This is a genomic window from Nocardioides sp. YIM 152588 (genome assembly GCF_040191335.1).
Lineage (GTDB): Bacteria > Actinomycetota > Actinomycetes > Propionibacteriales > Nocardioidaceae > Nocardioides.
This window is the reverse complement of sequence record NZ_JBEGDJ010000020.1, coordinates 1-56,801: the sequence shown is the minus strand read 5'-3', so window position 1 is coordinate 56,801 and position 56,801 is coordinate 1. Positions and strand designations below refer to the sequence as shown.

51 protein-coding genes, 1 other RNA gene and 1 pseudogene (1 of these 53 running past the window's edge) are annotated in these 56,801 nt (G+C 71.4%); 23 read left to right on the top strand and 30 right to left on the bottom strand.

Going from position 1 to position 56,801, the window contains the following annotated elements; all coding sequences use genetic code 11:
• The 6 genes from ABLM29_RS11765 to ABLM29_RS11740 all read right to left on the bottom strand — a co-directional run.
• Window positions 1-824, bottom strand: the 5' end (the start) of a protein-coding gene (locus ABLM29_RS11765; protein WP_349714296.1) for a phage holin family protein. Its footprint begins 1,318 nt before the window's first position; only the first 824 of its 2,142 coding nucleotides appear in the window; the start codon lies at window positions 822-824; its stop codon lies beyond the left edge, outside the window.
• Window positions 825-952: 128 nt separating this feature from the next.
• Window positions 953-1,252, bottom strand: a complete 300-nt coding sequence (locus tag ABLM29_RS11760) for a hypothetical protein (RefSeq protein ID WP_349714295.1) — start codon at window positions 1,250-1,252, stop codon at window positions 953-955.
• 324 nt (window positions 1,253-1,576) lie between these two features.
• Window positions 1,577-2,218 carry a hypothetical protein gene (locus ABLM29_RS11755; protein WP_349714294.1) on the bottom strand — a complete coding sequence of 214 codons (642 nt, stop codon included), beginning with the start codon at window positions 2,216-2,218 and terminating at the stop codon, window positions 1,577-1,579.
• A gap of 24 nt (window positions 2,219-2,242) precedes the next feature.
• Entirely contained in the window at window positions 2,243-2,365 is a 123-nt protein-coding gene (locus tag ABLM29_RS11750; RefSeq protein ID WP_349714293.1) for a hypothetical protein, read from the bottom strand.
• Window positions 2,366-2,372: 7 nt separating this feature from the next.
• The gene (locus ABLM29_RS11745) at window positions 2,373-2,630 is read right to left on the bottom strand and encodes a hypothetical protein (protein WP_349714292.1); all 258 of its coding nucleotides are present in this window, start codon (window positions 2,628-2,630) and stop codon (window positions 2,373-2,375) included.
• 310 nt (window positions 2,631-2,940) lie between these two features.
• Window positions 2,941-4,065: a hypothetical protein gene (locus ABLM29_RS11740; protein ID WP_349714291.1), complete on the bottom strand. Its 1,125-nt coding sequence runs from the start codon at window positions 4,063-4,065 to the stop codon at window positions 2,941-2,943.
• A gap of 693 nt (window positions 4,066-4,758) precedes the next feature.
• On the opposite strand from ABLM29_RS11740, the gene mobF reads away from it, so the two are divergent.
• Complete coding sequence (gene mobF, locus ABLM29_RS11735; protein ID WP_349714290.1) at window positions 4,759-7,404, top strand: MobF family relaxase; 2,646 nt, start codon at window positions 4,759-4,761, stop codon at window positions 7,402-7,404.
• Window positions 7,405-7,436: 32 nt separating this feature from the next.
• Here mobF and ABLM29_RS11730 read toward each other — a convergent pair whose 3' ends face one another.
• The 5 genes and pseudogenes from ABLM29_RS11730 to ABLM29_RS11710 form a co-directional block, all read right to left on the bottom strand.
• On the bottom strand, window positions 7,437-7,799 hold the full coding sequence (locus ABLM29_RS11730) for a type II toxin-antitoxin system RelE/ParE family toxin (protein WP_349714289.1): 363 nt from the start codon (window positions 7,797-7,799) through the stop codon (window positions 7,437-7,439).
• Window positions 7,796-8,083: a type II toxin-antitoxin system ParD family antitoxin gene (locus ABLM29_RS11725; protein WP_349714288.1), complete on the bottom strand. Its 288-nt coding sequence runs from the start codon at window positions 8,081-8,083 to the stop codon at window positions 7,796-7,798. Before ABLM29_RS11725 ends, ABLM29_RS11730 begins: the two co-directional genes overlap by 4 nt.
• 22 nt (window positions 8,084-8,105) lie before the next feature.
• Window positions 8,106-8,339 carry a DUF433 domain-containing protein gene (locus tag ABLM29_RS11720; protein ID WP_349714287.1) on the bottom strand — a complete coding sequence of 78 codons (234 nt, stop codon included), beginning with the start codon at window positions 8,337-8,339 and terminating at the stop codon, window positions 8,106-8,108.
• A 47-nt stretch (window positions 8,340-8,386) separates the two neighbouring features.
• Window positions 8,387-8,815, bottom strand: a complete 429-nt coding sequence (locus ABLM29_RS11715) for a hypothetical protein (protein WP_349714286.1) — start codon at window positions 8,813-8,815, stop codon at window positions 8,387-8,389.
• Between the two features lie 18 nt (window positions 8,816-8,833).
• A pseudogene (locus ABLM29_RS11710) lies at window positions 8,834-8,977 on the bottom strand (helix-turn-helix transcriptional regulator); the annotation flags it as partial.
• 170 nt (window positions 8,978-9,147) lie between these two features.
• Between ABLM29_RS11710 and ABLM29_RS11705 the strand changes: the two are divergent.
• The 3 genes from ABLM29_RS11705 to ABLM29_RS11695 all read left to right on the top strand — a co-directional run bounded on the left by ABLM29_RS11705 (window position 9,148) and on the right by ABLM29_RS11695 (window position 11,569).
• On the top strand, window positions 9,148-9,378 hold the full coding sequence (locus ABLM29_RS11705; protein ID WP_349714285.1) for a helix-turn-helix domain-containing protein: 231 nt from the start codon (window positions 9,148-9,150) through the stop codon (window positions 9,376-9,378).
• A gap of 1 nt (window position 9,379) precedes the next feature.
• Window positions 9,380-10,510, top strand: a complete 1,131-nt coding sequence (locus tag ABLM29_RS11700; RefSeq protein WP_349714284.1) for a tyrosine-type recombinase/integrase — start codon at window positions 9,380-9,382, stop codon at window positions 10,508-10,510.
• 252 nt (window positions 10,511-10,762) lie between these two features.
• Window positions 10,763-11,569: a hypothetical protein gene (locus tag ABLM29_RS11695; protein ID WP_349714283.1), complete on the top strand. Its 807-nt coding sequence runs from the start codon at window positions 10,763-10,765 to the stop codon at window positions 11,567-11,569.
• 380 nt (window positions 11,570-11,949) lie between these two features.
• On the opposite strand, the gene ABLM29_RS11690 is transcribed toward ABLM29_RS11695, so the two are convergent.
• A complete protein-coding gene (locus tag ABLM29_RS11690; protein WP_349714282.1) occupies window positions 11,950-13,581 on the bottom strand; it encodes a protein kinase domain-containing protein in 1,632 nt (543 codons plus the stop codon).
• Window positions 13,582-13,827: 246 nt separating this feature from the next.
• Here ABLM29_RS11690 and ABLM29_RS11685 point away from each other — a divergent pair, with 246 nt between their 5' ends.
• From ABLM29_RS11685 to ABLM29_RS11670, 4 genes are all read left to right on the top strand, one after another.
• On the top strand, window positions 13,828-14,304 hold the full coding sequence (locus tag ABLM29_RS11685) for an ASCH domain-containing protein (protein WP_349714281.1): 477 nt from the start codon (window positions 13,828-13,830) through the stop codon (window positions 14,302-14,304).
• A 173-nt stretch (window positions 14,305-14,477) separates the two neighbouring features.
• Window positions 14,478-15,911, top strand: a complete 1,434-nt coding sequence (locus ABLM29_RS11680; RefSeq protein ID WP_349714280.1) for a DUF2510 domain-containing protein — start codon at window positions 14,478-14,480, stop codon at window positions 15,909-15,911.
• 366 nt (window positions 15,912-16,277) lie between these two features.
• The gene (locus tag ABLM29_RS11675) at window positions 16,278-17,585 is read left to right on the top strand and encodes a DUF6884 domain-containing protein (RefSeq protein ID WP_349714279.1); all 1,308 of its coding nucleotides are present in this window, start codon (window positions 16,278-16,280) and stop codon (window positions 17,583-17,585) included.
• Between the two features lie 596 nt (window positions 17,586-18,181).
• Window positions 18,182-18,550, top strand: coding sequence for a hypothetical protein (locus tag ABLM29_RS11670; protein WP_349714278.1), 369 nt, complete (start codon window positions 18,182-18,184; stop codon window positions 18,548-18,550).
• Between the two features lie 412 nt (window positions 18,551-18,962).
• On the opposite strand, the gene ABLM29_RS11665 is transcribed toward ABLM29_RS11670, so the two are convergent.
• Window positions 18,963-19,856: a nuclease-related domain-containing protein gene (locus ABLM29_RS11665; RefSeq protein ID WP_349714277.1), complete on the bottom strand. Its 894-nt coding sequence runs from the start codon at window positions 19,854-19,856 to the stop codon at window positions 18,963-18,965.
• Window positions 19,857-19,997: 141 nt separating this feature from the next.
• Window positions 19,998-20,373, bottom strand: an RNA gene (gene rnpB / locus ABLM29_RS11660) — RNase P RNA component class A.
• Between the two features lie 52 nt (window positions 20,374-20,425).
• On the opposite strand from rnpB, the gene ABLM29_RS11655 reads away from it, so the two are divergent.
• Window positions 20,426-20,857 (top strand): tetratricopeptide repeat protein, encoded by a 432-nt coding sequence (locus tag ABLM29_RS11655; protein ID WP_349714276.1) that lies wholly within the window; start codon window positions 20,426-20,428, stop codon window positions 20,855-20,857.
• A gap of 351 nt (window positions 20,858-21,208) precedes the next feature.
• Here ABLM29_RS11655 and ABLM29_RS11650 read toward each other — a convergent pair whose 3' ends face one another.
• Genes ABLM29_RS11650 through ABLM29_RS11640 form a run of 3 tightly spaced genes read right to left on the bottom strand, consistent with a single transcriptional unit; the run spans window position 21,209 to window position 24,515 of the window.
• Entirely contained in the window at window positions 21,209-22,048 is an 840-nt protein-coding gene (locus ABLM29_RS11650; protein WP_349714275.1) for a transglutaminase family protein, read from the bottom strand.
• Window positions 22,048-22,983, bottom strand: coding sequence for an alpha-E domain-containing protein (locus ABLM29_RS11645; protein ID WP_349714274.1), 936 nt, complete (start codon window positions 22,981-22,983; stop codon window positions 22,048-22,050). Before ABLM29_RS11645 ends, ABLM29_RS11650 begins: the two co-directional genes overlap by 1 nt.
• Window positions 22,977-24,515, bottom strand: a complete 1,539-nt coding sequence (locus ABLM29_RS11640; RefSeq protein ID WP_349714273.1) for a circularly permuted type 2 ATP-grasp protein — start codon at window positions 24,513-24,515, stop codon at window positions 22,977-22,979. The genes ABLM29_RS11645 and ABLM29_RS11640 overlap by 7 nt, the downstream gene beginning before the upstream one ends.
• 91 nt (window positions 24,516-24,606) lie before the next feature.
• Between ABLM29_RS11640 and ABLM29_RS11635 the strand changes: the two genes are divergently transcribed.
• A complete protein-coding gene (locus tag ABLM29_RS11635; RefSeq protein WP_349714272.1) occupies window positions 24,607-24,810 on the top strand; it encodes a hypothetical protein in 204 nt (67 codons plus the stop codon).
• Complete coding sequence (locus tag ABLM29_RS11630) at window positions 24,811-25,116, top strand: hypothetical protein (RefSeq protein ID WP_349714271.1); 306 nt, start codon at window positions 24,811-24,813, stop codon at window positions 25,114-25,116.
• Window positions 25,117-25,173: 57 nt separating this feature from the next.
• Here ABLM29_RS11630 and ABLM29_RS11625 read toward each other — a convergent pair whose 3' ends face one another.
• Window positions 25,174-26,283, bottom strand: coding sequence for a zinc-binding dehydrogenase (locus tag ABLM29_RS11625; RefSeq protein WP_349714270.1), 1,110 nt, complete (start codon window positions 26,281-26,283; stop codon window positions 25,174-25,176).
• A gap of 194 nt (window positions 26,284-26,477) precedes the next feature.
• Between ABLM29_RS11625 and ABLM29_RS11620 the strand changes: the two genes are divergently transcribed.
• Both ABLM29_RS11620 and ABLM29_RS11615 read left to right on the top strand, forming a co-directional pair.
• Window positions 26,478-27,044, top strand: a complete 567-nt coding sequence (locus tag ABLM29_RS11620; protein ID WP_349714269.1) for an HhH-GPD-type base excision DNA repair protein — start codon at window positions 26,478-26,480, stop codon at window positions 27,042-27,044.
• A gap of 277 nt (window positions 27,045-27,321) precedes the next feature.
• A complete protein-coding gene (locus ABLM29_RS11615; RefSeq protein WP_502889219.1) occupies window positions 27,322-28,770 on the top strand; it encodes an RNA polymerase sigma factor in 1,449 nt (482 codons plus the stop codon).
• A gap of 49 nt (window positions 28,771-28,819) precedes the next feature.
• Here ABLM29_RS11615 and ABLM29_RS11610 read toward each other — a convergent pair whose 3' ends face one another.
• The 3 genes from ABLM29_RS11610 to ABLM29_RS11600 all read right to left on the bottom strand — a co-directional run bounded on the left by ABLM29_RS11610 (window position 28,820) and on the right by ABLM29_RS11600 (window position 30,866).
• Window positions 28,820-29,635, bottom strand: coding sequence for a hypothetical protein (locus tag ABLM29_RS11610; protein WP_349714268.1), 816 nt, complete (start codon window positions 29,633-29,635; stop codon window positions 28,820-28,822).
• 52 nt (window positions 29,636-29,687) lie between these two features.
• Window positions 29,688-30,524: an EamA family transporter gene (locus ABLM29_RS11605; protein ID WP_349714267.1), complete on the bottom strand. Its 837-nt coding sequence runs from the start codon at window positions 30,522-30,524 to the stop codon at window positions 29,688-29,690.
• 111 nt (window positions 30,525-30,635) lie between these two features.
• A complete protein-coding gene (locus ABLM29_RS11600) occupies window positions 30,636-30,866 on the bottom strand; it encodes a DUF7455 domain-containing protein (RefSeq protein WP_349714266.1) in 231 nt (76 codons plus the stop codon).
• Window positions 30,867-31,162: 296 nt separating this feature from the next.
• On the opposite strand from ABLM29_RS11600, the gene ABLM29_RS11595 reads away from it, so the two are divergent.
• Window positions 31,163-33,256, top strand: a complete 2,094-nt coding sequence (locus ABLM29_RS11595; RefSeq protein WP_349714308.1) for a DNA gyrase/topoisomerase IV subunit B — start codon at window positions 31,163-31,165, stop codon at window positions 33,254-33,256.
• Between the two features lie 16 nt (window positions 33,257-33,272).
• Window positions 33,273-33,647, top strand: coding sequence for a hypothetical protein (locus tag ABLM29_RS11590; RefSeq protein ID WP_349714265.1), 375 nt, complete (start codon window positions 33,273-33,275; stop codon window positions 33,645-33,647).
• Window positions 33,648-33,742: 95 nt separating this feature from the next.
• Here ABLM29_RS11590 and purT read toward each other — a convergent pair whose 3' ends face one another.
• The 5 genes from purT to ABLM29_RS11565 form a co-directional block, all read right to left on the bottom strand.
• On the bottom strand, window positions 33,743-34,957 hold the full coding sequence (gene purT, locus ABLM29_RS11585) for a formate-dependent phosphoribosylglycinamide formyltransferase (protein WP_349714264.1): 1,215 nt from the start codon (window positions 34,955-34,957) through the stop codon (window positions 33,743-33,745).
• A gap of 3 nt (window positions 34,958-34,960) precedes the next feature.
• On the bottom strand, window positions 34,961-35,458 hold the full coding sequence (locus tag ABLM29_RS11580; RefSeq protein ID WP_349714263.1) for a beta-class carbonic anhydrase: 498 nt from the start codon (window positions 35,456-35,458) through the stop codon (window positions 34,961-34,963).
• 66 nt (window positions 35,459-35,524) lie between these two features.
• On the bottom strand, window positions 35,525-37,219 hold the full coding sequence (locus ABLM29_RS11575) for an MFS transporter (protein ID WP_349714262.1): 1,695 nt from the start codon (window positions 37,217-37,219) through the stop codon (window positions 35,525-35,527).
• A gap of 29 nt (window positions 37,220-37,248) precedes the next feature.
• Complete coding sequence (locus tag ABLM29_RS11570) at window positions 37,249-37,959, bottom strand: LppX_LprAFG lipoprotein (protein ID WP_349714261.1); 711 nt, start codon at window positions 37,957-37,959, stop codon at window positions 37,249-37,251.
• Window positions 37,960-37,978: 19 nt separating this feature from the next.
• Window positions 37,979-40,489, bottom strand: a complete 2,511-nt coding sequence (locus ABLM29_RS11565; RefSeq protein WP_349714260.1) for a DNA gyrase/topoisomerase IV subunit A — start codon at window positions 40,487-40,489, stop codon at window positions 37,979-37,981.
• A 149-nt stretch (window positions 40,490-40,638) separates the two neighbouring features.
• Here ABLM29_RS11565 and ABLM29_RS11560 point away from each other — a divergent pair, with 149 nt between their 5' ends.
• The 3 genes from ABLM29_RS11560 (at window position 40,639) to ABLM29_RS11550 (ending at window position 45,236) form a co-directional block, all read left to right on the top strand.
• The gene (locus tag ABLM29_RS11560) at window positions 40,639-43,410 is read left to right on the top strand and encodes a bifunctional acetate--CoA ligase family protein/GNAT family N-acetyltransferase (RefSeq protein ID WP_349714259.1); all 2,772 of its coding nucleotides are present in this window, start codon (window positions 40,639-40,641) and stop codon (window positions 43,408-43,410) included.
• A gap of 63 nt (window positions 43,411-43,473) precedes the next feature.
• Window positions 43,474-44,070 (top strand): DUF5998 family protein, encoded by a 597-nt coding sequence (locus ABLM29_RS11555; protein ID WP_349714258.1) that lies wholly within the window; start codon window positions 43,474-43,476, stop codon window positions 44,068-44,070.
• Entirely contained in the window at window positions 44,067-45,236 is a 1,170-nt protein-coding gene (locus ABLM29_RS11550; protein ID WP_349714257.1) for an alkaline phosphatase family protein, read from the top strand. The genes ABLM29_RS11555 and ABLM29_RS11550 overlap by 4 nt, the downstream gene beginning before the upstream one ends.
• Window positions 45,237-45,394: 158 nt before the next feature.
• Here ABLM29_RS11550 and ABLM29_RS11545 read toward each other — a convergent pair whose 3' ends face one another.
• On the bottom strand, window positions 45,395-46,063 hold the full coding sequence (locus tag ABLM29_RS11545) for a thymidine kinase (RefSeq protein ID WP_349714256.1): 669 nt from the start codon (window positions 46,061-46,063) through the stop codon (window positions 45,395-45,397).
• A gap of 189 nt (window positions 46,064-46,252) precedes the next feature.
• Here ABLM29_RS11545 and ABLM29_RS11540 point away from each other — a divergent pair, with 189 nt between their 5' ends.
• Window positions 46,253-48,280: a M3 family metallopeptidase gene (locus ABLM29_RS11540; protein ID WP_349714255.1), complete on the top strand. Its 2,028-nt coding sequence runs from the start codon at window positions 46,253-46,255 to the stop codon at window positions 48,278-48,280.
• 28 nt (window positions 48,281-48,308) lie between these two features.
• Here the strand turns inward: ABLM29_RS11540 and ABLM29_RS11535 are convergent, their stop codons facing one another.
• The 3 genes from ABLM29_RS11535 to ABLM29_RS11525 form a co-directional block, all read right to left on the bottom strand.
• The gene (locus ABLM29_RS11535; protein ID WP_349714254.1) at window positions 48,309-49,475 is read right to left on the bottom strand and encodes a PQQ-dependent sugar dehydrogenase; all 1,167 of its coding nucleotides are present in this window, start codon (window positions 49,473-49,475) and stop codon (window positions 48,309-48,311) included.
• Window positions 49,476-49,582: 107 nt separating this feature from the next.
• The gene (gene panB, locus ABLM29_RS11530; RefSeq protein ID WP_349714253.1) at window positions 49,583-50,479 is read right to left on the bottom strand and encodes a 3-methyl-2-oxobutanoate hydroxymethyltransferase; all 897 of its coding nucleotides are present in this window, start codon (window positions 50,477-50,479) and stop codon (window positions 49,583-49,585) included.
• A gap of 121 nt (window positions 50,480-50,600) precedes the next feature.
• Entirely contained in the window at window positions 50,601-51,152 is a 552-nt protein-coding gene (locus ABLM29_RS11525; protein WP_349714252.1) for a VOC family protein, read from the bottom strand.
• 70 nt (window positions 51,153-51,222) lie between these two features.
• Between ABLM29_RS11525 and ABLM29_RS11520 the strand changes: the two genes are divergently transcribed.
• The 4 genes from ABLM29_RS11520 to ABLM29_RS11505 form a co-directional block, all read left to right on the top strand.
• Entirely contained in the window at window positions 51,223-53,283 is a 2,061-nt protein-coding gene (locus ABLM29_RS11520; protein ID WP_349714251.1) for an NAD(+) synthase, read from the top strand.
• A gap of 169 nt (window positions 53,284-53,452) precedes the next feature.
• On the top strand, window positions 53,453-54,733 hold the full coding sequence (locus ABLM29_RS11515; RefSeq protein WP_349714250.1) for an MFS transporter: 1,281 nt from the start codon (window positions 53,453-53,455) through the stop codon (window positions 54,731-54,733).
• Between the two features lie 147 nt (window positions 54,734-54,880).
• Window positions 54,881-55,930: a FecCD family ABC transporter permease gene (locus ABLM29_RS11510; RefSeq protein ID WP_349714249.1), complete on the top strand. Its 1,050-nt coding sequence runs from the start codon at window positions 54,881-54,883 to the stop codon at window positions 55,928-55,930.
• A partial coding sequence (locus tag ABLM29_RS11505) for an iron chelate uptake ABC transporter family permease subunit (RefSeq protein WP_349714248.1) occupies window positions 55,927-56,801 on the top strand: 875 nt, incomplete at its 3' end. The genes ABLM29_RS11510 and ABLM29_RS11505, both read left to right, overlap by 4 nt.

The following is a 56,801-nucleotide window of genomic DNA, read 5'->3' as shown; positions in this document are numbered from 1 at the left end:
CCGTCGTCGGCCAGCAGGCCGAGCCCGTCGGAGTGCCGCTCCTCGATCAGCGCGGCGTCGGCGGGCTTGTTGGCGACGTACACCTTGCCCTCGGCGCGGTCGACCCAGCGGAAGGCGGGGATGCCCTCGATGGTGCCGTGCAGGATCCCCATCTGGCTGGCCGGGGTGGTGGCGGGGAGCTTGGGCCGCCACTCGGCCATCCGGTACTCGCCGGACCGGATCCAGCGCGAGAGCGTGGGCAGCGTCCCGGCCCGCACGTGCCACTCCAGGACGGGGTAGGGCACGCCGTCCATCTGGACGAACAGGATCCCGGGTACGTCGGGGTCGGGGATCGTCACGGGCCTGCGCCGCGCCCGCCGCAGCATCTTCGCGGTGACCGCGTCCTCGGTGCCGGCGGTGGCGATCCAGGCGAAGGCGAGGCCGACGGTGGCGATGATCCACGAGGCCACCAGCGCCCCGAGCAGGCTGTCGTCCATGCCGGTCTCGCCGAGCACCGCGAGCCAGATGATGAACGCCTGCCCGAAGATCCCGGCGAGGGCCGAGCCCACCCAGCCGAGGTAGACAGCGAGCCGCACGAGCACCGGCCGGAGCAGGAACCCCCAGATCGCGACGTTGAGCGCGACGCTGAACGCCCGCCACCACTCGCCGATGCTGAACCCCGGCACGATCCACGAGGCGACCATGACGCCGATCGTGCCGCCGACCAGGCCCATCGCCGCGCGGCCCACGTCGCCCAGCGTGAAGTGGGGGCGCCACCAGCGCCGCCTCTGCTCGGACGCCCCGTCCTTCGCCATCTTGTCCTCGGCCACCCTGTCCTCCGGCACCGGACCCCTCAGCGCGTCGTTCGGCCAGCGTGGCGGCGGTGCGCGCCGGCCCGCCGCTCGTGGTCTGATCAGGCCGAGCGTCGCGCATGAGCTGCGGGCGCGGCAAGGGCGGTCTCAGCGGATCGAGCCTAGGCGCCCAGCGAAGCGGCCCCGGCGACCAGGAGGCCCAGGACGGCTGACGCCGCGACGATGCCTCTGCGGACTGTCGGCGTGGGTCTCACACGACGCCAGTCGGCGATCGACCCGCCAAGCACCAGCACCGTGAGAACGACGATGAACAAGCTGTCGGACAGCTCCAGCGAGGACGAGAGGGCGAGGCTCAGGAGGACGTAGGCGACGAGGTACGGGATCGACGTCACCGCGTAGAGGGATCCCACCCTCTGCCACGCGGCGTCGAGCTTCTCGCGCTGATTCGCATGGGATGGCATCTGTCGGCCTTTCTGAATCCCACTTCCCCGATGGGGCACGACGACGATGTCGGCAGCCGGGGCTCTCGAGGTGCTCGGATGCACCGAGGCGGGAGCGATCGGCAACCTAGGAGAACCGCGGTGCGGGGTCAACGACGTCTTCACAGCCGAGTGCTGAAGGGACGGGCTGGCCTGTAAGCCGGGCCGGGTCAAGCGCCTCGTTTCGGCTCGGGTGGTCTCGGGCGAATGTGCTTTGACCTGCGAATATGTGATTCGGTGGCGCCGGCTTTCATGGGTGTTCGTGGTCTGCGTGCGGACTGTGTGCGGACTGAAATCGGCGCCGGGTCAGCGGCTGAGGACCTCGACGACGTACGCGTTGTGGTCGGAGAGCCGGCCCTCGTCGAGGAGCGCCGAGTGGTGCTCGACCTTCGTCTCCCAGGTGGACGGTACGGCGATGTGGTCGATCGACGACAGCCCTTCGATCTGGTGCTGGGCATCGGCAGTGGGGGCGCGGAGCTTGAGGTCGTCGAGGGCCTCGATGATCCTGCCGCGCCCGGCCTTGGAGCCGGCGTGCTCGGTGCCAACCAGGGCGTGGTTCCAATCGCCGCCCCAGACGGTAGGGGAGTGCTTCGCGATGGCGTCGACTGCCTCAACCGTGCGTTCGAAGGTGGTCGCACCGACCCAGGGCTCGCGCGATCCGCAGGCGCGCCAGGGGAGGATCGACGAGCAGAGCCGGAGGTCGTCGTACTCGACCATCGCCGAGGCCCCGTGCGGGTCAGGCAGCGGATCGTGCGCGCGGGCCGTCCAGATGCCGGCCCAATGGCGCCGGCGGGCCATCAGGAGGTCGGTGACGTGGCCGTGCCTGTCGGTGAGGTCGACGCGGTCGGAGACCTCGGTCAGCAGGAGGACCTCGCAGTCGAGGTCGTCCAGGAACTGTCGGTGCTGCTCGCTCCAGCGGCCGGCGAGGTTCCATGTTCCGATTCGCACGGTGTGATCATCGCGTCTGGCTCGTCAACCCGCCCCGAACTTGCGCGCGCTCACTGGAGCAAGGTCGACGTACCGGCGGCGCGCCAGCATCGCGTGGGGGATCAGCTCGTTCGCGAGCCGCTCGGTGGCCGCACTGTATTCCGGCACCAGCAGCTCATCGATCCGTCTTCGGTCGACACGAGCGCTCGACGATGTCGGGTTGGTCCGCACTCATCGGGGCGTTGCGCTCCTCGGCGTTCGCCCACTCGCCGGCGGCTGCAGGCACGGCGACGAGTTCCTGGGCGGGGACCGGCATCTTCTGCGCTCGCGGCACCCTGACCGACGGCGCGGCCGTGGCCGGAATGCCATTGATGGCTTCATGGAAGATCGCCCGGTCGAAGGCGCGGATGAGGATGCTCCGGCGCTTGTGCATATGCCGGCGCTGTCCAGCGAGGCCCGGATCGCCGCCGTCCGGACATGTCGAACCTGGCATGCGCCGAGAGGGTGCCATCCTGGTGCTGTTCAGGACCCCGCAGCCGCTGGAGCGGTAGTTCCCCGACCTCGCTGGGGCCGCCCCCGGAACGCTCCATCCGCAGTCCAGATCACCGCGGCTACTCGCAAGGATGGCTAGGTGGCCACGTGGCCACATGGCCACAGGGCCGGCTTCGAAGGCCGAAGTGCGCCTTCGTCGAGGGGAGCCCTGCGCGCCCGCCGATATTGACGGCGGGCGCAGTTGGTAGCTCTTAGTCTTCGAGGTGGTCGGCACCCGGTCCGCCGCGGAGCCAGTCCCGCCCGGGGCCCCCGACGAGCAGATCGGAGCCGGGGCCGCCACTGAGCCAGTCGGTACCGGCCTCGCCGAATGCTGAGTCAGCGCCGGTCCCCGTGATGATTCTGTCCTCGCCACCGCCACCGCAGACGAGGTCATCGCCCGCTCCGCTCGCGACACGGTCATCACCACTGCCGGCGACGATGACGTCATCACCGTGCGTTCCGCGGAGGACGTTCGACGCCCCGTCGCCGAACACAGTGCCAGGGCGACCGCGGCACTGCGTGCGTCGCCACGCTGCGGGCTGCCCCGACGGCACGGTGGTGAGTCTGTGGACGCCGGTGCCATCGAGTCGGATGGAGTACAGGTGCGGCTGCCCACCAGCTTGCCAGCGTTCGAAAGCGATCCTTCGCCCGCCGCCGAGCCAGGTTGGCGACAAGTTCTGCCCGGGCAGGTCGGTGACCTGCCTGACCCGCTTGGTGATCGGGTTGAGCAGGTGGATCTGCCACCTCCCGCTTCGCCGGCTTTCGAACGCGATCCGACGCCCGGTGGGGGACCATTCGGGGCCTGCGGCCCCCTCGTCGCTGGTCACGCAGTTCTTGGCCTTCCCCGACGTCACGCGGTGCAGTCGGGTGCCATCCGTGGCCATCAGCCACACCTGGCAGCCGCCGCCGACCCACCTGCCCATCGCCAGCCAGCGCCCGTCAGGCGAGAAGCTGGGATAGCGCTCGCTGGCGGGGCCGAACGTCAACTGCCGCTGGTCGGTGCCATCTGTGCGCATCGACCACAGATGGGTGTGCCGGACGTCTTCCTCCTTCATGAACACGATCTGGCTGCCGTCGGGGGAGACGACGCCCCCCAGTTGGTTGTTGTCCTCGGGAGTCAGATCGACGGTGCGGGTTGCATCGAGTCGGGTGACGGCGACGTCCCACCCGGTGCCGCACCCGTTGGTGAGGTAGATCAGCTGCTTCCGGTTGGGGAACCACTGGGGCTCGTAGTTCGGGTTGGCGCACGACCCAGCCGCCACGGGGAGGTCGGTAAGGGATCCGTCCGCGTGCAGGAGGACCACCTTGGGGACGTCTACGCGGGTGAAGGCGAGCATGATGGGGGAGTCTGCGGTCTGCTCGGACAGACGTGACACCGGAGCATCGGAGCCGGCTTTGAGGGCAGTGGGAGTCGTCGCGGCAGGAGCCGCCAACATCAGTACGCCAGCCAGACCGCCGGCCACGGTCGCCACGACTTCTGATCGGGGGCGCCGGCGGCGCGCGAGACTCATCTGGGCGCCTCCTCTGAGCGGGTGGCTGACATGTTTCAGCCTCGGCGGGTCAGGGTGTAGGGCACAACGTCCCTGCTCTCCTTGTGAGGCACCTCGGCGGGTGCGGCCAGGTGAGCCCGTGACCAGCCCCAACATTCATGAGCCAGCCAAGTCGCGGGGGACCGGGTACCGATTGCCTTGAGTCGTCCACGGCCTGGCGCGGACTTCGGTGGTGCGGGCGCCGCCCAATGACAGGCGGCAGTGGCCGTTCATGCTGCGGTAGCCCTTTCCTCGGCAGGTGGGCCCAGCGAGACGACGCCTGAGATAGGGAACCCCCGATGCCATCGGGCATAGCCACGGATCCCCACGCCGCCATCACCAGCCATTAATGGCCCAGGAATCACCGTCCGCTCCCACGCTCTACGACCTCCCCAGCAAGCGGCACGCATGCTACGAACGTAGGTGAGGTCAGGGGTACGTCGAACCGCATCTGACCTGCTATTTCGTGGTTGTCGACGGTTGTTGAGGGGGTGTCTCGGGGTGCATGGCGGGCTGAAGATCTATCGCGGCAGCGCCGCGGCCGCGCGCCACTATGTCGAGTCGGACCGGTCGCGGGCCGACGACTACTACCTGGCCGAGGGCAGTGGGCTGGCCGAGAGGTTCGTCGCGACACCGGAGGGCGTGGGCCGGGCGCCCTCGATGGACGGCGACGAGTACGAGCATTGGGTCGCCGGGTACGACCTGGAGACCGGCGCCGCGAAGGGACGGCTGCGCACCGACGACCAGGCGGTGAGGTTCGTCGAGGTCACCGTCAACGGTCCGAAGACATGGTCGCTCGCGGCCGCGCTGCACCCGGAGATCGCCGCCGCGCACGACGCCGCCCAGGACCGGGCGGCGCGGCAGATCATTGCCTGGATCGCGCAGCACGCCACCACCAGGGTCGGTCCCCGCGGCCGACAGGTACAGGTGCCGGTGGAGCAGATCGAGGCCGCGGTCGTGCGGCACTACACCTCCCGCGCCGGTGATCCCCACCGACACCTTCACCTGCAGGTCAACGCTCGGGTCTTCGCCCAGGGCCGGTGGCGAGGCATTCACACCGTCGGGATCCGCGACAGCCTCGAGGCGATCAACGGGATCGGCCACGCCGCCGTCATGACCGATCCCGAGTTCCGCGCGGCGCTTGCGGCGTACGGCTACCACCTCGACCCCGAGTCGGGCGAGGTCGCCGAGCTGGCGCCGTACGCCGGCGCGTTCAGCGCCCGCGCGCGGCAGATCGTCTCCAACGTCGACCGGTACGAGGCCGAGTGGCGGGCCGACCATCCCGGCGAGGAGCCCGGCCCGACGCTGCGCCGGACCTGGGACCGGCGTGCGTGGTCGGATGCGCGGCCGGACAAGGTGGTCCCGACCTCCGGCGCCGACCTGGCCACTCGGTGGGTCGAGGAGCTGCGAGACCTCGGCTTCCGCGCGCCGAGGGGACCGGCACCGGTCGCGGCCACGAAGTTCGCCAGCCTGGAGCCGAACGTTGTCGCGGCCGAGGTCCTCGAGCGACTCGGCGCGCGCCGTTCGGCCTGGAACGAGGCGGACGTGCGCGGCGAGGTCGAGAGGCTGGTCGCCGCTGCGGGGGTGGTCGTCGAGGCGCCTGCACGTCGGGAGCTGGCCGAGCTGCTGACCGCGGTCACCGTCTCCAGCTCGACACGGCTGATGGACCGCGACGACGTACCCGAGCACATCCGGGCACTCAGCTCGCCGCGCGTGGTCGGGGTCGAGCACGACCTGGTCCAGCGGATCTGCGGCCGCGCCGACACCGACGCGGCCCGCCGTGCAGCCACGGCACGGATCGAGTCGCGACTGGCGCTCGGACTCGACGACGACCAGCGCCGCGCCGCCGCCCACCTCGCCGGGACCTTTCGGCTGTTGGTGATCGAGGGCGCGGCCGGCGCCGGAAAGACCGCCACTCTGACGGCCGCCCGGGCGGCATTACTGACCAGGGGGTCGACGGTCGAGCGTGATCGACGGATGGTGGTCGTGACCCCGACACGGAAGGCGTCCGCCGTCGCGGCTGCTGACACCGGCGCCGCCGCGCACCCGGTGGCCTGGCTGCTCCGTCAGCACGGGTACCGCTGGGACGACACCGGACACTGGCACCGCCTCGACGCCCAGCCCGGACCCGAAGGACGCCTGCGCCCAGGTGACCTGCTGGTGGTCGACGAGGCCGGGATGCTTGACCAGGACTCCGCCCGCGCGCTGCTCGAGGTGGCCGACGAAGCCGGTGCCCGTCTCGCGCTGGTCGGCGACCGTCACCAACTCCCGGCGGTGGGCCGCGGGGGAGTGCTGGACCTGGCCGCCCGGTACGCGCCCACGCTCGCGCTCGACGGCGTCCACCGGTTCGCCGACCCCGCCTACGCAGAGCTATCGCTGCAGATGCGCCGGGGCGAGGACGACGCCGCGACCTTCGACCGGCTTCACGCTCGCGGCGAGATCGTCACCCACGCCGACCCGATCGCGTGCGCAGTCGCGCTCGCTCGGGAGGCGATGGGCGGCAGCCTGGTCGTCGCCGACACTCGCGAACAGGTCGCCCAGATCAACGCGCTCGTCCACGAGTGCCGGGTCCGCACCGGCGAAGCCAGCGACGACCTGGTGACTGCGGCGGGGGAGCGGATCGGTGTCGGGGACCGGATCGCGACCCGTCGCAACGACGCGGCCGCCGACGTCGCGAACCGGGAGGCCTGGACGGTCGTGGACTGCGACCGGGGCGCACTGGCCATCGAGGGGGAGCGCGGCCGGCGTGAGCTGCCGGCGGCGTATGTTCGCGAGCACGTCGAGCTCGCCTACGCCACCACCGCCCACGGCGCCCAGGGCAGCACCGTCCCGACCGCGCACGTCCTGGTCGGCGAGCCGTCCGGCGCCGCGTCGACGTACGTCGGGATGACTCGCGGCCGCGACCGCAACGTCGCGCACCTGGTCGCCGACAGCGTTGACGACGCACGCCGCCAGTGGGTAGAGGTCTTCGGACGCGACCGCGCCGATCTTGGGCCGGCTCACGCCGCGCGCCGGGCGGGAGAAGCGATGGAGCGCTACGGCTCGAACGTCCCGAAGCGGCCGGTCCCAGACCCGTTCGACCGTCCACGACTCCCCGCGTCGCGCGACGGTCGCTCCCCGAGGGCGGGGCAGAGCATCGGCTTCTGACGCATGGTCGACCGTTGGCGGTCGCCCGATTCTCAGCGCCAGTCGGCCGTCTCGTCCAGGTGTCGGAGCGGATCCATCGATTCATGGAGAACCCGGCCGACGACGAGTCCGGCTTGGGTCCAGCGGCAGACCAGTAGGTGCCGGGGCCGGCGGACAGCGCCGCCTCGTGCGCGGTGGGCGCTCTGAGCGAGGTGCCACGTCACGACGTCGGGTCCGAGTTCGGGTCGGGCTCGGAATCCGACACCGTCGCGGTGCTCAGCGGCGTGCCGGATGGCCGCGACGAGCAAGGCGGCGTAGCGCTGGCGGGCGTCGTCCCCGAACTCCTCCTGCGATCTGCGGAGGATCTCGACGATGTCCTGCTCGGCGGCGTGGCTGAGCCGGAAGGTGCTCGTCAACGCTGTTCGGCGGCGTGCGCCGCGGCATCGCTGAGTCGAGCGATGTGATCGTCCAGGCTGGCGTCGTCGAGATCGGTGTAGCGGCCGGCCTCGACGTCGTCCCAGCCCTTCTGGGCGGCGTCGCGGAACGCCTGCAGTCGGGTCTCGAAGGCCCGTTCCTCGCGCTCGAGGAGGCGCAGGCCTTCGCGAAGCACCTCGCTGGCGTTCTGGTACTTGCCGGCGGCCACGAGCGCCGCGATCAGCTCTTCCTGGCGCTCGGTGAGCACGACGTTGCGTGTTGCCATGACGACCACCTCCGATGGCAGTTTATGCCAGTCCGTCGACGCCGGTCGAGCGGTGACCGTCGCGGGTCGCCGCGTACGCCAGGCAGGCTCGGATGTCCTCAGCGGTCAGGTACGGGTAGTCCTCGAGGATCTCGGCCTCGTCGGCGCCGGTCGCGAGCAGCGACAGGACGTCGGTCACCCGCATCCGGGTTCCGCGGATCGCCGGGCGTCCGTGGACGACCTCGGGATCGATGGAGATGCGGTCCAGCAAGGACATGCGTCGACGATAGCCAGGTCGCAGATCTGAAGCAGCGGACTTCTGGCTCATCCCTGGTCGCTCTCCAACGGCGCATACGACCGCACGGTCGCGCCGGACCCGTACGCCGCCGTCTCCGGCGCCTCCGCCACCGCCATCACGTCGGTGATCGTGCTGGCGCCGTACCGCTCCACGGCCGGCTCCCACGCCCGCCGCAGCTCGGCCGGGAGATCCAACTCGTCCCACAGGTCGACGAGGAAGCCGCCGTCGAGCCACCGCACCATCATGTGCGGGATAGTCGAGACGATCAGCGACTCGTAGCAGCGCCGCCGGTCGTCGCGGTCGCGCAGGTCCCACTCGACGTACCCGTCCGGTGCGCTGGATCTCGGCACCCGGATCGTGGCGAACAGGTCGGGTGGGAGCACCTGCCACAGCTGCGTCGGCACCCAGTACGTCCGCCCCGACGCCAACCGGCGCTGCTGCCAGTCGACGAGCATCCGGACACCGAGCTCCAGGTCGAGGACCTCGAGGATCCGGGCGGTGACGTCGAGCGAGGGTGACTTCTTGCCGCGCTCGTACGCCGAGAGCGTGGACTGCGACGTACCGGCTCGCCGCGCCAGCTCGGCCTGGGACAGCCCGGCCCACCGGCGCGCGTTCAGGAGGAGGCGACCGCGTTCGATGCGATCGACGATACCCGATCGAATCTATTCGGCGGTGGGGATGCCTGCGTACCTACCTGTCGACGCACCTCTCCACAGACGACCGTCCCGAACTGGCGGCGCCGGGCGGCGGGGTGCACAACGGAAACCATCCACTCGACGGAGGCATCATGACCACCACCCCGAAGCACGTCCCGTTCCCCGAGCGCGACGCCGAAGAGCTGCTCACCCTCGCCGAGGTCGCCGACATCCTGCGCATCCCGATCAACACGCTGCGCTGGTGGCGCCAGATCGGCAGGGGACCGGAGTTCTTCCACATCGGCCGCCGCTTGGTGACCACCGTCGGCGACGTCCGCCGCTACATCCGCGAGGCCCGCCGTACCGACCCGATCGCGCGCTGAGATGGCCAGCATCCAGAAGCGCCCGGACGGCCGGTGGCGCACCCGGTACCGCGACCCCGTCGGCAAGGAGTTCTCCCGGCACTTCACCCGCAAGGTCGGCGCCCAGCGCTGGCTCGACGAGACCACCGCCGCGATCGTCACCGGTCAGTACGTCGACCCCAACGCCGGCCGGATGCTGTTCCGCCAGTACGCCGAGGGCTGGCGTGCCGCCCAGGTCCACCGCCCGACGAGCGAGGCCCACGTCGAGACGACGCTGCGTCGCCACGTCTACCCGTACTTCGGCGACAAGCCGATCGCCAGCATCCTGCCCTCGGAGATCCAGGCCTGGGTCAAGCGCCTCGCGGCCGAGCCCGTCACGGCCAAGGGCAAGCCACTCTCGCCGGCCTCGGTCGGCGTCGCCCACGGCATCGTCTCCACGATCTTCCGCTCCGCGGTTCGGGACCGACGGATCGTGGCGAACCCGTGTGAGGGGACGCGGCTGCCGCGCGCCGAGCGGCGCCGAGTCATGCCGCTCACAACAGCGCAGGTGGAGGCGCTCCGGGAGGCGGTGCCGCCGGAGTTCCGTTCGCTGGTGGTGCTCGCCGCCGGCACCGGGATGCGCCAGGGCGAGATCTTCGGCCTCACCCGGGACCGGCTCCGGCTCCTCGGCGCCAACCCAGTCGTGGTCGTCGACCGCCAACTGCTGACGCGCATCCGCGCCGGCACCGAGTTCGGGCCGCTGAAGACGCGGGCGAGCTACCGGACGATCCCGCTGCCCGCGGTGGTCGTCGCTGCACTGAACGACCACATCCCTCGGTACGACGTCGCCGAGGACGGGCTGATGTTCACGCTCTGCGGCCAACCGATCACGCGGCAGGCGTTCGGACACGTCTGGCGCGGCCCGGCTCGCTCCGTCGGGCTGAACATCCACACCGGCACCGGGATGCACGCCCTGCGGCACTACTACGCGTCGCTACTGATCCGGTACGGCGAGTCGGTGAAGACCGTCCAGGCCCGGCTGGGGCACGCGTCCGCGGCGGAGACGCTGGACACCTACTCGCACCTGTGGCCTGATTCCGAGGAGCGGACGCGGGAGGCGATCGACTCGGTGCTCGGGGGTACGGACGACGGTGTGGCGGATGCGGGCGCCTGACGCCCGGCGGTGGGTGTCCATTGCCTCGGCAATGCGTTGGGCACCTCTCGCTGCGCGGCTACGGAGTGTGGCGCACCGGCCCAGGTCAAGATGTCACCGATCCCTGCTGCAGACGCGTCCACCGGACCGCCTCAATCCAGTCCGCGGCGAGATTCGGGTCCCTCCTCCGGGTCCAGCCACTCGTGTTGTTACCTTGCCGCCGTGTCGCTACCTCCTCCGCCTCCGCCGTCACCGCCGGGCACGATCAAGTACATGCATCAGTCCGTGAAGGTCCTCAGGGGCCGAGAGGCGGCGAAGATCGCGGAGTTGGCAGGGGAGGGGTGGGAGCTCACTGGGCAGCGCCAAGGACCGCTTCGGACCGAGCTGAGCTTTCGGAAGGAGCAGCCGGAGTCGGCTTTCGCCAAGTTGCTCTCGTGGTTCCGGGCCCTGGCTCCCGCGACCCGGAAGCGTTTCGTTATTGCGATTGGTGGACTGGGCGCAGCGCTGGTGATCGTGGTTGCCGTCGCGCTGCCAGGGGGCGATGGGAACGGGGAGCCCGAAGCGGTCGCGGACGAGCAAAAGGCCGCCGAGCCTTCGCCCGTCACCGGCAGCGTGCCCACCGAGGAGGCCTCGCCGATACTGTCGGAGCCCGATCCCTATTCCTACAAGGGGCCGCAGTATAAGGTGGTCATCGAGGAGAAGGTGCCTGCCGCGGGCAATCTGACGTACTACTGGATTGTCACCAAGCCCGAGTTCGATTTCTCGACCAAGGCCTACAAGGCCGAGGTGAAAGCGATCCTTGCTGACGTTGCTTACGAGCACGGCACCTCCGATTTTCTCGCCTCGGTGGTGACCAACGAGGAGATCGCTCAGGCTGAGGCGATCTCCACCTGGGAGGACTTCGCTGCCGAGCGCGGCGACGACTACGTGGTCAACACCATTCCCGCGATGGAGGTCGACGGCTGGGTCGCCAGCTACGTCGGCGGATTCGACTACGACACTGGCAAGAAGAGCGATGAAGTCTACGAGATCCTCTGGCGCCCGTACGCGACCAGCGAGCTCGAGGACTGGCAGCCCTAGCCTCGAACGCCTGCATGTACGGCCGACCTTGACGTCACCCGACGAATCGCACGTCGGACGGTCCCGCGCTGAGCGTGCCCCGCGCGGCGCTGCACGCAGCCCGGCTCGCCGCCGACGCGCAAGCGTCGGCGTTCGTTCGTCCACCCGCACCCCGAGCTCAGTTCCCCAACGAGTGTGTCCCGACGGGCGAGCCCCAACTGGGAACGCCGCAGGCCAGCACCGTCGGTGGTGCGGCGTGGCGCAAGGTCCGGGCGGAGGACCGTCCCGGCGCCGTCACACGCGGCGGTTCGACGCGCCCAGTTCGGGAGTCGATCCAGGCTCCGCACGTGCGGCCCTATGCGACGTTGACAGGAGTGGGCGGGAGGTCGAGATCCGTTCGGTCACATTGCGCAGTCTTGGCGATCGCTTTCCAGAACTAGCAACTCCACCACATCGTCATATACGCCGATTGTGTAGAAGACGCCGGGCGCGACTTGCGGGTAGAGGTTGCCCATCCGGTCGGCCGACGCGGCGGGATAGGCTGTAAAGACTTCATCGGCGCGCGATCCGATGCGGATGCCTTGGGACGTTGCCATCTTGCCCGTGAACTCGATGTACACGACGCGTTTCAATGCTACGGAGTATCCGGCGTAGCCGCCCGCTCGGAGCGAATAGCGTACGCAAGGGGCATCGGGACTGCCGCTAAAGTTTGCGACTTCTCCCGTGTCGAGCAACTGTTCACGGGTCATGCCGAGTTTTACCGCGCCGTAGCCGACCCACCGATTGCCGCCGTATCCGGGCGGCGGCTGATTCGAGGATCGGCCTCCGCTGCTCGCCGGCGCCGTTGTACGAGAGGCCGCCGATGAATCGCCGTCGGTTTCGTCGGACGTGGCGGTGAGGTGGTTGCTGTCGCTGTTTGGGGTGGTCGTTGACGCGGTCTGAGGGGAGGACTGGGGTGTCGATGCGGCCTGCGACTGCGCGGGGTCATGGAAGTCCGCTGCCCCCACGGCAAGGATGATTCCTGCAGCCGAGGCGACAAATAGGGCAGCGACGACCTTAAGGACGCTGCGTCTGATCCGCGACGACTGGGGTATCGCGGCCTGCTCGACCGCCAACGAGGTGGCCGGGATGGTTGGGACGGCGACTTCTCCGGTGGTCATCGGATCCCAGGCGGTGGCGACGAGTTCTCCGGTCACCACATCGCCTGCTCCGCCGAGGTGGGTGGCGATGTCGGCGGCAGTTGGGCGCTGTGATGGGACGGCGTCAAGGGCAGCGACCACGACATCAGCCAGTGCGGGATGGAGCTTGTTCGGAATCTCGACTTGCCCGGTGCTCCATTGTCTCAGTTGCTTGAGACTCTGGTCGGGGGTGGCAGCTTCGAAGGGGGAGTGTGCGGCTGCTGCATACCAGCAGACACACCCCCATGCGAATACGTCGATGGCTGGCGTCGGCTCCGCAAGTGGATCGAGTTGCTCGGGCGCCATCCACCCAGGAGAGCCTGGCGCCAGTGCGCCCGTTCTGGTGACTCCGCGGATGTTGGCCCAGGTAGCGACGCCGAAGTCGATCAGCCGTGGGCCTGTGTTGGTGCAGATGATGTTGCCGGGCTTCAGGTCTCGGTGAATGACCCCTTTTGCATGCAGGCTTGTCAGGCCGCTGGCAAGCACGGCACCCAGCGCAAGCTGCCTGGCGGGCGCGAGCGGCCCTTGGCGCGCCACGACCTCGGCGAGCGTGGGTCCTGAGATGTACTCGATGGCGACCCATTGGCGCTCGGCGGTGAGGTCGGATGCGAGGACCTGAGGGACGAACGGACTCTCCACCGCTGCAGTGGCCAGAACCTCCGAGCGAAATCGTCGGCGCGCCTCGGGATCATCAGCGAAGTCGAGCTGGACGGCCTTGACCACAACGGCTTCGCCGGAGTCGGTTCGGGCGAGATAGGCAACCCCCATGCCACCGGCGCCTAAGCGGGCGAAGACGTCGAACCGGCCGAGGTGCTCAGGATCGCCTGGTTTGAGTGGCCGTGTCAGGGGGTCCATGGTGGCGGGGACGCTAAGGTCCGGCACCCGCCGGTTAAGGCTGATTGGCCGGCATATACCGAGACTTCGGTGCCCGGGCGCGTTGGCCAGGCGGTTGACTGTGGGCGACAGTCCGCCGGGGCCTGAGCGGGATCGCCCGGGGTAAGTGGCGGCCCAGCGAGGACCCTCGTCGCGGCGCTTGACACTGCCGCTTCGCGGCGAAGTGCCCCGGGGGCGAGGTGGATCGGTCGCGGCTAGGGTGGCACCGTGGTCGAGGCACGCACCGGCCAGCCGGCGGTGGACGATATGTGGGCGGCGTACGTCGCGGCCAGTGGGTACGACGGTCCGCTGGCGTGCTCGTTCGCGTTCGGTGACTCTGCAGAGATGGCCGACGAGCTCGGCCTACTTGTCGTCCATGGACCGAAGCGCGCGACCGCGGGACTGCTGGCAGCCTTCGAGGCGGAGAACGAACCCTTGCCCCAGGTGGGTGATCGGAGCATCGTGCTCGGAGGAGACGGGACTCCGCTGGCGGTCATTCGCACGACGGAGGTCCGGGTGGGAGCGTTGTCATCGGTCGACGACGCGTTCGCCTGGGATGAGGGCGAGGGAGACCGAACGCGGTCCTGGTGGCTGGACGCGCACACCCGGTTCTTCACGCGAGAGTGTCGCGCCCTGGGACTGGTCTTGGCTGACGACACCGAGGTCGCGTTTGAGCGATTCGAAGTGGTCTGGCCGACGAGCTGAGCGGCTCACGTTCTTCAGCATGCCTGCCGGGCCCCTGCGGCGTCCCAGCCCGATAGGCGGCGGTATGCAGCACCGGCGCCGCTCGCGGATCCGCGAATGCCTCCGCCGGTCCTCGCGCGCGGTACTCCTGCAAGTTCCTCGCCTCGCGCTGACAGTCACGCAATGATGGATCGGTGGATTTCAAGGGGTACAACGGGACGATTTCGATCGATGGCGATCGGATGACGCTGACGCATTCCGGGTTGGTCGCCAAGGCCGGCGGGCTCGTCAGGGACCAGCCGCGTTCGATTCCACTGCAGGCGGTCTCGGATGTCGCCTTCAAGGACGCTTCGCGGATGGCCAACGGGTGGATCACCCTCGGCCTCGGGGGCGCCAACGCTCTCTCGCTCACGTCAAGCACGGCAGCCTCGAATCCCGACACTGTGATGTTTAGGCATAAGGACGCCGAACGGTTCCGCGACCTGCATCGGTGGCTGGTAGGCGTTGCCCAGAAGAACCTTGAACTCGGGATCGACTTCGCCGGCGTCGCTTTCGACGCGGCGGGCGTGACCCGCAGTGAGCGCATCCAAGCGAAGCTCGACAGCCGGACGGCCAATCCGGACGAGAACTCGGCCGCGATGAATCCCGCCGCAGGGTGGTACCCGGACACCACCGGGGACGGTCGGTTGCGGTACTGGGACGGCGCCGCATGGACCGACCAGTTCGCGCCAATGCCCGACCGACAGACTCCGACAGCGGCGAGCATGCCACCAGTGCGCGGGAAGGTGGCCAGGGACGAGCGGCCGTTCGGCCGGGCCGTGCCGCCCTGGACGGAGAAGCTCGTCTACCAGGACATCGTTGGCGAGTCCTTCCACGAAGACGCCTTCAAGGCGATCGCCGCGGAGTACGGGCAACGCACCCTGCCCGACTGGGGCTATGAGATCCCCGAAGCCGTGGCCGCGATCGTGCCCGACCCAGACAACGCGTTCGATCCTAACGCCGTCGCCATTTGGGTAGAAGGTAGGCACCTCGTTGGGTATCTCCCTCGAAATGTCGCGTCCTTGTACGCACCCAAGCTCGAGGCGCTTGAGCGTGGCACCTACCTGCACGTGCCTGCGCGGGTTTGGATCGGGCGCGACGACTGGGACCAGGACACCGGCGCTCGAAAGAAAGGCGGGGTTCGCGGCAGCGTCAGCGTTCGTCTGCCCGAACCCGACGGCATCTACCCGTTCAACGACCTACCCGACGAGCCGCACACGGTCCTCCCTTGGGGGCGCGCAGTTCAGATTGCGGGGGAGGAAGAGCATATGGACGTGCTGCGCACCTTCGCTCTCGGGTCGGACCCGCGCCACGTCGCCGCGACCCTGCATGTGGTGGACGAGGCACGGAAGAATGGCGACCCCGTACGTCTCGTTGAAGTCCGTCTAGACGGCGAACGTGTCGGACTGATGAGCAAAGTGACTAGCGAACAGATTCGCGACCTCGTCTCATTCGTCGCCGACAAGGGTCGCGTACCCGTTGCTCGGGCGATCGTGAAGGGGTCGGATCTTCGCGCCGACGTGACTGTGCACGTCGCGCGCACCAGCGACGTACCGCACAAGTGGCTCGAAGCAGTCGACACACCCTGACGCGGGCATCCGGCAATGCGCTGATCCAGCCGCAGAGTGATCCTGCGGGATGATGAACCACGATGACGGGCCTGGATCTGACGGCTGGCGTCGGGAGCAGGGCTGAGAAACTCGTTATCAACCATGGCTGGCGACGCACTCCGTGCGAAGACGAACGAGCGCCTGCTCGTGAACAAGGGCTTGGCGGCCGGTCCTAGGTCCAGGCAGCGACCTAGGGTCAGGGGCGGCGCTGGCCCTGCCACCACTGCCAAAGCAGCGAGTAGCCCACCGCGAAGACGATGAGCACGATCCAAACCAGCGGCTCCGGCACGCCCGCGAGATTACGCACCCGTCCCCTGCTGTCGGTGGGGTGCGCTAGAACGAGACATGGAGTTCACGCTGGACGGGGAGCGCTTCCAGCTCACGCCGGAGCTGGTGCGGTCGCGACTCGTCGACCAAGCGCCGGAAGACATCCGTGAGTACTGGGTGGAGATTGACGGCATCCGCTGGCCGGTGAAGCAGGTCATCTCGCTCGCGACCGGCGTGTCCGACCGGCAGCGCTTCCAGTCCCAGTCCTCCCGCCGCTGGCTGCAGCGGCTCGGTTTTGCGATCGGAGGCGGCAGCACCACCTCTGGGGCCGCTGGTCAACGCAGACCCACGACCCCGAAGGCGGCACGGGCTTCCGCCAGTTCTGCTCCTCGCCGGCGAGCCGACGTCGTCCTCGTGGGGTGCGTGAAGACCAAGCTTGTCCACGGAGCACCCGCCAGGGATCTCTACGTCTCGGACTACTTCGCGAAGATGCGCGCCTATGCCGAGGCCAGCGGTCTGCCGTGGTTCATCCTGTCGGCTGAGCATGGCCTGGTGAGCCCGGATGAGTGGCTTGAACCGTATGAGCGCTACCTGCCTGACACCCCGCGCGACTACCGGCGCTCATGGGGGGAGAAGGTGGCTGAGCAGCTGCAGCAAGCGATCGGGCCGCTCGACGGAGTGGTCGTCGATGTGCACGCCGGGTCGACCTACGTCGAGTCCGCCGAGCCGGCACTGCGCATGCGCGGCGCTGAGGTTCTCGATCCGCTGAGGGGACTGACCTTCGGGCGGCGTCTGTCGTGGTACCTCGAGCACGAGGTGGCAGCTTCAGCTACTGCCTCGACGGTCCTCTCGCAGGTGCGCGACCAGGATCAAGCGATGACGCTGGACGAGGTCGTTGCGACCGGCAAAGCCAGTTTGCGCGTCCCGGGTATCTACAGCTGGTGGGCTGACGACCCCGGCGCGCTCGACCTGACAGAGGGTCTGGGGCACCAGATCCAGCCCGGGCTCATATACGCCGGATTGGCTGGTGCGACCAGGAAGAGTGGCGCCTCGTCATCAAACACACTTTGGGGTCGGATTACGACCATGCACCTCGGCACGCGACATGAGTTCTCCACGCTCCGTCGCAGCCTGGGCTCGATCCTGGCGAACGCCTACGGGCAGGCAGTCATTGATGAGGAGCAACTGACACGGTGGATGCACGCCCATCTTCGGGTCGTCCCCGTCCCGGTCGCTGACGCCGACACGCTCGATGAGCTTGAAACAGAGGTTCTTGCAGAGCTAGATCCGCCCCTGAATCTCGCCAAGGTCCAGCGGACGCCCCTTCGCGCGCGTCTCTCCGCTCTCCGCAAGCAGTACGGCGGTGGCGCCTCGGCCCCTCGGTAGGTGAGGAGTCGGCGTTGGCGGCTGCGCTGGAGGAACGTCAGTTGAAGTTCAGCCCATGCTCACGGGACATCAGGACGCGCTTCCAGTACGCCTCGCGGTCGAGCACGTGCTGGTCCTTGGTGCGCATCGACCAGAACTCCAGCAACGCGGCTCTGAGGTTGCCCCGCGCTTACTCGACGCCCTTCGCGCTGACCACGGCGGCCAGGCCGACGGTGCCCCCGTGCAGTGTCTCTGAGTACTGGCGGAGCCGATCCCAGATGTCGACATCGCCGTAGGCAGCTCCAACGTAGGGCTCGCCGGTCGTCCGGTCATGGAGGACGTAGACAGCCGAGGAGCTCGAGCACCGCGCCCAACTCCTGGTTGAAGCGAATCCGTCTTCTCGCGGCGTTTGTCGAGGCACTTCGTGGAGTCGACGGCGTGAGCAGTCAGCCCGTTTTGTCGGCAGAGAAGCGGGCTGAGCCAGCGCTCCGCCCGGTCGCTGGCTAGACGCATCCTCGATCGGCGGCGTTGGGGTCGCCCCCACGGACTACGATGTCGTTATGACCGCACAAGGCGGTCAGCAGACGGCTGCTCTAGCGGCCAGAAAGTGGTGACACATGCCTGTCCCCGTGATGTTCGTGAGCGTCAACAAGACGTTCGATCCCGCCTACACCCTCGCCGAGCTCGAGCCCTGGGTCGAGCGCGCCTGGGCCATGACCGTCGCTAAGGCCTCCGCCTGCGACCGTGTCGTCGCCGTATTCGACCAGACCCCGGTCGGCTGCTGGCGTATCCGCGGCGTCTTCACCACCGAGGAGACGTACGAGACCACCGGCGGACCCCGACAGCGCGTTGGGCTCAGTCTCGGTGAACCGTTGCCTATCCTGCGGGCGTACACCGAGGTGCCTGCGCTGCGCCGGGGATCGGCGACGTTGGCGCTCGACATCCAGCCCCTTGGGCCCGAGCGTGACGAGTCGCTGATCGCGTAGCTCGAAGCGCAATCGCCGCCGGTCCACTGCAATTGGCCGGCGGCGACTGCACGTCGTGAGTGGCGATCACCGTGCCGCTTGATAATCGCCCGCACCGTTTCCACGTGGATGCCGTAGGCGCGAGCCAGCTCCTTCTTGAAGGCGCCGGCCTCATGCCGGGCGACCACCTCGGCCTGCTCCTCCTCGGACAGGCGAACCTGCTTCTGACGTGGCCCGGACCCAGTGCTGGGCGGCCCGCCTGGTGTCCTGACCTGCGCGAACCCGATGTCGGGGATCCTCCGCAGCGCGAGACCAGGGCCCGAGAGTTGTCCTGTTAGGTCCACCTGAGCGGACAACCACCGAGGACGGTAGGTCGCGCCGGCCGCGTCATAGTGGGCGGTTCGACGCGCCTTGCGGACTCCATCCAACGGCGTCAGGAGCGAGGTAGCGCGGCCGCGATCGCGGCGTAGAGGTCCGCGATCTCGCTTTCGAGAGGTCCCGGCCCCATGAGTCGCGGGTAGAGCTTCTTCGGCCAAATAACCTCTACGCCGCGGGTCGTGAAGGCACCACCGATCAGCGGCCAGTCGGCTTCGATGAAGCAGAGCACGCCCGTGACCGGAACTTGTTCGCCGACAATGCCACGCACGACGTCGACCTGCTTGAGCACGCCCTCGACGACCTTGGTGCAGTCGCGTGTGCCGACGAGCAGCTTCTCGGTGCGGGGGCGGAGGAGGCCGCCCTCGACCTTGAGCGACGGGCGGCCCCTGTAACGCTTGGCGTCGATGACGTAGATGCCGGACGGCGTCACCGCGATGTGGTCGATGTTCGCCCGGGAGCCGGGGATGCGGCGGTCGTGGAGGACGCGCACCGAGTCGGAGGCCAGCGCGTTGAGCTTCTCGCCGAGGCGCTCCTCGCCGATGGCGCCGGTCTTCCAGGCCGTGGTCGACTGCGGATCGTCACTCAGCGCCAGGATGAGGCCGCCGAGCTTCGGGTGCTTCTCGCGGATGCGGTCCTCGCGCTTGGCCTGGCGACGCTCGAACTCGCGGCGGGCCGAGGCGCCGGGAGTGCCGGCGTCGATCGGCTCCGGGGTCTCGACAGGCTCGACCACCCGGGTCAGCGGCTCGTCCGGCTCCGGTGACTTCGAGGTTTGCTGCGCTCGCACCTCAGCCACCGCGCCGGTGGGGGAGCAGTCGACGCACCGGACGGTCTTCGTCGCGCGTTCGTAGATCGCCTCGGCCCGCGCCGGTAGGTCGGCGCCGCAGAGGCGGCAGGCGCCGGCGTAGCGGAGCTTCATCCGCTTCTCATCCGCGACGGCGCCCTCGCTCATGACAGCGCACGCTAGTGCCGGGCGACGGATGCGGATGGTTGTTCGATCCGACCGGCGCGCCACAGGTCTGCGGACTCGTGCGGACTAACTGCGGACTGAAACAGTCCGAGATCAGGGTTTCCGCAGGTCAGCGGCCTATAGGGGACGGGCTGGCCTGTAAGCCGGGTTCTGTCCCTGTTGCCAGGGGGCGACCATCCATCTAGGGCCACCGTTGCCGGTGGCCTCGAGCGACCTACCCGTGCACTCGGGCGAGCAGCCCTCTCGGTCGGAACCGTCGTGCACTGTCTGGTCTTGCTCCGGGTGGGGTTTGCCGAGCTGCCCCGGTCACCCGGGGCACTGGTGGGCTCTTACCCCACCGTTTCACCCTTACCTGCCTCCCTGAGGAGACCGGCGGTCTGTTCTCTGTGGCACTGTCCCGCGAGTCACCTCGGGTGGGTGTTACCCACCACCCTGCTCTGTGGAGCCCGGACTTTCCTCGGGACCCCCGAAGGGATCACGCGGTCGCCCGGCCAGCCCGTCCGCCCTCCAGACTAGGGAACAACCGGCCCGGTCGCACAGTTGAGGTGGTCATGCACGAGCCCGCCTTCGACGCCGAACCGACCCTCGCCGCGCCCGCGGTGGTGTTCCCCGGCCAGACCGGCGCGCCGGAGACGGCGTACCGCGACGCCTGGGACCTGCTGTCCCGCCGCGCGCCGCGGGAGGCACTGCTGCTCATCGAGCCCGCCCTGGAGTCCGACCCGCGCAACCGGGGTCTCCGCAGTCTCCGTGCGTGGGCGTTCATGATGCGCGCCCAGCTGGTCAAGGCCGAGGAGGAGCTGTCCGCGCTCGTCGAGGACGATCCGTCCGACACCTGGGCGCGCCACGCGCTCGGCCGGGCGCTGGAGCGCCAGAGCCGGTACGACGACGCGCTGGGCCACCTGCGCCTCGCGGCCGTGATGAGCGGCGACGTCGAGCACGAGCTCGACGTGCTGCGGGTAGAGCGGCTGGCCGGCCGCATCTGACGCGCGCTGCGGCAGCGTCCGGGCGCCGCGGGGGAGTCGTGTGCCTGAGACCTACGCATAGCGGGTTCTCGGGTACACGACTGCTGCTAGACCAGCTGATCCCGCCGCTGCCAGATGGGTCGTGTGCCTGACACCCGCGCATAGAGGGTTCTCAGGTACACGACCCACCCAACCCGGGGTCTCGGGCACACGACCCACCGCCGCCCGGGGTCTCAGGCACACGACCCACCACCGACCGGGGTCTCAGGCACACGACCCACCACCGACCGGGGTCTCAGGCACACGACCCACCACCGACCAGGGCCTCAGGCACACGACCCACCACCCACCAGGGGGCAACGGCAGCAAGCGTCAGGACACCCGCGTCACCTGCACGGACACTTCCATCTGCGACGTCTCGGCGCCGGAGTAGATCCCGCGCAGCGGCGGCACGTCGTCGTAGTCCCGTCCGCGGGCGATCGCGACGTACCGGTCGTCGGGGGCCGCGTTGGTGCTGGGGTCGAACCCGCGCCAGCCGTCGTCCCACCACTCCAGCCAGGCGTGGGAGTCGCCGGCCACGGTCTCGCCGACCACCGGCTCGACGGACGGGTGCACGTACCCGGACACGTAGCGCGCCGGGATCCCGATGGCGCGGAGCGCGCCGATCGCGAGGTGGACCATGTCCTGCACGACGCCGGCGCGCTGCTTCCACGCGGTGGCGGCCGGCGTCGAGACGTCGGTGGCGCCGGGCTGGTACTCGATCGCGTCGTGGACCAGGCGGCAGATCTCGCGGGCGGCGGCGCCGGGCAGCGCGGCGACGTCGGCGACCGCACGCACCTCGGCCAGGAAGTCCGCGGGCGGGGCGACGAGCTCGGGCAGCATCAGGTACTCGGTCCAGCGGTCGGCGATCTCGCGCTCGGCGTACGCCTCCCACGGCGTGCTCGGGTCGGCCGGGTCGGCGCGGTTGACCTGCACGGTCGAGGTGGCGACGACCTTCATCGACTCGTGCGGGTCCGCGACCTCGAAGGCGGCGACCAGGTTGCCGAAGTAGTCGCTGTAGGAGAACGACCACGGCGCCGGCGTCACCTCGAGCCGGTGGTGCACGACGATCTGCTCCGGCGAGGTCACCGGCCTCAGCCGCGCCTGGTTGTAGGACGCGCTGGCCGTGCCGTCGTAGGTGAACTCGGTGGTGTGCACGATCCGCAGCTGCATCACACCCGCACTCCCTTCCAGGAGACCGCCTCGGCGCCCGCGAAGTAGCGCCGGGTGATCGCGTCCGTGGCCGCAGCGCAGGTCTGCTGCAGCCGTTCCATCTCCTCCGGCAACCCCGTGATCAGGTCCGCGAGCGACCGGTACTCCAGCTCGGCCCGCGTCCGCCCGATCAGCCGGTGCGCCTCGTCCTCGAACCCGGCCCGCCGCGGCTCGTCGCCCAGGTTCTCCAGGCACTGCTCGGCCCGCGCCAGGGAGAACGCCACCGACCGTGGGAAGAGCCGGTCCAGCAGCAGGAACTCCGCCGCCGCCAGCTCGGTCTCCAGGCCGCGGTAGGTGCGCAGGAACGCCTCGTAGGCGCCCGAGGCGCGCAGCGTGGTCCGCCACTGCTCGGCCGAGCCTCCGGCGAGCGCCGTCGAGGCGACCATCCGCGAGGTCATGTCGGCGCGCTCGATGAACCGCCCCAGCACCAGGAAGTGCCAGCCCAGGTCGCGGGTCATCGTGGCGTCCGCGGTGCCGTTGATCAGCGCGGCGCGCTCGCGCACCCACTGGAAGACGTACGGCGGCCGCAGCGACTCGAAGCGGCGCGACGGGATCGAGAGGTACGTCGTGTTGATGACCTCCCACAGCGGCACCGAGAGCGTCTCCCGGGCGCCGCGGGCGGCCTCGCGCGCCGAGGTCAGGGCATTGGCGATCGACCACGGGGAGGACGGCGAGTACGCCAGCGCCGCCAGCACCCGGTCCACGCTCAGCGTGTCGGGGAAGTCCTCGGGCTCGATGCCCATGCTGGCCAGCAGGTCCCGGCAGGTGTGCTCCTCGTCGACGGTCGCGTCCTCCAGCACCAGCTGGGTCTGCACGTCGAGGATCCGTGCGGTGTCCTCGGCCCGCTCGACGTAGCGGCCGATCCAGAACATCGACTCCGCGATCCGGCTCAGCATGCGTCGGTCCCTTCGGTCGCGATCTCGCCGGCCACCGAGTCGGCGGCCGAGGCCTGCTGCTGTTGCTGCTCCTGCTGCTGCCCGACCGTGATCGACTCCAGCGGACCGGCGAGCACCCAGGTGTCCTTGGACCCGCCGCCGCGCGAGGAGTTCACGATCAGCTCGCCCTTGGCCAGCGCCACCCGGGTCAGGCCGCCGGGCAGCACCCACACGTCGTCGCCGTCGTTGACCGCGAACGGGCGCAGGTCGACGTGGCGCGGTCCGAGCTCGCCGTCGACGAAGGTCGGCACCGTGGAGAGCTGCACCACCGGCTGGGCGATCCACGCCCGCGGGTCCTCCAGCAGCTTGACCCGGAGCACGTCGAGCTCCTCGGCGGTGGCGCGCGGCCCGATCACGATGCCCTTGCCGCCCGAGCCGTCGACCGGCTTGAGGACGAGCTCGTCGAGCCGGTCCAGCACCTCCTCGCGGGACTCCGGGTCGTCGAGGCGCCAGGTGTCGACGTTGCGCAGCACCGGCTCCTCGGAGAGGTAGTAGCGGATGATGTCGGGCAGGTAGGTGTAGACGAGCTTGTCGTCGGCCACGCCGTTGCCGACCGCGTTGGCCAGCGTCACGTTCCCGGCCCGCGCGGCGTCGATCATGCCGGGGCAGCCCAGCATCGAGTCGGCGCGGAAGTGCACCGGGTCGAGGAACTCGTCGTCGATGCGGCGGTAGATCACGTGCACCGGGGCCAGGCCCTTGGTGGTGCGCATCATCACCTCGCCGCGGCGGCAGACCAGGTCGCGGCCCTCGACCAGCTCCACGCCCATCGTCCGGGCCAGGAGGGCGTGCTCGAAGTAGGCGCCGTTGTAGACGCCGGGGGTCAGCACCACGACGGTCGGGTCGGTGACACCGGCCGGCGCCGCGGCCCGCAGCGCGGAGAGCAGCCGCTGCGGGTAGCCCGCGACCGGGCGGATCCGGTGCTGGGTGATCGTCTCGGGCAGCGCGGCGGAGATGGCGCGCCGGTTGGTCATCACGTACGAGACGCCCGACGGCACGCGGGCGTTGTCCTCGAGCACCCGGAACTCGCCGGCGTTGTCGCGGATCAGGTCGATCCCGGCGACGTGCACCCGCACGCCGTTGGCGGGCCGGATCGTGGCCGCGGCCCGGTGGAAGTGCGAGGAGGTCATGATGACCTCGCGCGGGATCACGCCGTCGTTGAACACGTTGCCGGCGTCGTACACGTCCGAGAGGAACATCTCGAGCGCCTTGACGCGCTGCTGCACCCCGCGGTTGATCGTGGACCAGGTGTCGGTCTCGATCACCCGCGGCAGGATGTCGAGCGGGAACGCACGCTCCTCTCCGCCGATGTCGAACGTGACGCCCTGGTCGAGGTAGCTGGCCTGCAGCGCCTCGACCCGGCTGACCAGCTCGGGGGTCGTCATCTTCTCGAGGGAGTCGCGCAGGCGGAGGTACGGCGAGCGCAGCTGCGCACCGTCGAACATCTCGTCAAAGGCCGGCCCGCCTGCGCCGTAGCCGTCGAACATGGTGCTCATGTCCGGACCCTACTCATGCCGGGTAACGCTCGTGTTGCGTCGGGGCCGCGGATCGGCGGGCGCGGGCGGTGGTACGGAGTAGGTTCACCCCATGGCGTACTGGTTCTGTCTCAAGCACCACACCGTCGAGGGCACCGAGGGCTGCCCGAACAAGGACCGGCTGGGTCCCTACGAGACCGAGGCCGAGGCCGCGCGGGCGCTGGAGAAGGCCGCCGAGCGCACCGAGGCCTGGGAGCACGACCCGGCCTGGAACGACGACGTCGAGCCGTCCGGGGACGCCGAGAGCGGGGACTGAGTGGCGCGTCGGCGCCGGGTGCGGCGGGTCAGCCTCGACCCGGCGACCGGTCGCCCGGTCTCGCCGTGGCCGTTCGCCGGCCTGGTGGTGATGGCCGCGTCGCTGCTGCTCTACCTGGCCAGCGCCGCGATCGTCCCGTGGTGGGTGCTGGCCGCCCTGCTGCTGGCCTGGGCGGTGCTGCTGGCGGCCTGCTTCCGGGCGTTCCACACCGCCCCGCGCCGCCCGGTGTGGCTGGGGATCGCGTCGCTGGCCCTGTGGGCCGCCGTGGTGCTCGGCGGCGCGAACGCGTTCGGCTGGGGCGGGTAGCACCCGCCCCAGCCGAAGGGGTCGATCAGCCGGTCTCGGGGACCGGGTCCGGTCAGGTCAGAGACCGGGCTTGATCAGGATCTTCGCGTCGGTCGGCGAGGTGCCGAGCTTCGCGACCGCGTCCGCGATGCCGTCGTACCCGACCTCGCCGGTGATCAGCGGCGAGGCGTCGACCTCGCCCGAGGCCATGATGCCGAGGGCCTGCGCGTACTCCTGCGGCGTGTAGTAGAGCGTGAACTTGATGTCCAGCTCCTTGAGGATGCCGGTGCCGGGCTGGATGACGTCGTCGCCGAGGTTCATTCCGGACACCATGATCCGGCTCGCCGGGGGAGCGCCGGTCATCATCTGGGCCAGCAGGCCGGGGACGCCGGTGCACTCGAAGCCGACGGTCGGGCGCAGCGGCAGCTGGCCGGCGACCATGGTGGGCGTCGCCATCTTGGCCGGGTCGTCGGTCGCCGCGGCGGCCATCCACGCCTGGTAGGCGTTGTCCGTGGCCGGGTCGACCACCACGTCGGCACCGACGCGCTTGGCGAACTCGCGCCGCTCGGGCGAGAGGTCGGTGGCCACGACCGGGCCGATCCCGCGGGCCTTGAGCAGCAGGATGGTGGCCAGGCCGATCGGGCCGCAGCCGACGACCAGCGGCACGTCGTTCTCGTCGATCTCGATGCGGTTCAGCGAGTGCAGCGCCACAGCCATCGGCTCGGTGAGCGCGGCGAGCTCGTCGGAGACGTTGTCCGGGACCGGGACCAGCAGCTGCTCGTTGACGACGGCCTTCTCGGCGAAGCCGCCGGGGGTCTCGATGCCGCCGAAGCCGACCAGGACGCTCTGCTCGCGCGGCAGCGCGGGTACGGCGACGACGCGGGTGCCGACGGGGAGCTTCTGCTCGGTGTCGGGGCCGTAGGCGGCGATCTTCGCGGAGAACTCGTGGCCGAGGACGAGCGGCTTGGTGAGGTCGAGCATCTCCACGCCGAAGTTGCGCTGCGAGGCGGCGTTGAACGCCTCGGGGTGGTGGATGCAGGACTTGTCGGAGCCACAGATGCCCGTGGCCAGCACGTCGACCAGGACCTCGCCGGGACCGGGCGTGGGCTCGGGGATCTCGGTCAGCTCGAGCTTGCCGTCGGTGAGCACGACGGCGCGGATCATGGTGCCCTCGTCGTTGAGTGCCATGGAATCTCCTATCCGGGTGAGGACGCGTTCGGACCTCTCGCCCTTCATCGTGGGCAGATTCCTTGCGCCGAGACTTGACCTGGCGCGACAACTCTTTGACTGCGGGTGACAGGCGCGCGCGCCACACCCGGGCGCGCGGACCGCGCGGGGGACGGCGTTGTGCGCGTCTTCCGGGGCGCAGGGACAATGGGCGCATGGCGATCCACATCACCGGCGACGACGCCGCCGACCAGCTGCTCACCGACTCCCCGTTCGCGCTTCTGGTCGGGATGATGCTGGACCAGCAGTACCCGATGGAGCACGCCTTCGCGGGCCCGCACAAGGTCAACGGCCGGCTCGGCTCGTTCGACCCTGCGCAGATCGCCGCGGCCGACCCGGAGGAGTTCGCCGCCCTCTGCGCCACCACGCCGGCGATCCACCGGTTCCCGGGCTCGATGTCGGCGCGGTTGCAGGAGCTGGCCCGGATCGTCACCGACGAGTACGACGGCGACGCCTCCCGCATCTGGACCGAGGCCGCCGACGGCAAGGACCTCGCCAAGCGACTCCAGGCGCTGCCCGGCTTCGGCGCGCAGAAGGTGAAGATCTTCGTCGCCCTCCTGGCCAAGCAGCTCGGCGTGGTCCCGGCCGGCTGGGAGAAGGTGTCCGGCGACTACGCGCTCGAGGGCTACCGCTCGGTCGCCGACGTGGTCGACCCCGACTCGCTGCAGAAGGTCCGCGACTACAAGAAGCAGAAGAAGGCCGCCGCCAAGGCCGGTGCCTGAGGTTGGTCCCGGGCCCGACCCGGTCCCGACCCCGGCGTGAGGTTCGCCATGGCGTCCGCGGCGTGGCGGACCGGCCGGACAGGGCCGCGGCCCGCCTGCCGGCGTACCGGCTCGTGGTCGGTGTCACGGCGGCGGCGACGGCGTCGGGGCGGGAAAAGGTCTGGGCCGGCTCAGGACTTCACCGCGGCCGTGGCACAATGAAGGCAAGCGGTCTTGACGCCTCCGGGCTTCGCCGCGCCCTGACTGCCCGTATCGGAATCTCCGCAAGTATCGAGAGGTGTTCGTGTCCTCGAACGCACGCAAGGTCCCGACCGAGGTGCTTGAGCACCCCTCCATCGTCGCTCTCATCGAGCGTGCGGCCCCGACCGGGAGCGTGACTCCCGAGGATGTGCGCCAGGCGTTCACCGACGCCGCCGTCGCGCCGGCCCAGCTCAAGCCGCTGATGGCCCACATCACCGGCCTGGGGATCACCGTGGCGATGCCCGCGGACACCCGGGCGGTCGCGGCCACGTCGAGGACCGCCACCAAGAAGGCCGCCGCCAAGAAGGCGGCCCCGGCCAAGAAGGCCGCCGCCGAGGCTCCTGCGAAGAAGGCCGCGCCCGCCAAGAAGGCCGCCGACGCCGAGCCCGCCGCCGCGGCGCAGGCCCCCGCGGTGGGCCCCGACGGCAAGAAGGTGCTCCCGGACATCTCCGACGAGCAGTTCGAGAAGGATGTGAAGTCCGACCCGTCGATCGCCGAGGACGAGAAGGAAGCCAGCTTCGTCGTCTCGGCCGCCGACGACACCGACGAGCCCGAGCAGCAGGTCATGGTCGCGGGTGCGACCGCCGACCCGGTCAAGGACTACCTCAAGCAGATCGGCAAGGTCCCGCTGCTCAACGCCGAGATGGAGGTCGAGCTCGCCAAGCGGATCGAGGCCGGCCTCTTCGCCGAGGAGAAGCTCGGCGGGGGCGGCAAGATCGCGCCCAAGCTCCACGAGGAGCTGGAGTGGATCGCCGAGGACGGTCGCCGCGCCAAGAACCACCTGCTCGAGGCCAACCTGCGTCTCGTCGTCTCGCTCGCCAAGCGCTACACCGGCCGCGGCATGCTCTTCCTGGACCTGATCCAGGAGGGCAACCTCGGTCTGATCCGCGCGGTCGAGAAGTTCGACTACACCAAGGGCTACAAGTTCTCGACCTACGCGACGTGGTGGATCCGCCAGGCGATCACCCGCGCGATGGCCGACCAGGCCCGGACCATCCGGATCCCGGTCCACATGGTCGAGGTCATCAACAAGCTCGCCCGCGTGCAGCGCCAGATGCTGCAGGACCTGGGCCGCGAGCCCACCCCGGAGGAGCTCGCCAAGGAGCTCGACATGACCCCGGAGAAGGTCGTCGAGGTCCAGAAGTACGGCCGCGAGCCGATCTCGCTGCACACCCCGCTGGGTGAGGACGGCGACTCCGAGTTCGGCGACCTGATCGAGGACTCCGAGGCCATCGTGCCCGCCGACGCGGTCAGCTTCACGCTGCTGCAGGAGCAGCTGCACGCCGTGCTCGACACCCTGTCGGAGCGCGAGGCCGGCGTGGTCTCGATGCGGTTCGGCCTCACCGACGGCCAGCCCAAGACGCTCGACGAGATCGGCAAGGTCTACGGCGTGACCCGCGAGCGGATCCGCCAGATCGAGTCGAAGACCATGTCGAAGCTGCGGCACCCGTCGCGCTCGCAGGTCCTGCGCGACTACCTCGACTGATCACCCGACGCCGAGTCGGCAGGAACTTTCTGCCGACTCGGCGTGGGACTCACCGAGTCGGCAGAGAGTTTCTGCCGACTCGGCGTCGTTTTTGCCCCGGTGTGCCCGGCTGGGCGGTGGTGCGAGCGGCGAGAGCGGCGAGGGCGGCGAGCAGCAGGGCGGTCGCGAGCAGCGCGGGGCGTCCATGGTGGTGGCTCAGCTCGGGCCTGATCATCAGCGCCGACAACCCGGCGGCCGCGGCGCACGAGCCGATCGCCGTCGCTCGCAGCGGAGCCCGGAGCCATCCGGCGCCCGCCACCCAGAGGCCGATCGGCGCCGAGTAGGCGAGCGCGAAGGCGCCGAGCGACGTGGCGTCCAGCAGGTCCGGAGCGCCCTCGGCGATGCCGACGGGCAGGGCCACGACGACCAGCGCGCCAGCGCAGCCGAGGAGTAGGGCGGTGGCGGGGTCGGGGCGCGCCGTGAACGCGCGCCACGAGACGAGCTGGGCCAGCGCGCACGCCGTCGCCACCGCGGCCGCCACGGCGACGACGGCCGCGAGGGCTGCGAGCTCGTCGGGCTTGCCGGCGTAGTTCCCGCCGATGCCGATTGCCGGCTTCCAGTGCTTGACCGCCACGAGGCCGTACCCGGCCAGCTGAGCTGCCGGCACCACGAGCGCGGCCGTGACCGCGGGTGCCCAGCGCCGGTCGGGGGCGAGGAGCAGTGCCGCGGCGCCAGCCACGCCCGCCACGGCGTACACCGCCGCCCACCAGGGATAGATCGTCGAGCCGGCCCAGTCCCGCACCAGGCGGCCCGGGTCCGGGGCGACCATCGCCAGCCCGGCGACCAGGAAGCCGATCAGCTGGAGCGCGGCCAGCGTCCTTCGCATGCGGGCACGCTAGACCCGCCGAGGTGGCCGCGGGCGGGATCGGCCGATCCGGTCAGCCGAGCGCGACCAGCGCGACGGCGCTGCCGCACAGCGCCAGGCCGACCGCCTGCGGCCGGAAGATGTGCTCGCGCAGCACCACGGCCGCGAGCAGCACCGTCACGGCGGGGTAGAGCGAGGTGAGCACGGCAGCGATGGTGAGCAGGTCGGACTGGGTGGCCAGGAGGAAGAAGAGCACCGCCGCGCTGGCCAGGAGGCCGGCCACGAAGCCCCAGCCCTCGCTGCGCTCCGTCGGGCGCCACTCCACGCCGAACGCGCCGGCGAGCACGAGGATGGTCGCCATCGCGGCGACCTGGACCATCGCCAGGGGCCAGTACCCGGCACCGTCGGGCACCTGGCCCAGCGCCAGGAACAGCACGCCGAAGCCGACGCCGGCGAGGACGCCGTCGACCAGGCCGGCGGTGCCACCGGGCGCGTCGGGGTCGGCGTTCGGATCCCGTGCCACCAGCCAGATGCCGGGCAGGGCGGCCGCGATCCCGAGCCACACCAGCGCCTCGGGGCGCTCGCCGGTCAGCACGCCGACGGCCACCGGCAGCAGGGCCGCGCCCACGGCCGAGACGGGCGCCACGACCCCCATCCGACCCGTGGCGAAGCCGCGGTAGAGGAACGCCGTGCCCGCGCCGCTACCGACACCGGCCAGCGCGCCCCACAGCAGGTCGGCGGTGGTCGGGTCGCCCTGGATGGTCGCCGCCATCACGAGGGCACCGACCAGGCCGCCCACCACCGAGAGCAGCGCCACCGGCCAGGCCGTCGTACGACGGGAGGCGATGCCCCCGACGAAGTCCGAGACGCCGTAGGCGGTGGCGGCGGCGAGAGCGAAGACGATGCCCATGGTGCGGGTGGATTCCTGACGGTCGTGGGGGAGGCGGCCCGGAACGGGTCCGGGTACGACGAAGGGCCCCGGTGAACCCGGGACCCTTCGTCGACTGATGGTGGGTGGGCGTCAGCGCTCGTCGTCGGGCGCGGTGGCCGGAGTTCCGGTCAGCTTGTGCGTCTCGTCGTGGACGCGGTGGGCGATCTCCTTCAGCGCCGTGCCGTGCTCACGGGCGTGGTGAGCGCAGAACAGCAGCTCCCCCCCGGAGTTGAGCTCGACACGGAGGTAGGCCTGAGCGCCGCACCGGTCGCACCGGTCCTCGGCGGTCAGCGGGGCGCTGGGGGCAACGGCAGTTGTCACGACGGCCTCTCTCTCTTCCTTCGGCACCCGAAAAGGGTGTCGCCCGGATCAACGTAGCGGCTGGATCAAAGATTCCCGTCCACGTGTGGTCTGACCCACGTCATACAACCACGGGAACCGCCGCGGGTGACCAGAATTTCACGGCCCGAAACAACCTTGTGACCGGCCGCGGCGGGCGCCTCCTCAGCGACCCCGATGCCGCCCCCGGCGCAGATGCCCGTGCGCTGGCCGGTGGCGACATGGTGGCCCACGTTCCTCGGGTGTGCCTGCAACGACCTCCGGCGTGTCGCGGGTAGATTTGGCTTGCGTTCGAAGGGAGTTCCACCATCGCCGACAACACCTACACCGCTGCCCACCTCCTGGTGCTCGAGGGCCTCGAGGCCGTGCGGAAGCGTCCGGGCATGTACATCGGGTCCACCGACACCCGGGGCCTCATGCACTGCGTCTGGGAGATCATCGACAACGGCGTCGACGAGGCGCTCGCCGGTGCCGCGCACCGCGTCGAGGTCACGCTGCACGCCGACGGCTCGGTCGAGGTGTACGACGACGGTCGTGGCATCCCGACCGACAAGGAGCCCAAGAGCGGCATGACCGGCGTCGAGCTGGTCGCCACCAAGCTGCACGCCGGCGGCAAGTTCGGCGGCTCGTCGTACGCGGCCACCGGTGGCCTGCACGGCGTGGGCCTGTCGGTCGTCAACGCGCTGTCGAGCCGCATGGACATCGACGTCGACCGGTCGCCGGCGACGCAGGGCATCTCCTTCCAGCGCGGTGTCCCGGGCGTCTTCGACGGCGACGGCCCGTCGGCGAAGTTCACCCCGCAGGTCGGACTGTCCCGCAAGGGCAAGCGCGTCGCGAAGGGCACCTCGGGCACCCGGGTCCGGTTCTGGCCGGACCGCCAGATCTTCACCAAGGACGCCGGCTTCGTCCTCGACGGGCTCATCGGCCGCGCGCGGCAGACCTCGTTCATCGTGCCCGGCCTCGAGCTGGTGATCCGCGACCTGCGCGGCCCCGAGCCGACCGAGGAGAAGTTCCGCCACGACGGCGGCATCGCCGAGTTCTGCGACTTCCTCGCCTCCGACGAGCCGGTCACCGACGTGCTCCGGCTGCAGGGCACCGACACGTTCACCGAGACCGTGCCGCTCCTCGACGACCACGGGCACCTGGTCCCGCAGGACGTCGAGCGCGAGCTCACCGTCGACGTCGCGGTGCGCTGGGGGACGGGCTACGACACCACGATGCGCTCGTTCGTGAACGTGATCGCCACGCCCAAGGGCGGCACCCACGTCTCCGGCTTCGAGGCGGCGCTGACCAAGACCTTCAACGAGGCGATGCGCGCGTCGAAGGCGCTCAAGGTCAACGACGACGACGTCATCAAGGACGACATCCTCGAGGGCCTGACCGGCGTGGTGACCGTGCGCCTGGCCGAGCCGCAGTTCGAGGGGCAGACCAAGGAGATCCTCGGCACGCCCGCCGTGCGCGGCGCGGTCCGCAAGATCGTGGCGGCACAGCTCAAGGAGTTCCTGACCACCACCAAGCGGGCCGAGAAGGCGCAGGCCAAGCTCCTGATGGAGAAGGTGGTCGGCGCCGCCAAGACCCGCGTCGCGGCCCGCCAGCACAAGGAGACCCAGCGCCGGAAGAACGCCCTGGAGTCCTCGACCCTGCCGGCCAAGCTGGCCGACTGCCGGTCGAACGACAACGAGCGCTCCGAGCTGTTCATCGTGGAGGGTGACTCGGCGCTGGGCACGGCGAAGTTCGCCCGGAACTCCGAGTTCCAGGCGCTGCTGCCGATCCGCGGCAAGATCCTCAACGTGCAGAAGGCCTCGGTCGGCGACATGCTGAAGAACGCCGAGTGCGCCTCGATCATCCAGGTCGTCGGCGCGGGCTCGGGGCGCACCTTCGACCTCGAGGCCGCGCGCTACGGCCGGATCATCTTCATGGCCGACGCCGATTCCGACGGTGCCCACATCCGGTGCCTGCTGGCGACGCTCTTCTTCAAGTACATGCCGGAGCTGGTGCAGGAGGGCCGTGTCTTCTCCGCGGTGCCGCCGCTGCACCGGATCGAGATCTCCAACCCCAAGAAGGGGCAGGAGAAGTACGTCTACACCTACTCCGACGACGAGCTGCAGCGGAAGCTCGCGGAGCTGAAGAGGAAGAACGTCCGCTGGAAGGACCCGGTGCAGCGCTACAAGGGTCTGGGCGAGATGGACGCCGACCAGCTGGCCGAGACCACGATGGACCCGCGCCGCCGGACCCTGCGCCGGCTCACCGTCGACGACGCCCAGGAGGCGACCGAGGTCTTCGAGCTGCTGATGGGCTCGGAGGTGGCGCCGCGCAAGGAGTTCATCGTGCAGGGCGCCTACGAGGTGGACGTCGAGGCGCTGGACGCCTGAGCGGGTGGGTTCGACGATGACGGTCCCGGAGACGAGGAAGGCGGTCACCGCGCTGCTCAAGCGGCGCGGTGCCAAGGCGCGCCGCGGTCACCTGCGGATCCCAGTCGACGCCCTGTTCTGGTACGTCGACCTGCGCGCCGAGGCCGCCGGCCCGCAGGCGCCGCTGCGGCTCGAGGTCGGCTGCTGGACGCCCGAGCTGCCGCCCGAGCCGGACGGCGGCGCCGTCGACTGCCCGCTCCTGCTCGACGTCGCGCTCGGCGCCGACCCGGTGGGGGAGACCGAGGCGTGGCTGGACCTGGTCACCGGCATCGGCGACCTCGCCACCCTGGCGTCCCGCCTCGACGACCTGCCGGGCGCCCTGGTCGACCGGGCGCTGCGCGACCACCTGTAGCGCGAGTTGGGGGAAAACGACCTCCGAGTCCCGGCTTGGCGACGCCTAGGTGTCGCCAAGCCGGGACTCGGAGGTCGTTTTCCCCCAACTCGCGGTTAGGTGAGGGTGACCGTCAGCGCGTTCGCGGCGGCCTCGGCGTTCGCGCGGGCCTCCTCGGTGGTGGCGCCGCGGGCCAGGGCGACGGCGACGCGGCGCTCGCCCTCCACGCGGGGCTTGCCGAAGAGGCGGACCTGCACGCTCGGGTCGACCGCGTAGGCGTCGGCGAGGCCGTCGAAGGACGGTACGCCGTGGCCGGAGACCTTGACGGGCCAGGAGGCCGCGGCGCCGGGCAGCCGGGTGGCGGCCACCGGCAGGCCGAGGACCGCGCGGGCGTGCAGCCCGAACTCGCTGACGTCCTGGCTGACCAGGGTGACCAGGCCGGTGTCGTGGGGGCGCGGGGAGACCTCGGAGAAGATCACGTCCTCGCCGGCCAGGAACAGCTCGACCCCGAACAGGCCGTAGCCGCCGAGGGCGTCGGTGACCTTCTTCGCGACGTCCTGGGCGGCGGCGACCACCGCGGGCGCCAGCGCCGAGCCGTCGGTCGGGTCCTGCCAGGACTCGCAGTAGTCGCCGTCCTTCTGCAGGTGGTGGACGGGGTCCAGGAAGAACGTGCCGCCGGAGTGGCGCACGGTCAGCATGGTGATCTCGGTGTCGAAGGCGACGAAGCCCTCGACGATGCACCGGGTGGTCTGGGTGCCGCGGCCGCCGGTCTGGGCGTACTCCCAGGCCGCCGCGACGTCCTCGGGCGTGCGGACCAGCGACTGGCCCTTGCCGGAGGAGGACATCACCGGCTTCACCACGACCGGCCAGCCCAGGTCGGCCGCCGCCGCCTCCAGCTCGGCCAGCGACTCCACGAAGGCGTACGGCGACGTCGGCAGCCCGAGCTCCTCGGCGGCCAGGCGCCGGATGCCCTCGCGGTTCATCGTCAGCACCGTGGCGTGGGCCGTCGGCGCGACCCGCAGCGGCCACTCCTGGGCCGCCTCGAGCTCGGCCAGCACGCCGGTGGCGATCGCCTCGATCTCGGGGATGACGACGTCGGGCCGCTCCTCGCGGAGCAGCGCGCGCAGGGCGTCGGCGTCCTGCATGTCGATGACGTGCGAGCGGTGGGCGACCTGCATCGCCGGCGCGTCGGCGTACCGGTCGACGGCGACCGTCTCCACGCCGAGGCGCTGGAGCTCGATCACCACCTCCTTGCCGAGCTCACCGGATCCGAGCATGAGGGCGGTGGTGGCCGCGGCGGACCGCGGCGTCCCGAGAGGGGAGAGGGGCATGTATCAGTACTTCTGCTCGAGGAGGCCGGAGTCGACGTCGTAGATGAAGCCGCCGACCTTGACGGTGTCGGGGACCAGCGGGTGGCTGGTGATGCGGTGGATGTCCAGGCCCAGGGTCGCGGCCTGGTCCTCCACCACGTGGAACCGCTGCCAGGTGGCGTCGGTGCCGGCCGAGGCGGCGACGCGCTCGCGCAGCGTCTCCTCGGAGTTCGAGGCGACCGCGCAGCGGGTGTGCGGCACCACCAGGACGCGCTCCACGCGCAGCAGGTGGACGCCGAGGACGATCGCCTCCAGGGCCGCCTCGGTCACGCGCGCGCCCGGGTTGCGGAAGATCTTGGCGTCGCCCGGCTTCAGCCCGAGCATCCGCAGCGGATCGATCCGGGAGTCCATGCAGGTCACCAGCGCCACGCCGGCGTGCGCGACGCCGTCGAAGCCGCCGAAGTCGAAGTCGGAGCCCGCGAAGTCGCGGTTCGCGGACAGCAGGTCGTCGAAGTCACCCATGGGGTGAGAGTAGCGGCGCCCACCAGCGCCGCCACCACCGGTCGGGCACCGGTCGCGCGCTGGTCGTCAGCCGCCGGCGCGCAGCGCCTCGGCCACCGGGACGTCCCGGGTCGGCGCCGAGCGGAGCAGTACGACGGCCAGCAGACCCGCCGCGGTCGCGGCCAGTGCGGCACCGGCGAAGACGGCCTGCTCCTGCAGCACGCCGAGCTCGCTGAGCCCGAGGTCGGGCTGCTCGGCGCGGGCCTCGTAGAGCCGGCGCAGGCCGATGGTGGTCAGCGCCGAGATGCCGACCAGCATGCCGACCATCCGGGCCACCACGACCAGCGCCGAGGCGAGGCCGTGGCTGTCGTCGGTGGTGCTGGCCAGCATCGCGGCGTTGACCGGAGCCAGGGCCAGCCCGAAGCCGAGGCCGCCGAGGACCAGCGGCACGTTGGCGGTCAGCGACTCCAGGCTGGTCATGTCCCAGCGGGCCATCCACGCGAACGCCGCCGCGGCGGCGAGCATGCCGCCGCAGGCCACCGCCCCGGCGGGGAGCCGGTGCAGCAGCCAGCCGCCGAGCAGGGCGCCGAACGGCAGCGCCACCAGGAACCGCAGCAGCACGAGCGCGGCGGAGAGCTGGGAGTCCGGGTAGACGGTGGTCCTGGCGAACAGCGGGATGTCGACCAGCGCCGCGATCAGCGCCCAGCCGACGAGGAAGCTGACGATCAGGGAGCCCCACGCGGGCGTCGCCCGGAGAGCTCCGCGGGGCACCACGGGCCGCTCGGCGCGCCGCAGGTGCACCACGAACGCGGCGGCGGCCGCCACCGAGGCCAGCAGGAACCACGGCCCCTGCGGCGAGAAGACGGCCACCTCGGGGTCGGCGGTGGCGAAGGCCAGCACGACGCCGGCGAGGGCGGCGCCGAGCAGCAGCGCGCCGACCAGGTCGGCCTCGACCGCGGAGCGCACCCAGCCGCGCAGGTCGATCAGCGGGTCGGGGCCCCACCAGCACCAGGTCAGCAGCACCGCCGCCGCGACGATCGTGACCAGCCCGACCGGTGTGACCCAGCGGGAGCCGTCGTCGACGTACGGGATGAAGAGCTGGCCCCAGGTCAGGTCGCGCTTGAGGGAGGGTGGTTGGACGAACGTGACCGTGCCGGCGACGAGCGTCACCAGCAGGGCGGCCAGCCCGACCAGGTCCGGCACCCGGCGGCGCTCGGGCCGCGGGCCGGTGCCGCGGCCGACGACGCGGACCGCGACCACCAGCAGCGCGCCGACGGCGAGGTTGAGCGCGAAGATGGCGCGCCAGGAGCCGAAGGCGAGGATGACCGCGCCGTACAGCGGGCCCAGCACGCTGCCGAACTCCTGGACGGCGGAGACCAGGCCGAGCGGGATGCCGCGCCGGTGCGCCGGGTACATCGCCGCGACCAGCGACATCGTCGCCGGCACCAGCCCGCCGCCGCCGACGCCCTGGAGGAACCGGCCGGCGACCATCGTGACCAGGTCCGGCGCGACGGCGGTCAGCGCCGAGCCGAGGGAGAACAGGACCAGCGACATCCGGAGCACCGGCACCTGGCCACGCAGGTCGGCGACGCGGCCGATGAGGGGGAGCGTGGCGACGTACCCGAGCAGGAAGCCGGAGACGATCGGCGCCGCCCGCTGCAGCTCCTCGATGGAGATCCCGACCGCCGCCATCATGTCCGGCAGCGCGAGCACGACGACGTAGGTGTCGACGGCGGCGAACGCCACCGCGAACGCGCAGAACCCCAGGAGCAGTCGGTTCATGGTCGTCGCATCCCCCATGACGGCCGGCCTCACTTCGGCGCCGAGATGTCCTTGGTCACGTCGTACTCGGCGATCGAGATCCGGTAGGTGATCGGGTCGGCGTCGGGGAAGAACGAGCCGGTGATGTCGGCCGTGCGCAGGTAGCCGTCCTCGTCGACGTTGAACGTGGCGTCCACCTCGTCGGCGTCGGTGCAGGGCAGCACCTCGCGGATCGCGTCGCCGGGGACCGTGCCGGTGTAGGGGGTGATCACGATCGACGGGTCGACCTCGTCCCGCGCGGACTCGCCCTCCTCGAGGCCGGTGGCGGCGGTGAGGACGCCGGAGACGCCCGCGGTCGGGTCGAGCAGCATCGCCGGGTCGGGGCCGCAGAAGTCCTTGGGCTGGAACTCGTCGGTCCAGCCGATCAGGGGAACGTCGATCCAGACGGTGCCGTCGACCGAGACCACGTCGATGTCGCTGGCCGGGATGCCCGAGACGCGTCCGGCGATGACGCCCTCGAACGAGGCGGGGTCGGCGACGATGGTGCCCTCGGCCTCCGAGAGGTAGTCGGTGCCCGGGTCCTCGTCCGTGCCGAGCGTCGCCTCCACGCCGCTCGTGGCGTCGAGCTTCTCCTTGGCCGCGGCGAGCACCTCCTCCGGGGTCTGCTCCGCCGCCGCGGGCTCGTCGTCGCCGGAGCAGGCGGTCAGCGCGAGCGGAGCGAGCAGGAGGGCAGCGAGGAGCGACTGGCGCGACGGCGTCATGGGGTCACCCTGACACACGTCAGCCGGCCGCCGGCGCCGGGTCGCCGCCGGAACCGGACGCGTCGCCGAGGACGCTGCTCAGCGGCCCCGCGCAGGCGGCGATGGGCTGGCTGCTCGGCACGCCGGAGCCGTCCCGCCGCCCGGTGGCGGGCGGCAGGTCGACCGGGGCGCCGCTGGAGGCGCCGGCCCGGGCGGGCGCCGGTCCGGCCCAGGCGAAGACCAGGGTGTCCTCGCCCTTGAGGAACCGGTGGCAGCGGACGCCGCCGGTGGCGCGCCCCTTGCCCGGGTACTCGGAGAACTCGGTCACCTTGACCGCGCCGGGCTCGGTGCCCGGCAGGGCCGTGGACGAGCCGGACGCCGTGACCACGACGGCACCGGCGTCGAGCAGCGACTGCTCGAGGACGCCGAACCAGAGCACCCGCTGGCCGTCGGCCACCCGGACGCCGGCCATGCCGCCGCCGGAGCGGCCCTGGGGCCGGACGACGTCGGCGCCGAAGTGCAGCAGCTGGGCGTCCGTGGTGATGAAGCACAGCTCCTCGGTGCCCGAGCGCAGCTGGACCGCGCCGACCACCTCGTCGCCGTCCTTGAGGCCGATCACCTCCCACTCGTCCTTGCCCAGGACCTCGGGGTTGACCCGCTTGACGACACCCTGGCGGGTGCCGAGCGCGAGGCCGGGTCCGTCGCTGGTGAGGGCGCACAGCCCGATCGCCCGCTCGCCGGCGTCCAGCGCCAGCACCTCGCTCAGCGGCAGGCCGCCCTGCAGGTTCGGCTCGTTGGCCGACGCCGGGATCGCGGGCAGGTCCAGCACGCCCAGCCGCAGCAGGCGGCCGGCGGAGGTGAGCACGCCGATGTCGGCGCGGGCGGTGGTGGCCACCGCCGAGGTGATCACGTCGTGGTTGGCGCGGCCGCCGCCCGAGCCGACGGGCTCGGCGGAGGAGGTGCGGGCCAGCAGCCCGGTCGCGGAGAGCAGCGCGAAGCAGGGGTCGTCGGCGACCTCCAGCGGTGCCGCCGCGGCGGCGACCGCGGCCGAGCCGGCCGACTCCAGCAGGACGGTACGACGCGGGGTGCCGTAGGTCTTGGCCACCTCGGCCAGCTCGTCGGAGACCACCTTCCGCAGCAGCGCGTCGTCACCGAGGATCGCGTCCAGCTCCTCGATCTCGCGGCGCAGCGTCTCCTGCTCCTTCTCCAGCTCGATCCGGGAGAAGCGGGTGAGCCGGCGCAGCTGCATCTCGAGGATGTACTCGGCCTGCGGCTGGGAGAGGTCGAAGACGCTCATCAGCCGCTCCTTGGCGGCACCGGAGTCGTCGCTGGTGCGGATGACCTGGATGACCTCGTCGATGTCGAGCAGCGCGATCAGCAGGCCGTCGACCAGGTGCAGGCGCTCGGCCTTCTTGGTGCGGCGGAACTGGCTGCGGCGGCGGACGACGTCGTACCGGTGCCCCAGGAAGACCTCGAGCATCTGCTTCAGGCCCAGGGTCCGGGGCTGGCCGTCGACGAGCGCGACCGCGTTGATGCCGAAGGAGTCCTCCATCGGCGTCAGCTTGTAGAGCTGCTCCAGGACCGCCTCGGGGACGAAGCCGTTCTTCACCTCGATCACCAGGCGGAGGCCGCTCTCGCGGTCGGTGAGGTCCTTGAGGTCGGCGATGCCCTGCAGCTTCTTGCCCTGGACCAGCGTCTTGATCCGCTCGATGACCTTCTCGGTGCCCACGTTGTAGGGCAGCTCGGTGACCACGATGCCCTTGCGACGGCCGAAGGTCTCGACCCGCGCGGTGGCGCGCATCTTGAACGTGCCGCGGCCGGTCTCGTAGGCGTCCCGGATGCCGTCGAGTCCGACGATCTTGCCGCCGGTCGGCAGGTCGGGGCCCGGGATGAACCGCATCAGGCCGTCGACGTCGGTCTTCGGGTGCTGGATCAGGTGGCGCAGCGCCTGTACGACCTCGACCAGGTTGTGCGGGGCCATGTTGGTGGCCATGCCGACGGCGATGCCGGTGGTGCCGTTGACCAGCAGGTTCGGGATCGCGGCCGGCAGCACGCTCGGCTCGAACTCGCGGCTGTCGTAGTTCGCCCGGAAGTCGACGGTGTCCTCGTCGATCGACTCCGTCATCGCCATCGCGGACGGCGCCATCCGGCACTCGGTGTAACGCATGGCGGCGGGGGAGTCGTCGGGCGAGCCGAAGTTGCCGTGGCCGTCGATGAACGGCAGCCGCATCGACCAGGGCTGGGCCATCCGGACCAGCGCGTCGTAGATGGCGGAGTCGCCGTGCGGGTGCAGGCGCCCCATCACCTCACCGACGACGCGGGCGCTCTTGACGTGACCGCGGTCGGGCCGCAGGTTCATGTCGTTCATCGTGTAGAGGATCCGGCGCTGCACCGGCTTGAGGCCGTCGCGCGCGTCCGGCAGGGCGCGGGAGTAGATGACCGAGTAGGCGTACTCCAGGAACGACGACTGCATCTCGTCGCGGATGTCGGTGTCGAGGATGTGCTCCTCGAAGTCGTCCGGGAGTGGTTCCTGCTTGCTGCGCCGTGCCATGGGGGTCATTCTCCCCGGCCGCACCCACCGACCGCGCGGAGGGCACGCCGGGACGGTGGGGGAGATCCGGGCGCCGGTGACCCGATCCGGCCCCGGCCGCCTGGTGTCGCTGGTCCCTCCGTGTCGCCGGGGACCGGTAGATTTCGCGTGTGAGCCCCGAGGACCTGCCCGCCACCGACCCCCGCCGGCCCGCGGTCGCGCCCGTGGTCGAGCCCGTCACGGCCGAGGTGGAGGCGCCGCCGGCGCACTGGGAGGGCGACGTGCTCCTCCGCGACGGCCGGACGGCGCACATCCGCCCGATCCGGGCCGACGACGGACCGCTGATGACCGAGTTCTACGCGCGGGTCTCCGACGAGTCGAAGTACTACCGGTTCTTCTCCCCGATGCCGACCCTCTCGCCCAAGGACCTGCGCCGGTTCACCCACGTGGACCACCGCGACCGGGTGGCGCTGGTGGTGATGCTCCAGGGCCGGATGATCGCGGTCGGGCGCTACGACCTGGTCGAGAACCATGAGGCCGAGGTCGCCTTCCTGGTGGAGGACGAGCACCAGGGCCGCGGCATCGCCCAGCTGCTGCTCGAGCACCTCGCGCAGGCCGGCCGCGAGCGGGGCGTGGAGCGGTTCACCGCCGAGGTGCTGCCCGACAACACCCGGATGATCCAGACCTTCCGCGACGCCGGCTACCGCGTCGCCAGCGGGTACGCCGACGGCGTGATCACGCTGGAGTTCTCGATCGACCCGACCGACACCGCGATCGGGATCATGCACAACCGGGAGCACCTGGCCGAGTCGGCCTCGATCCACCGGTTCTTCCACCCGCGCTCGGTCGCGATCATCGGCGCCAGCCGGCGGCAGGAGACCGTCGGTCAGGTGCTGGTCCGCAACCTGGTGACCGGTGACTTCACCGGGCGGGTCTACGTGGTCAACCCGAGCGCGAACGCGGTCTCCGGCATGCCGGCGTACAAGACCGTCAACGAGATCGCCGACGATGTCGACGTGGCGATCGTGGCGGTGCCCGCGGACGCGGTGACCGACGTCGTGCTCGACTGCGCGGCGAAGGGCGTGCACGGCCTGATCGTGATCTCGTCCGGCTTCGCCGAGACCGGCGAGGAGGGCCGCCGCCGGCAGCGGCACCTGGCCGGGCTGTGTCGCTCCTACGGGCTGCGGCTGATCGGCCCGAACTGCCTCGGCGTGATCAACACCGACCCGGGCGTCCAGGTCAACGCCTCGCTCTCCTCGGTGATGCCGAGCCGCGGTCGCGCCGGCTTCTTCTGCCAGTCCGGCGCCCTGGGCACCGCGATCCTGGAGAAGGTCCGCAACCGGGGCCTGGGCCTGTCGACGTTCGTCAGCGCGGGCAACCGCGCCGACGTCTCGGGCAACGACCTCCTCCAGTACTGGGAGGAGGACGACGCGACCGAGGTCGTCATGATGTACCTGGAGTCGATCGGTAACCCGCGCAAGTTCTCCCGGATCGCGCGCCGCGTCTCCCAGCGCAAGCCGATCGTCGCGGTCCGCTCGGGGCGCACCACCCAGGGCGTGCCGATGGGGCACACGGTCCGCCGGATCGACGCGCCGCAGGCCGCGGTGGACGCCATGTTCCGTCAGGCCGGCGTGATCCAGGTGGACACCCTCGACGAGATGTTCGACGTCGCCCAGCTCCTCGCCCACCAGCCGCTGCCGCGCGGGCGCCGCGTGGCGATCGTCGGCAACTCCGACGCGATCGGGCTGCTCGCCGCCGACGCGGCCTCCGCGATCGGGCTCGTCGTCAACCGCTCCGTCGCGATGCGGCCCGATGCCACCGCGGAGGACTTCGAGGACGCGCTCGACGACGCCATCGACGACCCCGACGTGGACTCGGTGATCGCGGTCTACCTGCCCCCGCTGGACGTCTCCGGCGAGGAGGTGGCGAACGTGCTGGCGGCCGTCGGCGAGCAGTCCGACAAGCCGCTGGTCTCGAGCTTCCTCGGTGCCGAGGGTGTCCCCGAGCTGCTCCGGGTGCCCGACGTCGCCGGGTCCTCGGCGGGACGCGGCTCGGTGCCGTCGTACCCGGCCGTGGAGGGCGCGGTGCGCGCGCTCGCCCGGGTGGTGGAGTACGCCGTCTGGCTGAAGACGCCGGACGGCACCCCCTCCGACCTCGGCGAGATCGACGTCCGCCGCGCGAAGAAGCTGGTCGGCCGCACGCTGCTGGAGGTCGGCGCGGAGCGGGCCGAGAAGGGGGTCGACCTCGACCAGGACCAGGTCGGCGACCTGCTCGACTCGTTCGGGATCGACCTCTGGCCCGTGCACCCCGTGGTCAGCCTCGACGAGGCACTCGAGGTGGGCGAGGCGGTCGGCTGGGACCTGGTGCTCAAGTCGACCCGGCCGTCGGTGCGGGAGCGCCCCGACCAGGCGCACGTGTGGCGCAACATCAGCTCCGCCTACGACATGACGGAGGCCTGGGAGACCCTGAACCGGGTGATCACCGAGCCCGCGCGGGCGCAGTTCGTGCTCCAGAAGAACGCGCCCCCGGGCGTGCCGATCGCCATCCGCTCCACCGAGGACCCGCTGTTCGGGCCGGTGGTCTCGTTCGGCATCTCCGGGCCGGTGATCGAGCTGCTCGGCGACCGCTCGTACCGGATCCCGCCGCTGGACGCGCAGACGATCTCCACGATGGTGCGCGAGGTGAAGAGCTCGCCGCTGCTGTTCGGCTACCGGGGCACCGAGCAGGTGGACGTGGCCGCGATCGAGCAGCTGATCGCCAAGGTGGCGGCGCTGCAGAACGAGCTGCCGGAGATGAGCTCGCTCGAGCTCGGGCTGGTGCTGGCCGGGGCCGACGGCGTGCGCGTGCTGACCGCGACGGCGCGGGTCGCCCGGGTCAAGGACCCGCGCCCCGACTCCTTCGTCCGGCGGATGCCGGACCTGATGACCACCATCCCCGAGTAGGTCGGCGCGGCTATGGTCCGGGGCGAGGACGGGCGCGGGCGGCGCCGTGGCAGGATTCGGAGCATGCCTGACCCCACCCACGCCGTCACCGAGGGCGATCGCGCCGCCGAGCTCCGCGCAGCGATCGACCGCACCGGTTACTACCCCGAGGTGGTCTCCGCCGCGGTCTCCGACGCGGTGGGCGGCGAGGACGTGCTCTCCTACTACGTCCACCACGAGCCGACCTTCGAGCGGGACGAGGTGCGCCGCCACCAGAGCGTCATCGTGCTCACCCCGACGCGCCTGATCCTGTGCCACACCGACGAGCACACCGGCGACGACCTGCTGCCCGAGCCCTACACGTCGACCTCCACCGAGGCCGTCTCGCTCTCCTCGGTGGGCTCGGTCGTGGTCACCCGGATGGTCACCGAGCCGTCCTCGGGTCCGCGCCCGCCCGCCGAGGCGGTGCTGACCATCGGCTGGGGCGGCGTCAGCCGGGTCGACCTGGAGCCGGCGGCCTGCAACGACCCGCAGTGCGACGCCGACCACGGTTACACCGGCGTGCTCGCCTCCGACGACTTCTCCCTGCGGGTCTCGGCCGCTGCCGACGGCAAGGACGCGGTGGCCGGCCTGCTCGGCTTCGCCGCGAGCCTGTCGGCGCGGACGCGCGGCGGCCGGTGAGCGGGTTCGTGGCCCCCGGCGAGACCGGCGGGACGACCGGCGCGGCGACCGGGGACTTCTGCGCGCCCGCCTACGGCGAGCGCTCGCTCGGCGACATCGTGCCGGCGGTGGCGCGGGCGATCGGCAGCCCGCTGGGCCCCGCGCCGTCGGGGCTGGTGCTGCCCGACGCGGGGTCGTACGTCGTCTTCCTGATCGACGGCATGGGGGCCCGCCTGCTGCGCCGGTACGCCGACACCGCGCCGTACCTCTCCTCGCTGCTGGTCGGCTCCGCGCCGGCGACCGCGGGCGTCCCGTCGACCACCTCGACGAGCCTCACCTCCCTGGGCACCGGGCTCGCGCCCGGCGACCACGGCCTGGTCGGCTTCACCACCCGGGTGCCGGGCACCGACGAGCTGCTCAACGCCCTGCTCTGGGACGTCGACATCGACCCGCTGCAGTGGCAACCGCACCAGACGACCTTCACCGCTCTGCAGAACGCGGGGGTCAGGGTGAGCGTGGTCAACAAGCGCGAGTTCGACGGCAGCGGGCTGACCGTGGCCGCGCACCGGGGTGCCGACTACGTCGGCGCCGACCGCGTCGGCGAGCGGATCGCCGCGGTCGTCGCGGCCTCGGCCGCCCGCCCGTCCCTCACCTACGTGTACGACGGCGACCTCGACTGGACCGGTCACCGCTGGGGCGTCGCCTCGACCGAGTGGCTCCAGCAGCTCGCGATGATCGACCACGAGGCCGAGCAGCTGCGCGACGCGCTGCCGGCCGACCGCCGGCTGGTGGTGGTCGCCGACCACGGCATGGTCGACGTGCCCGCCGCGAGCCGCGTCGACGTGAGCGAGCAGGACCACCTGCGGGCGGGTGTCGCGCTCCTCGGCGGCGAGGCGCGCTTCCGGCACCTCTACTGCGTCGCCGGTGCCGTGCCCGACGTGATCGACACCTGGCGTTCCGAGCTGGGCGGTCGCGCCGAGGTGCTGACCCGGGCCGAGGCGATCGGCCGCGGCTGGTTCGGCCACGTCGACCCGTCGGTGCTGCCGCGGATCGGCGACGTGGTCGTGGCCTGCCGCGACGACTTCGCGGTGCTGTCGACCGAGACGTTCCCCTACGAGGCGCGGCTGATCGGCATGCACGGGTCGCTGACGCACGACGAGATGGAGATTCCCGTCCTCGTGGATTGAGGTCGGGCCGCGGGTGCATGAATCACCGGTTGACCGGTGATTCCTGCGGTTTGGCGCCACACCAGCCCCAAAAGCGCAGGAAGTGCCTGTCCTCAGATACGGGTGAGGTGCATGAGGCACACGACCCGAGGCCCCGACACGGCCCGACCAGCAGGCCGCTACGGGAAAGGCAGCGGGTCCGGGGAGAGGCTGACGGCGCGGGCGCGGGCGGCGGTCAGGCCGCGGCGGTGGTGCTGTCGGCAGAGCACCTCGTAGGCGACCTCGACCTCGTGCACGGGCTGGGGCGGCGGCGTACCGCCGTCGACGTCGCCGACCACGACGACCTCGCCCTCGGTGACCATCACGCCGTCCTCGGTGCGCGCGTTGTGGGTGGCGCGCTTGCCGCACCAGCACAGCGCCTCGACCTGGAGCACCTCGGTCCGGTCGGCCATCTCGACCAGCCGCGCCGATCCGGGGAACAGGCGGGTGCGGAAGTCGGTGAGGATGCCGAAGCAGAAGACGTCGATCTGCAGCTCGTCGACGATCTTGGCCAGCTGGTCGACCTGGGCGGGCGTGTAGAACTGGGCCTCGTCGCAGATCATGTAGTCGATCCGCGCGCCCTGGGTGAGGGCGTCGACGGTGTAGCGCCAGAAGTCGAAGTCGTCGGCGACCTCGTGGGCCTCCGCGGTGAGCCCGAGCCGGGACGAGACGAGCGCCGCGCCGGCCCGGTCGTGGGAGGTGAAGAGCCGCCCGACGCGGCCGCGGGCCGCGTGGTTGTGGTTGGTCTGCAGTGCCAGCGTGGACTTGCCGGCGTCCATCGTCCCGGTCCGGAAGGTCAGCTCAGCCACGCGCGGAATCCTCTCACCCCGGTCTCCGGGCGGCGCCTCGGGTCTGGTCGGCACGGGCGGAGCGGGGTAGTCCCTGACGAAAAGCACCGGGTTCGGCGACTTTCCGGTGCTTTTCGTCAGGGACTACCCCGCCCGATCCCGTCAACGCCACCCCGCGCCACCCCGCCACGCACCACCTAGGGTGAGCCCGTGACGCACTTCCTGCTCGAGGCCAGCGACCTGCCCTACCAGCTGCCGCGGTTCGCGGACATCACCGACGAGGACTACGCCCCCGCGATCGAGGAGGGGATGGCCGCGCAGCTCGCCGCGATCGCCGCGATCACGGCCGACCCGGAGCCGGCCACGTTCGAGAACACCCTGGTGCCGCTGGAGGTCAGCGGGGCGGGCCTGCACCGCGTGCTCAGCATCTTCTTCAACAAGGCGAGCGCGGACACCAACGACCGGATCGACGCGATCCGCGCCGAGGTCGCGCCCCGGCTGGCCGCCCACACCGACGCGATCCTGCTCGACCCCGCGCTGTTCGCCCGGCTGCAGGCGGTGCACGCGGAGCGCGACGGACTCGACCCCGAGGCGCGCTACCTCGTGGAGCGCTACGTCACCGAGTTCACCCTGGCCGGCGCCGCGCTCGACGCCGCCGAGAAGGAGCGGCTCACCGCGCTCAACGGCCGCATCTCCGAGGCCGAGACGGCGTTCGAGCTGGCGCTGCAGGCCGACAGCAACGACCTGGCCGTGGTGGTCGACGACGTCGCCGAGCTCGACGGCCTCACTGCCGGCGAGATCTCCGCGGCGAAGGCGGCCGCCGACTCCCGCGGCCTGGACGGCAAGTACCTGCTGACCCTGGTGCTGCCGAGCGCCCACCCGCACCTGGCGTCGCTGACGAACCGCGACCTGCGCAAGCGGCTGTACGACGCCCAGCGGGCCCGCGGCAGCCGGGGTGGTGAGCACGACACCCGCGCGGGAGCGCTGGAGATCCTGCGGCTGCGCGCCGAGCGCGCCCGCCTGCTCGGCTTCGACACCCACGCCGCCGCGGTCACCGCCGACAACACCGCCGGCACGCCCGCCGCCGTCCGGGCGATGCTGGAGCGGCTGGCCGGTCCGGCCGCCCGCAACGCGCGGGCCGAGCACGCCGCGCTCTCGGCCAGCGCCGGCTTCGAGGTGGAGGCATGGGACTGGCCGTTCTACGCCGAGCAGGTCCGCGCCAGCGAGTACGACGTCGACCTGGCCGCGCTGCGGCCCTGGTTCGAGGCGGAGCGGGTGCTGCGCGACGGCGTCTTCCGCGCCGCGACCCTGCTGTTCGGGCTCACCTTCTCCGAGCGCGAGGACCTCCAGGGCTACCACCCGGGCGTGCGGGTCTTCGAGGTCGCCGAGGAGGACGGCACCCCCGTCGGCCTCTACCTGCTCGACCTCTACACCCGCGACTCCAAGCGCGGCGGCGCCTGGATGAGCAGCTTCGTGGACCAGTCGGTGCTGATGGAGACCCCGACCGCCGTGGTCTTCAACAACCTCAACGTGCCGCAGCCCGCGCCGGGGGAGGCGACGCTGCTGACGTTCGACGAGACCACGACGTTGTTCCACGAGTTCGGCCACGCGCTGCACGGGCTGCTCGGTCGGGCGACCTACCCGAAGTTCTCCGGCACCAACGTCTTCCGCGACTTCGTCGAGTACCCGTCCCAGGTCAACGAGATGTGGATGCTGTGGCCGTCGGTGCTGGCCGAGTACGCGGTGCACCACGAGACCGGCGAGCCGATCCCGCCCGCGGTGATCGAGCGGCTGGAGGCCTCCGCGACGTTCAACGAGGGCTACGCGACCAGCGAGTACCTGGCCGCCGCGCTGCTCGACCTGGCCTGGCACGAGCTCGGCGCCGAGGAGGTGCCGACCGACCCCGCGCAGGTGGCCGAGTTCGAGGCGGCCGCGCTGGCGGCGGTCGGCCTGGACCTGCCGGCCGTCCCGCCGCGGTACTCCACGCCGTACTTCGCCCACGCGTTCTCCAGCGGCTACGCCTCGGCGTACTACTCCTACATCTGGAGCGAGGTGCTCGACGCCGACACCGTCGCCTGGTTCAAGGAGTCCGGCGGGCCGACCCGGGAGAACGGCGAGGCCTACCGGACGCACGTGGTCGGCATCGGCGGCACCATGGACCCGCTGGAGTCCTACCGCGACTGGCGCGGGCGCCCGGCGCCGATCGAGCCCCTGCTGGAGCGGCGCGGCCTCGCCTGAGCGGGCGAGGCCCCTCGCTGGGCGCGGATCAGCGGACCGGGCGGACCCGGAGCAGCAGGTCGGCGCCGGAGCCGTTGCTGGTGGTGACCAGCAGCGTCCCGTTCGGTGCGACCGTCACGGCGCGGAGCCGGCCGTACTGCCCGCGCAGCCGGACCCGCTCCCGGACGAGCCGTCCCTTCTCGTCGAACGTGAGGAAGAGCAGGTGCTCGCCGCGGAGGGCGGCGATGACCATCGCACCGGAGAGCCGGCCCCACCCGCGGGCGGGCAGGAACGCGCCACCCGACGGCGCGATCGTCGGCTCCCCGGAGGACCAGCGGGCGTTCCACTGGCGCCCGGGCAGCGAGTGGTCGGTCATCGGCGGGCTCTCGTCGTAACCGGGGTCGGGCTGCCAGCCGAAGTTCCGGCCCGGCCCGAGCCGGTTGACCTCGTCGTCGCGGTAGGTGCCGTGCTCCACCGACCACAGCGTCCCGTCCGCCCGCTGCGACAGTCCCTGGACGTTGCGGTGCCCGTAGGTGAAGACGTAGCGCTTCGGCCCGGACGCGCGCGACCACGGGTTGCCCGGCCAGGCCTCGCCGGTGCGCCGGTCCAGGCGGAGGCTCTTGCCACCGAGGTTGCGCAGGGTCTGCGGGGCCTTCGTGATCGCGGCGTCGCCGGTGCCGACGACCAGCGCGCCGTTGCGGGCGATGAGCAGCCGGCAGCCGCCGTGCCGCCCGGTGGTGGTGGGCAGGCCCTTGAGCAGCGTCCGCTGCCGGCGGGCGCTGGCGTGGTCGTCGGCGAGCCGCCAGCGGATCACCCGGATGTCGTGGGCGCCGCCGGCGGTCTCCCATCCCGAGCAGGTGTAGATGCGTCGGTTCTTCGTGAACCTCGGGTCCACCGCCAGGCCCAGCAGGCCGGTCTCGCCCGACGTCCAGATCCTCGCGCCGACCAGGTCCACCGTCGTCCGCGTGGTGCCGTGGAGGAGGAGAAGGTCCCCGCCCCGCTCGGTGACGAGCAGGCGGCCGCCGCCGATCGCCTGGACGTCCCAGGGGATGTCCAGCTCGTCGGCGACGACGGTGACCTTCAGCGCCGGCACGGCCCGCTCGGACGGCCTGGGTGGGGGCGAGGAGGGTGCCCCCTCCGCGCCCGGGGCGGTGGAGAGCACGGTGGCGGCCAGGACGACGGCGATCGCGGCGCGGAGCGCGGCGGTGGGGCGCATGCCCGCCACCGTACGGCGGGGGCAGCCCGCGCCGATACGCCCGAGCGGCCGCGTTCAGCCCCTGTTCAGTCGACGTCCAGACCGCCGGCCGCCGTCGGGCCGGGTGCTCAGAAGGTGTGCTCCTCGGCCGGGAACGCGCCCGACTTCACCTCGGCGTCGTAGGCACGCGCGCCGTCGAGCAGCACCGAGCGCAGGTCGGCGTACTGCTTGACGAAGCGGGGGAGCCGGCCGGAGCGGAGGCCGAAGGCGTCCTGCCAGACCAGCACCTGGCCGTCGCACTGGTTGCCGGCGCCGATGCCGATGGTGGGGATGTCGAGCTCGGCGGTGACCTTCGCGGCCACGTCGCCGGGCACCATCTCCATCACGACGGCGAACGCGCCCGCCTCCTGGACGGCGTGGGCGTCGCGGAGGATCCGCTCGGCCGTGTCGCCGCGGCCCTGGACCCGGTAGCCGCCGAGGGCGTGCTCGGACTGCGGGGTGAAGCCGATGTGGGCCATCACCGGGATGCCGCCGCGGGTCATCAGCTCGATCTGCGGCGCCATCTCGACGCCGCCCTCGAGCTTCACGCAGTGCGCGCCGCCCTCCTTCATGAACCGGGCCGCGGTCAGGTAGCCCTGCTCGGGCGAGGCCTGGTAGGAGCCGAACGGCAGGTCGCCGACGACCAGCGCGCGGCGCACGCTGCTCGAGACCGCGCGGGTCAGCGGGATCAGCTCGTCGACCGTGATCGGCAGCGAGGTGGCGTTGCCGAGGACGTTGTTGGAGGCGCTGTCGCCGACCAGGAGGACCTCGATGCCGGCTTCGTCGAAGATCTGGGCGGTCAGCTGGTCATAGCTGGTCAGCATCGAGAACCGCTCGCCGCGCTGCTTCATCTCGCGCAGGTGCTGGGTCCGGATCCGCTTGATCGGGGCCGGCCCGGCGGACGTGGGGGTGGCGGTCGGGCCGCCGCCGTACGGGGCCGTCTCCTCCGCGGGGGAGGCAGGGGTGGTCCGGGGGAAATCGCTCATCGTCGAGCTCCGTTTCATCTCATCTCGCGGCTCCGCCAGGGGAGTCCACGGACATGTCAGGAACACAACGAGGCTAGTCCGGTCCGTGTGCCGGGCCGAGGGGCGGGTGCTGTGTCGTCCGTCACCCCACGACCGGCGCGGCGGCGTCGGCGGCCTCCTCCAGGTCCGCGACCACGATCCGGCGCATCCGCAGCATCGCCTGCATCGCGGCCTGCGCCCGGGCGGGGTCCGGGTCGGAGACCAGCTCGTAGAGGCGCGTGGGAACGACCTGCCAGGAGATGCCGTACCGGTCCTTGAGCCAGCCGCACATCGACTCCTCGCCGCCGTCGACGAGCGAGTCCCAGTAGTAGTCGACCTCCGACTGGTCGCCGCAGTCGATCGAGAAGGAGATCGCCTCGGAGAACGAGAAGTGCTGCGGGCCGCCGTTGATGCCCCGGAAGGCCATGCCGTCGAGGACGAACTCCCCGGCGTACACGGCGCCCGGGCCGTCCTCGGTGGCCGGCTGCCGGGCCAGGTGGCCGATCGAGGAGTTCGGGAAGATCCCGGTGTAGAAGCGGGCCGCCTCCTCCAGCTGGTCGTCGAACCACAGGCACGGCTGGATGCGGGTGGCCCGGATCGCGGGCGGCGGGCTGCTGGTCGGCTTGCTCGTGGGGTAGGTGTTCTCGGCGCTCATGCCGGTGCCGACCCGCCGAGGCGGTGGGATTCATCGCGGGCCGTCCCACCAGCCTCCCTAGACTCGCGCCGTGGACTTCTACTCCGCCTACGCCCACGGCTTCGCGCGCGTCGCGGCCGTCACCCTGCCGGTGGCGCTCGCCGACCCCGCGACCAACGCCGCGCGGGTCCTGGAGCAGGCGCGGGCCTGCCACGACGAGGGCGTCGCGGTCGCCGTGTTCCCCGAGCTCTGCCTCAGCGGGTACGCCGCCGACGACCTGTTCCTCCAGGAGACCCTGCTGGCCGCGGTCGCCGAGGCGCTGACCGAGCTGGTCGTGGCCTCCGCCGAGCTGCTCCCGGTGCTGGTGGTCGGCGCGCCGTTGGAGCACCGCAACCGGGTGCTCAACTGCGCGGTCGTGATCCAGGGCGGCCGGGTGCTGGGCGTCGCGCCGAAGGGGTACCTGCCGAACTACCGGGAGTTCTACGAGCGGCGCTGGTTCGGCGCCGGCGCCGACCTGCACGGCGAGTCCATCGAGGTCGGCGGCGAGACGGTGCCCCTCGGCCCGGACCTAATCTTCACCGCCACCGACGTGCCCGGGCTGCGGCTGCACGTGGAGGTCTGCGAGGACATGTGGGTGCCCGTCCCGCCGAGCGCCCACGCCGCGCTGGCCGGCGCCACCGTGCTCGCCAACGTCTCGGGCAGCCCGATCACCATCGCCCGCGCCGAGGACCGGCACCTGCTGGCCCGCAGCGCCAGCGCGCGGTGCAACGCGGCGTACGTCTACGCCGCGGCGGGGCTGGGGGAGTCGAGCACCGACCTGTCGTGGGACGGGCAGACGATGGTCTACGAGTGCGGCGACCTGCTCGGCGAGAGCGAGCGGTTCCCCGAGGGGCCGCGGCGCACCGTGGTCGACGTCGACCTCGACCGGCTGCGCCAGGAGCGGCTGCGGCAGGGCACCTTCGACGACAACGCCCGTGCGATCGGCCTGCCGGAGTTCAGGCGGGTGGAGTTCGAGCTCGAGCCGCCCGCCGGCGACATCGGGCTGCGCCGCAAGGTCGACCGGTACCCGTTCGTGCCCGACGACGCCGAGCGGCTCGCGCAGGACTGCTACGAGGCCTACAACATCCAGGTCTCCGGCCTCGAGCAGCGGCTGATGGCCATCGGCGGGGACTCGTTCCAGCCGAAGATCGTGATCGGCGTCTCCGGCGGCCTGGATTCCACGCACGCCCTGATCGTCGCCGCCAAGGCGATGGACCGGCTGGGGCGGCCGCGCAGCGACATCCACGCCTTCACCATGCCGGGGTTCGCGACCGGGGAGGCCACGAAGTCCTACGCCACCCGGCTCGCCACCGCCCTGGGCTGCACCTTCGCCGAGCTCGACATCAAGCCGGCGGCCACCCAGATGCTGCACGACCTCGACCACCCGTTCGTCGGCGGCGAGCCGGTCTACGACATCACCTTCGAGAACGTCCAGGCCGGGCTGCGCACCGACTACCTGTTCCGGCTGGCCAACCACCGGGGCGGGATCGTGCTCGGCACGGGCGACCTCTCCGAGCTCGCGCTGGGCTGGTGCACCTACGGCGTCGGCGACCAGATGTCGCACTACAACGTGAACGCCGGCGTACCGAAGACGCTGATCCAGCACCTGATCCGGTGGGTGATCGACACCGACCAGCTGCACGGCGGCGAGTACGACGCCGAGACCGACCTGGTGCTGCAGGAGATCCTCGACCAGGAGATCACCCCGGAGCTGATCCCGACCGCGGAGGGCGAGCGGCCGCAGGCCACCGAGGACTTCGTCGGCCCCTACGCGCTTCAGGACTTCACGCTCTACCACGTGCTGCGCCGCGGGGCGCGGCCCACCAAGATCGCGTTCCTGGCGCTGCACGCCTGGCGGGACGCGGCGGCGGGCGAGTGGCCGCCCGGCTTCCCGGCGGAGTCCCGCGCCGCCTACGACCTCCCGACGATCCGGAAGTGGCTGGAGGTCTTCGTCCGCCGGTTCTTCGCCAACCAGTTCAAGCGCTCCGCGCTGCCGAACGGGCCGAAGGTCGTCGCCGGGGGCACGATGTCGCCCCGCGGGGACTGGCGGATGCCGTCGGATGCGCGGGCCGACGCCTGGTTGGAGGAACTGGCCGGGATCCCCGAGGAGTGACCGCGGGGCATGACCGCGAGCGCCGGCGGCCGAGGATGACGGGAATGTTACGGGCCGCCGGTATCCTGACGTAGCCGGTGGATCTGCGCCGGCCGCACACGCGTGCATCACCTAGTCCGGGCGCCGGGCCAAGGCGGCACTGAACCGCCGACGAGCCCACGAGGTCCCGATGACACAGGAGCTGCTCAGCAGCGCGCCCGCTACCGCGACGGCCACCGCCGACGCACGCCCCGCCGGCCACGCCGGCAGCGTGATCGAGGCCAGCGGTCCGTCGTACTTCCCCGTGGCGCTGGCCGCCCGCCTGCCCTACGCGATGATGGTCGTCGGCGTGCTGACGCTGGTCGTCTCGGCGCGCGACTCGGTGGCGCTCGGCGGCCTCAACTCGGCGATGGTCGGGATCGGCACCGCCGTCTTCGGGCCGCTGCTCGGGGCCGCCGCGGACCGGTTCGGTCAGCGGCGGGTGCTGGTCGCCGCGAGCCTGGTCAGCACGTTCGCGCTGGTCCTGATGACCTGGGTCGTCCACAGCGCGCTGCCGAACGCCGCGGTGCTCGCCGTCGCCTTCCTGATCGGCGCCAGCGCGCCGCAGGTCGCCCCGATGTCGCGATCCCGCCTGGTCTCGCTGATCGGCCGTCGCCTGGAGCCCGCGCGCCGCGACCGGTCGTTCCACGCGACGATGGGCTACGAGTCGGCCGCCGACGAGCTGGTCTTCATCGTCGGCCCGGTCCTGGTCGGCGTCCTCGCCACCTGGTTCGGCCCGTCCGCGCCGGTGCTCGGCGCCGCCCTGCTCACCGCGATCTTCGTGACGGCCTTCGCGCTGCACCCCACCGGTCGCGTGGCCGAGCGGCACACCGGCGCCGAGAGCGCCGCGGCGGTCGCGCCGGTCGCCGACCTCTTCCGCCCGGCGCTGCTCGTGGTGGTGCTCGGCATCGGCGCCGTCGGCCTCTTCTTCGGGGCGACCCTGACGGCCCTCACCGCCTTCATGGCCGACAGCGGCCACGGCGACCAGGCCGGCCTGGTGTACGGCGCCATGGGTGTCGGCTCGGCCGTGCTCGCGCTCGCCGTCGGCTTCTTCCCGGCCCGGTTCGGCCTGGCGGCCCGCTGGGTCGTCTTCGCGGCCGCGCTGCTGCTCGGCGCCGCGCTGCTGCCGCTGGCCTCGTCGGTGGGTGCGGTCAGCTGGATGCTGGTCGTGGCCGGCGTCGGCATCGGCCCGACCCTGGTCACCCAGTACAGCCTCGGCGCCCAGCGCAGCCCGGCCGGCCGCTCGGCGACCGTGATGACCATGCTCGGCTCCGCGATCATCGTCGGCCAGGCCTTCGCCTCGGCCATCACCGGCCAGGTGGCCGAGCTCTGGGGGAGCCACGCCGCGATGGCGCTCCCCGCCGTCGCCGCGCTGCTCGTCGCCGTCGCCGGCGTCGCCAACGCGGTGATCACCCGCCGTCACCACCCCTGACCGCGAGTTGGGGGTTGGCGACGTTCGAGTCGCTGGTTGGCGACGTCGTTGTCCCGCCGAGGGTCGCCAACCCCCAAGTCGAGGGTCGCGAATCCCCAAGTCGAGGGTCGCGAACCCCCAAGTCGGCGGTTGTGTGAGACTTAGGTTATGCACGCCTTACTTCGTGACGACGAGGCCGTGGTCGCGGTACCGCCGCGGCGCGGCGTGGTCGCCACGGGGCGGGGGCGCCGGGTGGCCGTCGTCGCGGTCGCGGCGGTGGTCGTGCTGGTGGCCGGTGGGCTGAGTCTCGCGCTCGGCGTGCGCGGCGTCGCGCTCGCCGACACCTGGCAGGCGCTGGTCGACCCGGTGGCCGGGAACGTCGACCACGCGGTGATCCGCGGGCAGCGGGTGCCGCGGACCGTGATCGGGCTGCTGGCCGGGGTGGCCCTCGGCCTGGCCGGGGTGCTCGCCCAGGCGGTCACCCGCAACCCGCTGGCCGACCCCGGCCTGCTCGGCCTCAACGCCGGCGCCTCGCTCGGCATCGTGGTCGCCGCGACGACCTTCGGCGTGGTCGCGCCCGCGGCCTCGATCTGGTTCGCCTTCGTCGGTGCCGCGATCGCCGCCGTGCTGGTCTTCGCGATCGGGCACGGGCGCCCGGTCCAGCTCGCGCTGGCCGGTGCCACCGTCTCGGCGCTGCTCACGCCGATCACCACCCTCCTCCTCTTCCGCGACGTCAACGCCCTGGACTCGCTGCGGTTCTGGGCCGTCGGCGCGCTCACCGGGCGCGACCTGGACGCCGTCGCCGTGCTGTGGCCGTTCGTCGCGCTCGGCGCGGTGGTCGCGGCGGCGCTCGCGCACCGGCTCAACGGCCTGGCGCTCGGCGACGACGTCGCCGCCGGCCTCGGGCAGCGCGTCGGCGTCACCCGTACCTGGGCCGGTGCCGCGATCGTCTGCCTGGCCGGCGCCGCCACCGCCCTGGCCGGCCCGATCGCGCTGGTCGGCCTCGCCGTCCCGCACGCCGCCCGGCGCCTGGTCGGCACCGACTACCGCTGGCTGGTCCCGCTCTGCGCGCTGCTCGGCCCGGCGATGCTGCTGACCGCCGACATCGTCGGACGCCTGCTCGGCGACGACGAGCTGGAGGCCGGCGTGGTCGCCGCCCTGATCGGGGCGCCGGTGCTGATCGCCGTGGCCCGCGGGCGACGGGTGGCCGGCCTGTGAGCACGCTCCTCGTCAGCCGGATCCGGCGGCGCCAGCGCACCCGGGGCGCGGTGGTGGTCGCGGCGGCCGCCGGGATCGCGCTGGTGCTGCTCCTGCTGGCCCTCGGGCTCGGCGCCGCCGGCGTACCGCCGCAGCGCGCGCTGCCGGCCGTGTTCGGGATCGGCGACCGGCTCGACCTGCTGGTCGTGCAGCAGCTGCGGCTCCCGCGGGCGCTGGCCGCGGTCCTGGCCGGCGCCGCCTTCGGGCTGGCCGGCGCGCTGTTCCAGTCCACGCTGCGCAACAACCTGGCGAGCCCGGACATCCTCGGCATCTCCGGCGGCGCCTCGCTCGGGGCCGTCACCGCGGTCGTCGGGTACGGCGCCTCCGGCGGCGCCGTCACGCTCTCGGCGCTGGGCGGCGGGCTCGCCGCGGCCGTCGCGATCTGGGCGTTGGCCTGGCGCGGCGGACTGCACGGCCTGCGCTTCGTGCTCGTCGGGGTCGGCGTGTCCTACGTCTGCGCGTCCCTGATCTCCTGGCGGCTCTCCGAGGCCGACCACCGCGACGCCGGCACCGTGCTGCTGTGGACGGTCGGCAGCGTCGCGGACGTCCGCGACGAGCTGCTCGGCCTGCTGGCGGTCGGGGTCGCGGTCCTCGCCGCGATGGCGGCGCTGGTCGGCCGCGAGCAGCGGCCGCTGGCGCTCGGCGACGACCACGCCACCGCGCTCGGCGTCCGCACGGCGCGGGCGCGGGGCGCCGCCCTGCTGATCGGCGTCGGGCTGGTCGCGCAGGTCGGTGGCCAGTGCCATGTCCTCCAGCACCTGCTCCATCATCCGCTTGGTGCGCGCGTACGGGGAGCTGGTGGAGAGCCCGTCGTCCTCGCGGACCTCGAAGT

Coding starts and splice junctions, on each gene's coding strand:
- panB (WP_349714253.1), bottom strand. CDS start 50,479: ATGAGCGATTTCCCCCGGACCACCCCTGCCTCCCCCGCGGAGGAGACG.
- ABLM29_RS11515 (WP_349714250.1), top strand. CDS start 53,453: ATGACACAGGAGCTGCTCAGCAGCGCGCCCGCTACCGCGACGGCCACC.
- ABLM29_RS11705 (WP_349714285.1), top strand. CDS start 9,148: ATGACCACCACCCCGAAGCACGTCCCGTTCCCCGAGCGCGACGCCGAA.
- ABLM29_RS11675 (WP_349714279.1), top strand. CDS start 16,278: ATGGAGTTCACGCTGGACGGGGAGCGCTTCCAGCTCACGCCGGAGCTG.
- ABLM29_RS11740 (WP_349714291.1), bottom strand. CDS start 4,065: ATGCTCGCCTTCACCCGCGTAGACGTCCCCAAGGTGGTCCTCCTGCAC.
- ABLM29_RS11535 (WP_349714254.1), bottom strand. CDS start 49,475: ATGCGCCCCACCGCCGCGCTCCGCGCCGCGATCGCCGTCGTCCTGGCC.
- ABLM29_RS11665 (WP_349714277.1), bottom strand. CDS start 19,856: ATGAGCGAGGGCGCCGTCGCGGATGAGAAGCGGATGAAGCTCCGCTAC.
- ABLM29_RS11760 (WP_349714295.1), bottom strand. CDS start 1,252: ATGCCATCCCATGCGAATCAGCGCGAGAAGCTCGACGCCGCGTGGCAG.
- ABLM29_RS11575 (WP_349714262.1), bottom strand. CDS start 37,219: ATGAACCGACTGCTCCTGGGGTTCTGCGCGTTCGCGGTGGCGTTCGCC.
- ABLM29_RS11580 (WP_349714263.1), bottom strand. CDS start 35,458: ATGGGTGACTTCGACGACCTGCTGTCCGCGAACCGCGACTTCGCGGGC.
- ABLM29_RS11605 (WP_349714267.1), bottom strand. CDS start 30,524: ATGGGCATCGTCTTCGCTCTCGCCGCCGCCACCGCCTACGGCGTCTCG.
- ABLM29_RS11690 (WP_349714282.1), bottom strand. CDS start 13,581: ATGGACCCCCTGACACGGCCACTCAAACCAGGCGATCCTGAGCACCTC.
- ABLM29_RS11700 (WP_349714284.1), top strand. CDS start 9,380: ATGGCCAGCATCCAGAAGCGCCCGGACGGCCGGTGGCGCACCCGGTAC.
- ABLM29_RS11650 (WP_349714275.1), bottom strand. CDS start 22,048: ATGCAGCTGCGGATCGTGCACACCACCGAGTTCACCTACGACGGCACG.
- ABLM29_RS11720 (WP_349714287.1), bottom strand. CDS start 8,339: ATGTCCTTGCTGGACCGCATCTCCATCGATCCCGAGGTCGTCCACGGA.
- ABLM29_RS11635 (WP_349714272.1), top strand. CDS start 24,607: ATGGCGTACTGGTTCTGTCTCAAGCACCACACCGTCGAGGGCACCGAG.
- ABLM29_RS11510 (WP_349714249.1), top strand. CDS start 54,881: ATGCACGCCTTACTTCGTGACGACGAGGCCGTGGTCGCGGTACCGCCG.
- ABLM29_RS11625 (WP_349714270.1), bottom strand. CDS start 26,283: ATGGCACTCAACGACGAGGGCACCATGATCCGCGCCGTCGTGCTCACC.
- ABLM29_RS11745 (WP_349714292.1), bottom strand. CDS start 2,630: ATGCACAAGCGCCGGAGCATCCTCATCCGCGCCTTCGACCGGGCGATC.
- ABLM29_RS11525 (WP_349714252.1), bottom strand. CDS start 51,152: ATGAGCGCCGAGAACACCTACCCCACGAGCAAGCCGACCAGCAGCCCG.
- purT (WP_349714264.1), bottom strand. CDS start 34,957: ATGCCCCTCTCCCCTCTCGGGACGCCGCGGTCCGCCGCGGCCACCACC.
- ABLM29_RS11610 (WP_349714268.1), bottom strand. CDS start 29,635: ATGCGAAGGACGCTGGCCGCGCTCCAGCTGATCGGCTTCCTGGTCGCC.
- ABLM29_RS11655 (WP_349714276.1), top strand. CDS start 20,426: ATGCACGAGCCCGCCTTCGACGCCGAACCGACCCTCGCCGCGCCCGCG.
- ABLM29_RS11590 (WP_349714265.1), top strand. CDS start 33,273: ATGACGGTCCCGGAGACGAGGAAGGCGGTCACCGCGCTGCTCAAGCGG.
- ABLM29_RS11670 (WP_349714278.1), top strand. CDS start 18,182: ATGCCTGTCCCCGTGATGTTCGTGAGCGTCAACAAGACGTTCGATCCC.
- ABLM29_RS11645 (WP_349714274.1), bottom strand. CDS start 22,983: ATGCTGAGCCGGATCGCGGAGTCGATGTTCTGGATCGGCCGCTACGTC.
- ABLM29_RS11565 (WP_349714260.1), bottom strand. CDS start 40,489: ATGGCACGGCGCAGCAAGCAGGAACCACTCCCGGACGACTTCGAGGAG.
- ABLM29_RS11725 (WP_349714288.1), bottom strand. CDS start 8,083: ATGGCAACACGCAACGTCGTGCTCACCGAGCGCCAGGAAGAGCTGATC.
- ABLM29_RS11620 (WP_349714269.1), top strand. CDS start 26,478: ATGGCGATCCACATCACCGGCGACGACGCCGCCGACCAGCTGCTCACC.
- ABLM29_RS11570 (WP_349714261.1), bottom strand. CDS start 37,959: ATGACGCCGTCGCGCCAGTCGCTCCTCGCTGCCCTCCTGCTCGCTCCG.
- ABLM29_RS11640 (WP_349714273.1), bottom strand. CDS start 24,515: ATGAGCACCATGTTCGACGGCTACGGCGCAGGCGGGCCGGCCTTTGAC.
- ABLM29_RS11695 (WP_349714283.1), top strand. CDS start 10,763: ATGCATCAGTCCGTGAAGGTCCTCAGGGGCCGAGAGGCGGCGAAGATC.
- ABLM29_RS11555 (WP_349714258.1), top strand. CDS start 43,474: ATGCCTGACCCCACCCACGCCGTCACCGAGGGCGATCGCGCCGCCGAG.
- ABLM29_RS11715 (WP_349714286.1), bottom strand. CDS start 8,815: ATGCTCGTCGACTGGCAGCAGCGCCGGTTGGCGTCGGGGCGGACGTAC.